The organism is Paeniglutamicibacter cryotolerans, from assembly GCF_014190875.1.
Lineage (GTDB): Bacteria > Actinomycetota > Actinomycetes > Actinomycetales > Micrococcaceae > Paeniglutamicibacter > Paeniglutamicibacter cryotolerans.
The window spans coordinates 2,062,018-2,118,339 of the sequence record NZ_JACHVS010000001.1; the positions used below are offsets into that span (position 1 = coordinate 2,062,018).

Genomic DNA, 56,322 nt, shown 5'->3' on the forward strand with positions numbered 1-56,322 from the left:
ATGGTCAAGCCACAATCGCTTCTATATAAGCGGAACTATTTGAAGATGGCACTTCGCATGATCTGAATGGTATACCAAAATATCAGCAGGCGTCTAGACATTTTTCGCCATGTGGTCGCGCCGCCCATGGCCCGCTTGACCCATGGGCCGGGGTCCGGATCCGGCTGGCCCTCGATCTGATGGACAGATCGGAGACCGCCTCCGGCAAGCACATGAGGCGAGCTGGTTGAACGCTGGCAATTTAGTGCCAATTTTGCAGCCAGAAATGCTGGTCGACCATGGCCGTGACGATGGAAACCACATGTCAGCGGAGCTGCGTGCCTGATGGCGTTTCGACGAAAGACCGTTTGACCCTTCCGGGGCAATGTCTGCTTGGTTCGGTATCAAGGGAGTGCCAAGGTTCGGACCTTAGGCTTGTGTTTTGACATCTCATGCGGATCTGGCCTATCGGCCGACACACCGCATGACTGGAAAGGTGAAATATATGCTCCAAAGTGAATTGAAGTTCGGTTCGAAACAACACGGTGGATCCCGTACACGCGGAAACATCATCAAGCGCCGATCCGGAGCCGTTACCCTGGGGTTGTTGGCCTTGGCTGCCTCGCTGATGTTGACCGGCTGCCAAGGTGCATCCACCGTCGCCCCGGCCCCACGGTCTGTGCCGGTCTCGTCGACGCCTCCGGCACTAACCCCGTCAAAGCCTCACAACGTGGTCGTCATTGGGGATTCGTTGAGCACTGGGCTTGGCACGTCCCCGAAGGATGCCTGGCCAAACCTGATCGACAACGATCCGTTGGAAGGCGCTGAACCCCTGAGCGTGCACAACGTCGCTCAAAATGGAAGTGGTTACCTGAGCGTCGGCAGTCACAAATCCACGTTTGGCTCCCAGGTACAGCAGGGAGTCGATCAAGACACCGATTTGGTGGTGTTCTTCGGATCGGAAAACGACCGGGGCTATGCTCCCGAAAAACTCACCAACGCGATGACGGACGCTTATGCGGCCGCCAAGGAGAAGGCACCCCATGCGGCCATGCTGGTGGTCGGACCACCGGCCTACTCGCACCAGCCCGAGGCAAGGCGTTTGAGTGTTCGGGATGCCGTTCAGGATGCAGCCGAGGCGGCCGGGGCAAAATTCGTCGACCCGATTGCCCAGGGCTGGATCGTAGACGATGTCGAGAACCTGGTTGGCCCCGATGGGGTGCATCCCTCGCTGTCCGGACAATACGATCTCAAGGCAAAGATGGAAACACTCATCGCCAACGTGTTACCGCAGTAGGTTTTCGACGCTAACGGGAATGGCATTGGTCCGCGCGCTGGCTCCCGGAACAGACCGGGATGGCGCTAGTCTCAGACCCCTGAGAGGAACGCCTGAAGTACGGCGTTGAATGAAGCGGGCTGCTCCATGCTGGGTGTGTGCCCGGCCCCTTCGATGACGGCCAGTGTGGAGTGTGGCATGAGTTCGTGCATGTGCACCGCGGCGCCGCCATCGAACGCGTCGTCGGCCCCGACCACGACTAATGCCGGTACGGTGACTGCTGACAGCGTACCGCTGAAGTCGCGGCGGGCAGCTCGTCCGCGCATGGCCGCCGCGGATCCAACGGCGGAGGAGGCGCGGATCATTTCCAGTACCTTGCCGGCGACGGCCGGCAGTTTCTCCACGTTGTAGCCGCCGATCATCAGCCCGAGCACGTCCGCGGCGTAGTCGTGCATTCCCTCGGTGACCAGGCGGTCGGCGACCACGTTGCGGCGGCGTTTGCCGGCGGCGTCCTCACCCTGCGGAATCGTGTCGACGATGGCCAGTGCGCGCACCCGTTGCGGGTGCGAGTGCTGGATTTCCATGGCGACCTGCCCACCCATGGAGTAGCCGAGCACCACAGCCGTATCGATGCCCAGGTGATCGAGCAGTGCCACCGTATCGGCAGTGAACTCCTCGGTATAGACGATGCCGGGGGTGAGTCCGGATCCACCGAAACCGCGCAGGTCTGGGGCTATCACGCGCCATCCCAGGGCAGCGAAATGCCCGATTTGGGGTTCCCACATGCTGCGGTCGAAGGCATGACCGTGAAGAAGCAGCAGCACGTTTTCCGAACCGGACTCAGGGGACCGGTCGGTGTAGGACAAAGTGACGTCGTTGATCTGTGCTTCTGGCATGGCGGTGGGCCTTTCGGTAGGGAACTCGGGTTTCCCCTCAACGGTAGTGCCGTGTTGATCTGGCGCCGCACATGTTTCACGGTCCGCCGAAGTACCTCCTCCAGGCAGACTCCCGCCGTCGTCTCTCGTAGCGGGGACGACGGCGGGGCGGTTGCTTCGGATTGTGGTTTCTAGTACACCAGATGCAGGGCGTTGATCCGGGACTTGAGGGCCGGATAGTAGCCGAGCAGGTAGCCGGTGGCAGTTGGATGCAGGTTGAACGAATCGGTGGGGTTCGCCGGGTTGAGGTACAGCCAGCTGGTTGGGGATCCGATTCCGTGGCCTTGGAACCGGCTGCTGACGGAGACGAACTGTGCGCTGGTGCCATGGGTGGCGGCGGCCAGCGAGAGGTTCAGCAGGTCGGCGAGGTTATTGAGTTGTTTGGCCCGTTTTGCCGTGATCAGCGGATTGTTTCCGAATTCGGGGGAGAACAGCCGCGGATAGCCCTGAAGCAGGATAGTGCCCGGGGTGGCAGCGTCAATGATGCGCAATGTCTTGTTGGCCGACTTGGCCGCCTTGGGCAGGGTCAGGAGCGTCGCCAGAATGGCCTGGTCGCAGAGCTTGGCGGTGCCCTGGGTGCTGCATGCCCCCACGACGGTGGACCAGCCCAGGTCGTTGCCGCCCAGGGTAAGGGTCACCAGGTCCGCTTGTGCGAGGTACGGTGCCACGGCCGTGGCTGCGGTGGCGACATCGGTGGTTTTGGCTCCGGCACAGGCCGCGTCAATGAGCAGATTGATGTGTGCCTGCGCTGCGACCAGGGTCACCTGGCTGGTGCCATTGGTCTGGTAGCAGCCGGGCAGTGGGCCGGCCACGATGGTGCCGGTGCCGAAACCTGCCGAATACGAGTCCCCGAGGTTCACGTAGTTGATGACCGGCGGGCCGTGGTGGGTGGCGGGAGGGGAGACCGCGGCGGAGGCTGGTGCAAGCCCGGTGGCGAGCAGGGCACAAGAGGCCAGGGCAGTGCCGAAGAGGGTGAGTAGGCGGAGTTTCTTGGTGCGAGCCATGAGGAATGGGCCTTGTCTGAAGGGGCCGGTGTGCCCGGTGGCAGTCCGGCCATAACCCGAACTGTCGGGTGGCTTGTTGCGGTGCACCTTGCGGTGCACCGCATGGTCCACCCCCGAGACTGGGCCATTCGCCGGTCGGAGATCCTATCTGGCCGGTGCGCTACGTGTGTGGTCTTTCCGTTGGCCACGCACGTAGTCACCATCGTAGGGTCGGTTCCGGCTCGAGGACAGAGGAAGAGAAGGTGAAGTTTCGGCTCAGGTCCACTGTGAGTGGAGCGAATGGAGTGCCTCGCGCACCATGGCGCTGCGGTCCACTCCGACAGGGGTGGCCGCCACCAGCGAATTGGTCGGTGTCTCATCGGAAAGTGGGCGGAAGGCCAGCGGCAAGCCCTCCACGCTCGTCGCGGTGGGCTGCATCAACAGCGAATAGGCCAGGCCGCGTCCGACCAGTGAATGGATGGAGGGAACGTTGCCAAAGAGCCAGCGGACGTTGGGCGTGACGCCGTAGCGGCGGAATTCGGCCAACGTGTGCTGCAACGCAGGTTCCAGGTTCAACAGGGCAGCGGGGTATTCGGCTAGTTGGGAGAAGCCGATCGACTCGCATGCTGCAAGCGGGTGATCCGGGCTCAGCAGGACCTGGCGGTGGAACTCATGCAGCACGTCGATGGCGCAGTCATCGTCGAACTGGGCCTCGTAGCCCACCGACAGCTGGGTGCGGCCGGAGAACAGGGCATCCTGGATCTCCGGGCCGGTGCCCTCGACGAAGTTCAGTTCCACGGCGGGATGACGGACGGAGAACCACTCGGCCAGATGCGGCACCACATGCACTGCGACAGTGGTGAACACCCCGATGGAGAGCCGGCCCGCCAGTTCGTCGTGGGCAGCCGAGACGGCTGTCCTCAACCCCAGCACCTGTTCGGTGATCAGCCTGGCCCGGGTTGCGACGGCCTGTCCCTCGGGGGTGAGGAAGATTCCGCGGCCGCGCTGCCGCACCGCAAGAGTCGCCCCGAGCGCGTGTTCCAGCTGCCCCAGGGCCAGGCTCACGGCGCCCTGGCTGACGTGGCACAGCCGTGCCGCTTCCGTGACGGATTGGGTTTCTGCCACCGCGGCAAAATACTCAAGCTGCCGCAACGTCACTTCACTCATTAGTTCTCCTTATGACCCTCACTAGTTATCATAGCTAGGCAAATGTGATGGGCGCCACCACACTTGAAGGTAGGAAGACTTCGGTTCCGGCATCGGTGGCACCGATACCCCCGGAGAAGAAACAAAAAGGCCCGAAAGCGAGCACCCATAGTGTCTGAACCCCATGCCTCACCCCTGATCCCGTACGTGGTCACCCTCGGTACGGCCGGCGGCCCACGCTGGTGGAAGGACCACTCTGGCACGCCGCGCTTCGGCATCGCCACGGCCGTCGTCGTGGGGGAAACCTGGTACCTGGTGGACTGCGGCCAAGGCGCCGGTAGGCAGGCCAACGCGGCCGGATTGGCCATGGCGAACCTCGGTGGCATCTTCATAACCCATATGCATTCAGACCACACGGTGGACCTGCCCTCGCTCCTGCTCTTCGGCGCCTTCGAGCTGAAGAACACCCCGCGCGGACCGATCCCGATCGTGGGTCCCGGTGACCGTGGCAAGCTCCTGCCGCTCTCCCCGCGGGCCACCAGCATCCCGAAGCCTGTTGCACCGAATCGTCCCACCCCCGGGGTGGACGGCCTGGTCTCCGGCCTGTTGGCCGCCTACGCCACCGATTGCAACGACCGGATCTTCGATTCCCTGGCAGTCTCTCCGGAGGATCAGTTCGAGGCCCGTGAAATCCAGCTCCCGGAGCACCTGGGCTTCGACCCGGATACCGACGTGGCCCCGCCGATGGAACCGATCGAGGTCTTCCGGGACGAGAACGTCACCGTCACCGCGATCCTGGTATCGCACCACCCCACGGCGCCTGCCTATGCCTTCCGCTTCGAGACCGTCGGGGGATCGGTCACCATCTCCGGGGACACCGCTCCCTGCGCCAACATGGTCACCCTGGCCCGCGGCACCGACCTGCTGCTGCATGAAGCCATCAACCTGGACGTACTCGCGGCGCAGTATTCGGACGCGCAGATGCTGCAGGCCACCATGGACCACCACCGGCGGGCGCACACCACGGCAGCCGAAGCCGGGAGCATCGCGGCGCAGGCGGGCGTCGCCCACCTGGCCCTGCACCACCTGGTGCCCAGTTATTCGCCACCCGAGGCCTGGGCCGAGGCCCGCACCACCTTTGACGGACCGTTCTCGATCCCCGATGACCTCGAGGTCATTTCATTCGGTCCAGGCGCCCGCGCTGCAACAGCTCGGCCTTCCGCCCACGCATCCGGCCACTAGCATTCACCCTTCGAAAAACCGATAGGACAGTCAATGACGACCAAACAGAACGCTTCACCGGGCGATGCGGTAGGCAAGACGTACCACGCCAGTCCCAAGGACATGCGCAGAATCCTCCTCTCCAGCTTCCTGGGCACCGCCGTCGAATACTACGACTTCATCCTCTATGCCACGGCCGCCGGCATCGTGTTCAACCAGGTGTTCTTTGCCGGGCTGGACCCGAACCTGGCCATCTTCGTCTCTTTCGGCACCCTGGCTGTCGGTTACATCGCCCGGCCGCTGGGCGGGCTGATCTTCGGCAACCTGGGTGACAAGCTCGGTCGCAAGACCATCCTGATGGCCACCGTGGTGATGATGGGCGTGGCCTCCACGCTGATGGGCCTGCTGCCCACTACCGCCCAGGTCGGTGTCTGGGCACCGATCCTGCTGGTCTCCCTGCGCATCTTCCAGGGCCTGGCCGTGGGTGGGGAATGGGGCGGGGCCATGCTGTTGGCTTTCGAAAGCTCGAAGAAGGAATCCCGCGGTTTCGCTTCCGCCTTCGCCTACATGGGTGCCCCGGCCGGCACCATCGTGGGTACGCTGATCCTCTCGGCCATGTCCACCCTGCCCAAGGAAGAGTTCCTGAGCTGGGGCTGGCGGGTGCCGTTCCTGTTCTCCGCCGTGCTGATGATGCTGGCGGTATTCATCCGCATGAAGGTCACCGAATCGAAGATCTTCAACGAGGTCTCGGAATCGGCGCAGAAGAAGCAGAGCAAGGTCCCGGTGGCCGTGTTGTTCCGCGAGCACCGCAAGCCGCTGCTGATCGCCGTCATGTCGGGCCTCTCGGGCCAGATGGCACAGGGACTGATGGGTGCCTGGGCCATCTCCTTCGCCGTGCAGCAGGCCATCCTGGCCCAGACCGAAGTGCTGAACCTCAAGGCCTTCGGTGGTGTCTTCACCATCCTGGCCATCATCACCGCCTCCAAGCTCAGCGACCGCCTGGGCCGACGCAAGGTTCTGATCTGGGGCAACATCGGCGCGATCATCCTTGCCTTCCCGGTCATGGCGCTGCTGGACATGGGCAACACCGTCGCGTTCCTGCTGGCCATCGTGCTGGGCCTGAGCATCGTGCAGGGCTTCACCGCAGGTCCCTACGGCGCCTTCGCCGGTGAACTGTTCCCGACCAATGTGCGCTACTCGGGCACCTCGATCGGCTACCAGCTGGCCTCCACCCTCGGCGCCGGTTTCACCCCGATGATCGCCACCGCGCTGGTCATCGCCGGTGGCGGCAAGCTGTGGCTGGTGGCGGCCATGTGGATGGCGTTCTCGGCGATGTCGCTGGGTGCACTGGTCTTCGCCAAGGACCGCTCGGGCAGTGACATCCAGAATCTGGACGGAGACCTGGGTTCCGGAAATGCAGCTCAAGGGCCAACCCAAAAGCACGCGGCGGTACCTGTCAAGTCCTGAGGGACCACCCGTAACCCCGAGCACGCGCCTGATTTCCGCACATGCGGATTCCGGGCACGCGGGTCGATACAGCCGGACCCCGCGGTCCGTTCCTAGCCCTTGCCCTCCGAGGCTGGAGCTGAATCAGGGGCGATGCGCGGCATCGAGCAGGCCGATCACCGGGCGGGTCGGTGTTCATCTTTGTTACCACGACGCTGAACGCCGCCACCACGTCGTTGTTGAATCCGCGGCTGGGCACAGCGATGCTGAGGGCGTCGGCATGGATGTAGCCGTTGCCCGCGACATGACCATCCCGGCGCACCTGATCCAGCTTCCGGCGCAACGCCAGGGGCGGACTTCACCTTTATCTCGGTATAAGCGAAAAGTGCGTTGCCCAAGACCTCCTCCTGGAATGCGGCCGGTGCACGGGCCCGCAGCAGCAGTCCCCGCGACTCCATGGCAGTGGAGATAGCGCTGCGCACCCCGGTGGCCCTAGCCTGCCGAGGTGCGCAGCCGATCCGGCGCTGGCGTTGAAGGAACTGCTGCGGGCCAGGCTGGCCGTCCCACCCTGAGGCGGTGCACCGGCTCGGGACGAACGGCTCTGGTACGGGTGCCGGCACCGGCGTACAGTTCGGCGTGGGAGACCATCAACGGTCACAGGCTATCCCGGCCCGATGAAAGTAGGCAGCAGATGCCAGATAAGTCGCCGCATCGGCACGAACCCAAGAAATCGGCCCAGAAGACGATCAAGCAGCGGCGCGCTGAAAAGCGCTCGAAGAATGCTCCGGTCGAGATCGTCGATCAGGTCACGCACATCAAGAAACACTGACCCGATTCGTTAAGTCAGATGTTTAGCCCCGGACCGGCCGGGGGTCCCGTCACGGATCCTTTCGGCCGTTCCGCCGCGTCCGGGGTGGAACAGCAGGGCGTGGACGGTGCTCTCGGACCCGGTTGTGTCCAGCTCCGATGTCAGGCCGGTGCGCGCAGCGCAGCTACCAGGTCGTCGATCAATTGCACAGCACGCTGGGTCCAGAGCAGGTCACGAGCCAGGACGGCACTGCGGGCGCGGTTGTGGGCCCGGGCCGAGCGCAGGAGCAGGGGCGGGACGACCAGCGCACCGATGAGCAGCCCGAGCAGCGTGGCGGTCACGGTGCCGGTGTCGCCTGAATCCACGGCAAACACGATGGCAGCCCCGAGTGTCGCCAGCATCAGGGCGATCCTGAGCCAATGGGCGGGATGGGCCACCCACCATCTGCGCGCCAGCCTTCGTTCGGCGGCCGTGGCCGGAACCGCCCCGTGAGTGGAGCGCATCTCCTGGACCTGTCGGCCGCTGATCTGTTCCCAGACCCGGTCCGGGAGGGTCCCATCGAGCAGGTGTTCCAACAGGGCCTGGTCGCTGGCGCGCAGTCGGCCCCAGGGTGCGGTGAGCTGCTCACGGAGGGCAGCCCAATGCTCCCCGTCCATGTGCTGGGTGGCGTAGAACCCGCGCTCGGCGTTTTGCAGCTCGTAGAGTTTTTCGCCCAAGTTGGTGGGCCGCCCGGAACCATAGCGGGCGTAGGCGTTTGCCAGGTAGGCGGCCACGGCGAAGACACCGATGGAGATGGCGATGACGTTGATGTGCCGGGAGCTTTCGGTGAAGCGGACCGGGTCGAAGTCCTCCATCAACGCGCCGACCGACCAGCCCACCGTCCCGGAGATGATGAAACCGACGGCGCCGAGCACAATCACTGGGCCGACCAGCGACTGGCCCGATACCCGGTCCTCGAGGCTGCGCGGGCTCATCCGCATCCGGGCGATCTCCCAGGATGCGGCCAACGGCGACAAGGCCCAGGTGAGGCAGAACCCCGCCAACACGAAGAGATACATCGCCAGCGCCGTCTGCGCCAGATCCTCGAACACGTCCGGATTCCCCTCTCCTACGGCTGCAGGGCATGAATTCCGTCAAGCCTAGCCGGTGCCCTGCCGAAGTCGAATCCCCTCCAGCTACGATGAACACATGACTGTGGAAACACCGATGGTCACCACGTTTTCAACAGATCGAGTGCCCGCCGGACAACGCGTGAGCTATTGGGAACGGCATAGCGAGGCATCGTTGATGTCCCTGACCTGTTCGGTGGATGACAAGCAGGACTTCCTGGCCCGGCAGTTTCAGTTGCCGTTGTCCCGTTTGCGCTATCTGCGGATGCACGGGAGCGGGCATTCCATCGGCAGGATAGCCGCGGGGATCCGGGACCTGCCCGCCGATGTGCTGTTCCTGTGCCTGCTGACCGGCGGGGAGGCTGCCTTCGGGCAGGGCAGTGGCACCGATCTGCTCGGGCGCGGGGAGGGGATCCTCTACGATCCGGACGTCCCGTTCACCTATTCGTTCGCACGGGAACTGAACCAGGTGGTGGTGGAGCTGCCGCGGGACCTCTTCCACTCCATCACTGGCCAGGAGGGGCTGTTGAGGTCCCGGTTGATACGGCGGGACGGGAGCCCCGGGGTGGACGGCATGGGATGGCTCATCGCCCTGGTCCAGCGTTCCATAGACCAGCCGGAAACAGCTAGGGCCCAGGAGGACACGGCGCTCGCGCTCCTGGTTGACATGCTGCTGCAGATTCCGCGGAGCCCCGCGGAGGACCACGTCGCGGCGGCCAGCCGTTTCATAGCGGAAAACGTGTCGAACCCCGGGCTCTCCGTTCCGCGGATCGCGCGGGGCCTGGGGATCACCCCGCGACACTTGAACCGGGTCTTTGCCGCCCAGGGGCGCAGCGTCGCCGCACACGTCCTGGAGGTCCGGCTCGAACGGGCCCATGGACTGTTGCTCGACCCTCGACATGCGCAGCTTAACATCTCCCGGATTGCGGCTCTTGCCGGCTTCTCCAGCGCCGCGCATTTCGCCCGGACGTTCAGGGCGCGGTACGGGCATTCCGCCACTGAGGTGCGGCGCGGAACCCCGAGATAGGTCCCAGCTGCCGGCTTTCCTTGTTCATTTGGGACATTTCCCCCGTGGCCCCGGCACTGCTGGAAGGATCACCAATACGTTGATCCGGGTCGCGGGTCGCGGGTCATGGAGGCAAAAGAGGGATGTTATGTCGAGATTCGTGCTGGTCCATGGGGCTTTCCACGGTGCCTGGTGCTGGGCTCGGATTGCGCAACGGTTGCGGGCCGCTGGCCACCGCGTCTCGGCCATCGACCTGCCGGGCTCGGGCGAGGATCAGACGCCAGCGGAAGCGGTGGACCTCAAGGCCTATGCCCGCCGTGTTGCGCAGGAACTGACGAGCGACGCCGAGACGGCGATCCTGGTAGGGCACAGCATGGGCGGCATAGCCCTCACGCAGGCGGCAGCCGATGCTCCGGAGTCGGTCGAGCAAGTCATCTACGTTGCTGCGTTCCTGCCCAGAAACGGCGAGAGCCTGCTCTCCCTCGCGTCGCTGCCCGAGGGCGCCGGCGACGGGGTTCAGGCGAACATGGTTGTCGCCGGTGAGCCGCCGGTGGCGAGCATGCCGCCGTAGAAGGCCCTCGAGGTCTTCTACGGTATGTGCGATCCGGCCGACGGCGCCGAGGCGGCTTCGAAGATCGGTGGGCAACCCGTGGTGCCGTTTGTGGATCCGGTGGAGATCGACGATGCCGTCGAAGTGAAGCGGAGCTATGTGTTGACGCTGCGCGACCAGGCGATTCCGCCGGCGCTTCAGCGGCATATGGCGCAAAGCTCGAACGTCTCGGAGCTGGACACCGACCACTCGCCGTTCCTGTCCAGGCCCGATGAACTCGCGGAAATTCTGCTTGTCTTTGCGAAGTGACTGGTTGATCCGCGGTTGAAGTGTGAAAACGGCGGCGGGGGCCATGAGAGGGTCCCCGCCGCAGGTTTTGCCGGCGTCTAGCGGATGCCGGCGATGACCTCGGCATGGGGCAGTGCGGGGGAGAAATGGCCGTCGCGACCGGTGACGTCGTGGTTGTTGACCAGCGCGTTCAGCACCGCTTCCTCGACCGCCTCGACTGTTGCCGTGTACAGCCCATCCATCTGCGCCCAGGGAAGGAACTCAAGGGAGTCCAGCGGGGTGCCGGCCCCGCCCATGGTGATGTTGGAAACCAGGGAGCCTTGGTTGGCGGTGGAAAACGCGAGGAAGATGTCCCCGGAGAAGTGGCCGCCGGTGGTTCCTGTCCGGGCCAGGCCCATCGGTACGCGTCGGGCCAGGGCCTTGGCCTGTGCCGGGAGCAGCGGGGCATCGGTGGCGACGATGACGATGACCGAGCCGGAGCCGCCGGGAATGGATGAGGCGGCTGCCAGTTCGGTCGTGAACCAGTCGGTGTCCTGCATCGGGCAGGGTGCCTGGGAGGTGCGGCCGACCGGTACGCCGTTGATGCGCAGTTCCTTGCGCGAACCGAAGTTCGCCTGCAGAAAGACGCCGAGCGTGTAGTCGGTGTCGCAGGCCCGCACCTTGCGCGAAGCTGTGCCGGACCCGCCCTTGAAACCGTAGCAGTTCATGCCGGTGCCGCCACCGACCGAGCCCTCGGCCAACGGGCCGGAGACCGCCGCGTCCAATGCCTGGGCTGCATGTTCGGGAGTCACCAAATTGTCATTGATGCGGTTCAGGTAACCGTCCCAGGTCTCGGCGACCACCGGGAGCATCCACTGGGCCGAGACCCGTGGGTGGTTCTCGTGCATCCAGCGATTCACCCCGGTGTGGCAGGCGCCCACGGAATGCGAGTTCGTGATCATGATCGGGGTGGAGAACTGGCCGGATTCCTCGATCCAGGTCCGCCCCGTCATTTCCCCATTCCCGTTCAGCGAGTACGTCCCGGCAGAGCAGGGTACTCCCACCCCGTCGTGGCCGCGTGGAAGGATCGCAGTGACTCCGGTGCAGGCCGAACCGTCGCCCGGATCCAACGTCACATAGCCCACGGTGATACCGGGAACGTCGGTGATGGCATTGTGCTCGCCGGGCACGCCATCCAGCTCGATGCCCAGATCGCGAGCCCGCACTGTCATCGCAACATCACTTGCTGAACCATCGGTCATATTTTTCACCATTCACTTCGTCACCATTGATATATATGTTGATCATATAGTTGAAGCACTGGTCAGATGCGACGCGGGTCACCCCCCCGTTCAGAGGGTGCGGCACCAGCCACTCAAATACCCCAGCGAACCTGATGGTTCCTTGTTTCGGCGGGTTACAGGCAGCGGCGTAATGCTCTTCTGCCGCGCCTCTCGACCCCTTAGCCAGGGTCAGGTGAGCCATACGTGGGCCAAGGACGCATGCACTCGGGATGAAGGGGGCGCTCGCCGGAGGATTCCACAACCCTTGACTGGGGCATGCTAGAGAGTGCATCGGTATCGCGGGCAACGGCCAACCGCCGAACTGTCGTGCCGGCCGAGCGACCGACCGGCACACGATCGGCACGGACGGTAGGGCTTCGGTGAGGACATCGTGCTGGCCCTCACGCGTCAGGATAGTGAGCACAGTGCGAGAAGGTAATCAGCGTGTCCTCCACGATCTGCACGGTGGAACCGAAACCGGTGAACTCAATCCGTGGAGCCCAGGTCATGGCACCGGCCCTGGCTGAATTCGAGGATGCCTGCGGCCTGCACCAGATGATCGGTGGGGGGCTGTATGTAAGCGGCCAGCTGGCCGTGGAACCTGAATCGGGCGGGGGCTTCGCTAGCTGACATGGTGCACCACACGGCTGAGTGGCTCCAATGATAGTTTGAAGGTTCACTCACATTGACCAAAATCAGGGGGAATATTGAGGAATTCATGGGGACGCGGCCTCGCCGCGTTGATTGCGGCCTCGTCGTTGGTGCTCGGCGGCAGTGTTGCCGCCGGCGCTGCACCGCAGCCCGCCGCCATCGGGCAGGTTGTTGCTGTGGCGAAGAAGGCTCCGGCGCCGGTGGCCATCAAGGTCATCCCGAATAAGACGGTGAAGGGCAACGCCAAGGTCACTATCAAGCCGCTGGTGCGCGTTAACTCGAAGAAAGCCAAGCTGACCAAGCAGCGGATCTCGGTCAAGCAGGGCAATCGGACTCTGGCCAGTTACGCGAAGTCAGTCCGGCTAAAGGCTGGCACCTATAAGGTGACCACGACGGTGAAGTACAAGCGGACGGGCTCGAAGAGCATCAAGACCGTGTCCAAAAAGCAGACACTGGTCATCAAGAAGGCCCCGGTCAAGAAGTCGAGCTGGGTTTACAGCAGCAGCAACTGGTCCTGCCCGTCCGCTTACCCGATCAAGGGCAACGAAAGTTCCATGATCTACCACGTGCCGGGTGGACAGTACTACTCCCGCACCAATCCGGAGCGCTGCTTCGCCTCGGGGGCGGCCGCCCGTGCGGCCGGATACCGCTCATCTAAGCGCTGAAACCAAAAAGAGGAAGCCGGGGGCGCCGATCAGTGGATCCAGGCCCCCGGCTTCTTCTGGTTAATCGGTTCAAATCAGGCTTGCTACCCCTCTTTTCCTGTCTCCGGGCAGGGCCAAAAAATTCTTTTGAGAATTTCCAATCCATCGAACCACCGGCACCGAATGCTTCTTGACAGCCCACCCCACAGGGGGCGGGAAAGGTAAAGGCAGCCAACGGTTGCCGACTGGCAAGGAGAAGCGTCATGAAGCTCATGAACCGTAAGTTCGCATCAGTACTCGGAGTAGTTGCCATTGCCTCGATGGGTTTGACCGCCTGTTCCTCGGGTGGCGAGACCACAACCACCCCGGCACCGAGCTCGGCCCCGATGACCAGCAGCGCCCCGGCTTCGCCCGCACCATCGAGCAGCGCCATGGACCCGGCAGCAAATCTGGTTGGTTCCGGCTGTGCCGCCTACGCTAAGGCCGTCCCGTCCGGCGCAGGTTCGGTCACGGGCATGGCCCAGGACCCGGTCGCCGTCGCCGCCTCGAACAACCCTCTGCTGACCACGCTCACCGCGGCCGTCTCCGGGAAGCTGAACCCCAAGGTCGATCTCGTTGACACGCTCAACGGTGGACAGTTCACCGTCTTCGCCCCCGTTGATGCGGCCTTCAAGGCCATCCCCGCGAAGGACCTGGACGCCGTGGTTGCCAACGCCGACACGCTTACCTCCGTGCTGACCTACCACGTGGTGCCCGGCCAGATCGCACCGGCAGACATCGACGGAACCCACGCCACCGTCGAAGGTGCCGACCTGAAGGTGACCGGCAGTGGTAACGACATCAAGGTCAACGGGGCATCGGTGATCTGTGGCGGCGTCCAGACCGCAAATGCAACCGTGTACCTGATCGACAAGGTGCTCATGCCGCCGGCAAAGAAGTAACGTCCGCAAAAAACAGCGGATCGGGACGATGTCAGCAATGACGGCAAGCGGGCTGGTGTCCCGGGGAATAGGTCTCCGGGGACACCAGCTTTATTGCTTTCCGGATCGTGCTGCGGCCTGTGGAAATAGAGCCTCGCGTTGTGACCGGCAATGTCGCGGGTGAACGAATTGCGTGAGACGCTTAAAGGCATGCGGCCTACACGATTACCGGATCCGGAATATGATGCCCCGCCAACGCATGAGGATTTGATGTTGCGTGTGGCCACGGGCGACGAGGGTGCCTTTGAGGAACTCTATGAAGCGGTCTCCGCTCAGGTTTTCGGGCTGATCCGCCGCATCATTCGAGACGAGGCCCAAAGCGAGGAAGTCACTCAGGAGGTGTTCGTGGAGGCATGGCAGCAGGCCACCCGGTTCGATCCGGCCCGGGGCAAGGCCATCTCGTGGATCCTGACCTTGGCTCACCGTCGGGCTGTCGACCGCGTGCGGGCCAGCCAAGCCAGTCGCGACCGTGATCTGCGCCAAGGCATCAAGGAATTCCAAGAAACCTACGACGATGTCGAAGAAGGCGTGGTCCTCCGCGATGAAAGCCACCGGGTCCTCGTGGCCTTGGAACGGTTATCGCAGGCGCAACGGGATGCCATCAGGCTGGCTTATTTTGGTGGATATACCCACCATGAGGTGGCAGTGATGCTCAAGATCCCGGTGGGCACGGCCAAGACGCGAATACGCGATGGAATGACCAAACTTCGAGACCTGATGGGAGTGGCGTAATGGAACAGCACGAAAACGAGTTGACCGGCAGCTACGCCCTGAATGCACTCAACGAAACCGAACGTCAGGAGTTGTTCGAGCATTCGGAACGCTCCTCGGCAATCCGCGATGAGATTGATGCCCTGACAGGAACCGCGACCCTGCTCGGTCTCAGTGCCGCCCCCGTTGCCCCTCCGGCGAGGGTCAAAACAAACATCATGGCCGCCATCAAGAACACGGCACAGCTGCCGGCGGAAACCTCCCCCATGACGAGCTCTGCGGCGGATGCTCCCGCGGAAGAGACCTTACCGGCGCAAGCCACTGAGGATGCCCAGACACCTCCGGTCCAACCCGTTGTCCCGGTCACCAGCCTGGCCGCCGAACGCGAAGCGCGGCGACCGGCTCGCTTTTCCACTCGGGTCCTGGGCATTGCCGCCGGTGCCTTGTTTGTCGCTTCGGCAGGCTTGGCCAGTGTGGTGATCAGCCAGAATGTCCAACAGGAAAAGCTCGAGACGCAGTTGGCTGATGCGGGTAAGAACCAGGCCGAACTGACCCGTCTGCTGACGGCCTCCGATGTGAAATCGGCGACCCAGACCCTCAAGGATGGGGCCCGGGTGACGCTTGCCTATTCCGCCGGTGAGGGAATGATGGCAGTCACTACTGCCGGATTGCCCGCACTGCCCACCGACAAAGGGTACGAATTCTGGTTGATCTCCGATGAGGGGGCCGTCTCGGCCGGACTGCTCAGTGGACCGGACCCTGACACCATGACCCTGGTGAACGGTTCGATGCAGGGTATCACGCACTTCGGCATCTCGGTGGAACCCTCCGGTGGTTCCCCGGAGCCGACGACGACCCCGATCCTGGTCCAGGAACTGTAGGCGGAGGGCGCTGGGAAACTAAACCGCGTTCTCCCGGCGCCCATCCAATCCGGCGGTGGTACCGTTCCGAATACATCGTGATGACACCTTCCGGGGACACCGGGGGACACGTTTTACGACACACATGGCGGTGCACTGATGAAGCAACAAAGGAAAACTCGCGGACGCGATCTGGCCAGGTTCGGGTTCCTTGGGCTGGTTTCGGCGGCGGTGCTCTTCGCCGTTGCACAACTGGTGTCGGCCTTCTTTGCCGTATCGTCGGCACCGCTGGTGGCCATGGGCTCGGTGTTCATCAACCTGACCCCGCCCTGGCTCAAAGACCTCGTGATTGGTCTCTTCGGCACCAACGACAAGCTGGTGCTTTTCCTTTCCCTGGGTCTGGTGGCTGCAATCGTTGCGGTGGGCATCGGGCTTCTTGCCCGGCGCTCCTTCGGCTGGGCCGCCGGATGCATCGTGATCTTGGGAGCGGTGATCTCCGTTGCAGTGATTTCCCGTCCGGCCACGTCGTTGGCCGACATCACCCCGACGCTCGTGGGCGTGGTGGCCTCACTGTTCGTAATGCGTGCGCTGGTCAATGCCGCCTGGCGGGTTGAGAAGGCGGCCGTCGGTGAGGGGCCCGGGGCCGACGTGGAGCGCACGGCCTCGCGCCGCATCTTCCTGTTCGGCACGTTGTTCACCGTGGTCGGCGCCGGCGTGGTGGCGGGGATCGGACAATCACTGGCCACGGTCCGTAATGTTGCCGTTGCCGCCAGGGAGGCGCTTAAGCTTCCGGCTCCGCGCACTTCCGCCCCGGCGCTTCCGGCGGGCGTGCAGGTCGATGTGGCAGGGATGCCACCCTTTGTCACGCCGAACGACGATTTCTACAGGATCGACACCGCTCTCTCCGTTCCGGATATCAACCCCTCCGACTGGTCTTTGCGGATCCACGGAATGGTGGAGAAGGAACTGACGATCGGTTTCGACGAACTGTTGGCATCCGAACTGAGCGAGGCTTATGTGACGTTGACCTGTGTCTCCAACGCGGTGGGAGGCTCGCTGGTGGGAAATGCCAAATGGTTGGGGCTGCCGATCCGCGATCTGCTGGCCCGGGCGATGCCGCAGCCTGGTGCCGACATGGTCTTGTCCACGTCCATTGACGGGTTTAGCGCCTCCACCCCGTTGGAGGTGCTCACCGATGGTCGTGATGCCTTGCTGGCCGTCGGCATGAATGGAACCCCGTTGCCCCTGGAACATGGATTTCCCGTGCGGATGGTGGTGCCCGGGCTCTACGGCTTCGTTTCGGCGACCAAGTGGGTTGTCGATTTGGAAGTGACCCGTTTTGCCGATGCGAAGGCCTATTGGTCTACCCGTGGCTGGTCGGATCACGGCCCGATCAAGTTGGCCTCGCGGGTCGACGTGCCGCGTGCGTTCGCCAAGGTCGCATCCGGAAAGGTCACCATGGGTGGCACGGCCTGGGCTCAGACCCGGGGCATCTCAAAGGTGCAGGTGCAGATCGACGACGGCGACTGGAAAGATGCGACCCTTGGGACCGAGGCATCTGTCGATACCTGGCGCCAGTGGAGCTACGTCTGGGAGGGTGGCTCCAGCGGGAACCACTCGGTGACGGTGAGGGCCGTCGATGGCAAGGGCAAGGTCCAGACCAGCGACAAGGCCGACCCGGCACCGAACGGCGCCAGCGGCTGGCAGCGCATCCAGTTCTCGGTGGCATAGGCTCCATCCCGCCGCCGGACGATGTAGGCTCCGATGTATGTAGCGCCACGGGGCGGCGCCGGAACGGGGCAGACGTGGGCGGCGGGAACAACTATGACTACGTGGTGGTCGGTGCGGGAATCGTGGGTCTGGCCACGGCCCGAGAGTTGCTACACCGCGAACCCGGGGCCACGGTGGCGGTGCTTGAGAAGGAAGCCGGGGTTGCCACGCACCAGACCGGACACAATTCCGGGGTCATCCATGCGGGCATCTACTATGAACCAGGCTCGCTCAAGGCGCGTCTATGCCGCGAGGGGGAACAGGCAACGAAGGAATTCTGTCGCGAAAACGGGATTCGCTACGAAACAACCGGCAAGCTCGTGGTGGCGACCAATGAATCCGAGGCCGCACGGCTGGGCGACCTCCATGACCGGGCGCTGCTCAACGGGATCAATGTCCGCCCGATCAGCGGGCTGGAACTGGGTAAGATCGAGCCGAACATCGCCGGTACCGCGGCACTGCTTGTCGCCTCTACCGGCATTGTCGACTATCGCAAGGTGGCCGGTGCGATGGCCCGCGAAATAACCGGGCGTGGTGGACGCATAGCATGCTCGACTCGGGTGACTGGCATCCGCGAACTTCCCGACCGGGTCGAGGTCGCTACCGTGGCTGGGGAAACCCTCAGCGCCGGAAGGCTGTTGGTCTGCGGGGGACTGCAAGCGGACCGGCTGCTGCGGATGGGCGGAGTGGAACCGGATTTCCGGATCGTTCCCTTCCGCGGGGAGTACTACCGCCTTCCCGAAAGGCTCTCAGGGCTGGTCCGGCACTTGATCTACCCGGTTCCGGACCCCAACTTGCCGTTCCTCGGGGTGCATCTTTCGCCGACGATCGGCGGTTCAATTACCGTAGGTCCGAATGCCGTCGTGGGCCTCGCCCGGGAAGGCTACGCGAAATACTCCGTCAGCGGCCGGGACGCGGCCGACATGTTCGGTTTCCCGGGTTTCTGGAAGGTGATGGCCGCGAACCTGTCCTCAGGTTTCGGTGAACTGCGTGATTCCGTCTTCAAACACGGATACCTGGCTGCCTGCCGGAAATACTGCCCCTCGTTGGAGGCCCGGGACCTGGCCCCGTATCCGGCAGGCATCCGCGCCCAGGCGGTGATGGCCGACGGGTCCCTGGTCCATGACTTCCTCATCCGGTCCACCGCACGACAATTACATGTGGCCAATGCGCCGTCGCCTGCGGCGACTTCCGCCGTGCCGATCGCCCGGATGATCGTGGCGATGCTCGCAGGAGAGGGCAGCCGGAGGAACTGAGGCTCAGGTGTACCTGAGCGATCCCGGTGCGCCCGGGCGCTCGCCGGTCTCCAGCCAGCCGCCGTAGAGCTGTCCGTTTACACCGTCGCGCAGCAAGTCGTGTATGACGGTGAGCTGACAGGAATTGCCGACCTGGACGATGCCGTAGGCGATCCGGGTTTCGCCTTCGGCCGTCGCCTCCTCGTCCCACCGGGTGGTCATGGTCATGACCAGCTTGCGTGGGGGATCGGCCTCCAACACAGTGCCGGTGTCCAGTGATCCGTTCACATGCGGTTTGCCATGGTGACTGCGGATCCCGGCAGCCAACCAGTGAGGGCCGCCCACGGCAGCTCGGGGGTGGTGCGGATATAGGTTTCCTAGGTCTTTATTCTCGTTTCCCATCGTGTTTTCAGCCCGCTCAGCGAGGCGACCACCGGTTCCGAGTATGTGGAGACCCAGCGCTCGTGGATGAGCCTGATCGGGACCGGGCTGCAGGAAGCGGAGTTTTTCCCGGCCGCGGCGCCGCATCACGACCAGCCCGGCTGCCTCAAGCCGGCGTAGCTGCTTCATCACCCCGAATCGGGACATGCTGAAGCTTAAGTCCAGGGCGCCCAGGCTCTGGCCATCGGACTCGTCGGGTGCATCGGGCAGCTCGCGTCGGGTGGGATCGGCCAGGGCCTGGAAGGCGGCCTCCGTGGAACAGATCGAAGGTGACTAAAAGGTCACATATTCGGGGTTCGGGAAACAAAAGCGGCGGGGACGGTCACGATGGACCGTCCCCGCCGGAACAGGGTGAAGCGTTCGAACGGATCCTACTTCTTGTCGTCTCCGGTGAGCCGCTGGCTCAGGTAGACCGGGATCATCGAGGCCAGGATCAGGACCGCGGCAATCACGTTGACCACCGGGGCCTGGTTGGGACGCGACATGTTGTTGAAGATCCAGATCGGCAGCGTCTCGGTGCCCGGCGCGGCGGTGAACGTGGTGACCACGATTTCATCGAAGCTCAGCGCGAAGGCCAACAGGCCGCCGGCGATGAAGGCGGAGCGGAACCCGGGGAAGGTGACCTGGAAGAACGTCTTGAACACGTTCGCGCCCATGTCCATCGCCGCCTCCTCGAGGCCGCGGTTCATCCTGCCCATGCGCGCCTGGACGTTGTTGAACACCATGACTATCGAGAATGTCGCATGTCCCACGATCACCGAGAACAGGCCCAGGCCGATGCCCAGCGGTTCCAGCACCGTCTTGAACGTGTTGTTCAACGCGACACCGGTGACGATGCCCGGCAGCGCGATAGGCAGCACGACCAGCAGGTTCACCGTGTTCTTCCCGAAGAACTCGTAGCGGGACAGGGCAAAGGCAACCATCGAGCCCAGGACCAGGGAGATCGCCGTGGCCACCGAGGCGACCTTGATCGAGGTCCACAGGGCCTCGCGCACTCCCTCGTTGTGCATGGCCGCGACCCACCACTTGGTGGTGAACTCCTGGATCGGGAAGGCACCGGACGTGGTGGCGTTGAACGAATTGGCTATCACCAGCAGCAGCGGCAGATAGATGGCGGCCATGACCAGGAACGCGAAGACGCGCAGGGTGATCTTGGCGGGGGCAGAGAGTCTCATGCCGTATCTCCTAGAGGGCCTTCAAGGCGCCGGTTTTGCGCGCCAAGAAGAGGTAGAGCACCACGACGAGGATCGGCACGATGCCGAAGGCCGCCGCCAGTGGCGGGTTCAAGTTGATGTTTGAGGCGATGACTGTCCCGATGACCTGAGTCTTTCCACCGACGAACTGCGCGGCAATATAGTCGCCGAGCGAGAGTGAGAAGGTGAAGATGGACCCGGCGATGAAGGCCGGCTTCAGCAGGGGGATGGCCACTGTGCGCACCGTCGCCCAGGAACGGGCACCGAGGTCCGAGGAAGCGTCCAGAAGATTATCCGGGATCTGCCGGAAGGCGGAATAGACCGGGACGGCCATGTACGGGAACCAGAGATAGGACAGTGTGATGATCAGCGCGGCGGTGCCGTAGCCCGGGCCGGTCATGCCCAGCGGGGCCAGCAGCCAATCGAGCGGTCCGCCGGCGGAGAAGGTGATGCGCCAGGAGAAGACTTTGACCAGGTAGCCGGCCCACAGTGGCAGGGTGATGCCGATGGCCAGCACGGCGCGCATTCTCGGGGAGGCCACCTTGGCCATGTAGAGCCCCAGCGGCAGCGCGAGCGACATGCACACAAGCGTGACTGCCAGCGCGATGCCGATGGTGCGCAGCGCAGTGGCCTGGTAGGCCGGCTGGGTGAGGATCTCGGCGAAGTTCTCCAGCGTGAATGCCGGGATCACCTTGGACGTGAAGGAGTCGGTGGTCCAGAACGCGGTGATGAACAGCAGTGCGAGCGAACCGATGTAGAGCACGCCGAGCCAGAGCATGGGCAGCAACAGCAACGCGGTGACGCGCAGCTTGGGACGTACGTAGAGCACCCGGGAGACGACGTCGGTCAGGCTCCGGCGTGTTGCGGTCGAGTGGACCGGGGGCGCCGCCGAATCCGGCGGGGTCTGAAGAAGTGTCATGGCGGTTGACGACGAAAACTCGTCGATCCTCCTCTTTCAAGGGTGCTGCGGGGAAGCATGGGGGGAGCCCGAAGGCCGGGGTGTGGTCCGGGAGGGAGGGGTTGGCATCCCGCCCGGACCACGGACGGTGCGTGGAGTTAGCCCTTGACCTCGGTCCAGGCCTTGGTCCATTCCTGGTAGTTGGTGCAGACGGCGTCGGTGCGCCCGTCGATGCACTGCTCGACCGGGGTGGTCCACATCCACACGTTCTTGTAGTAGTCCTCGTCGGTGGCGTGGAACGTGTCGCAGTGCGCCTCGTTCTCCTTCGAGCCTTCGCAGGCCAGCTTGGAAGCCGGGGCCATGCCGAAGTTCTGCGAGATCTTGGCATTCACCTCGGCGGAGGAGGCATAGTCCATCCACTTGTAGGCGCAGTTCGGGTTCTTGGACTTCGAGGAGATCATCCAAGTATCGGACCAGCCGGTGGCGCCTTCCTTCGGCAGTACGGACTTGACCGGTCCGCCGTCGGCCTGGGCCAGGTTGACCACGACCTGCCAGCCGGTGCCCAGCGCGGCCGTACCCGAGGAGATCGAGGAGACGGCCTTCAGCGCGTCGTTCCAGTACTCGCCGGCGATGCCGTTCTGGGTCTTGAGCAGCTCGACGGCGGCGGCGAGCTGATCCTTGTCCAGCGCGTACGGGTTGGTGATGCCCAGGTCCGGCTGCGTGGCCATCAGGTAGACGGCAGCGTCGGCGATGAAGATCGGCGAATCGTAGGCCATCACCTTGCCCTTGTACGCGCTGTCGGCGGCCCAGGTGTCGGCCCATGAGGTCGGGGCCTCCTTGACCTGGTCGGTGTTGTACATCAGCACGTTGGCGCCGCGGCCGATCGGGACGCCATAGCTCTTGCCGTTGAGCGTGTCGTAGATCTGGCCCTTGAGCCCGTCGACGATGTTGCCGAAGTTCGGGATCAGTTCGGTGTTCACCGGGGCGACGTCGCCGCCGGCAATCAGGCGCAGCGAGGCATCGCCGGAGGCGGACACGAGGTCGTACTCGCCGCCGCGCATCAGCTGAACCATCTCATCGGATGTCGCTCCGACCTTGCGGTTGACCTTGCACTGCGTGTTGGCCTCGAACTTCGAGACCCAGTCGGCGTCCGGGTTGGTCGAGCCGTCCTCGACGAAACCGGCCCAGGCGATGATGTTGACCTGGCCCTCGGACTCGCCGACCTCGCTGGCAGCGGCGATGTCGGGGACCTGGATGCCGCCGGAGGAGGATGGCGCGCTGGCACCGGAGCAACCGGCCAGGATCAGGGTTGCCGAGGCGGCGAGGGCCGCGAGGGGCAGGAACTTACGGGATTTCATGGCAGTACCTTTCAGGGGAGGACAGGGGTGTGGCAGGTATTCGGGGTGGAAGCGCTATGGCCGGGCCCTAGATGGGGTAGTTGAACCGGGACGGCCATTCCAGCCGGACCCGCTGGCCGCGGAGGGCATTGGTGGCGCGGGCATCGTTTTGTTCCTGGACCATCAGCGTGTCGCCGCCGGGGGTGCGGGCGATGTAGCGGATGGTGGGGCCGGTGTAGATGATTTCCTCGATGACGGCGGCAACCGAGGAGTGGCCCGGTTCCGGGGTGGCGGCGGCGTCGCGGACGCTGATCCGCTCGGGGCGCAGGCTCAGGAGGGCAGTGGTGCCGGTGAGCTCCCTGGCCAGGTCGCCCTCGATGAGGTTCGTGTTGCCCAGAAAGGTCGCCACGAAGCGGGTGGCCGGGCGTTCATACAGGTCCTCGGGGGTGCCGACCTGGTCGATCTTGCCGTCGTTGAACACGGCGACCCGGTCCGAGAGCGTGAGCGCCTCCTCCTGGTCGTGGGTGACGAAGACGAACGTGATGCCGACGTCGCGCTGAATGGCCTTGAGCTCGATCTGCATCTGTTCGCGCAGCTGCTTGTCCAGTGCTCCCAGAGGTTCGTCGAGCAGCAGTACCTGCGGGCGCAGCACCAGGGCACGGGCCAGCGCAATGCGCTGGCGCTGGCCGCCGGAGAGCTGGGAGGGCAGCCGGTGCGAGACCTGGGGCAGGCGGACCATTTCCAGGGCCTCGACCACGCGGCGATTGCGCTCGGACTTGGGTCGCTTGCGCAGCTTGAGTCCGTATTCGACGTTCTGCGCGACGGTGAGGTGGGGGAAGAGCGCATAGTCCTGGAAGACGGTGTTCACGTCGCGTTCGAACGGCGCCGAGTTGGTGACGTCGGTGTTGCCGAGCTTGATCGTGCCGGTGCTGGGCAGCTCGAAGCCGGCGATCATGCGCAACACAGTGGTCTTGCCCGAGCCCGAGGGGCCGAGCAGGGAGAAGAATTCGCCGGTGCGGATGTCGAGGTCCAGGCCCTTGACGGCGTGGAAGTCGCCGAAGGACTTGCCGACCTGGCGCAGGGAGATGGCGGGCGTAGCATCGGAACCGGCGGCCGGCCCCTGAGCGGTGAGGGTGGAAGCTGATGCTGCTGGCACGGCATCCGTCCTTTCTGCGTGGCTGGTTGTGGGAGGAGCCCCAAACTGTGTATTACCTATGAAACCAGATGTTAGATGTAATAGCCATCACTTCCTGAATTGTTTCTGTGAGAAGCTGATCGAACCGAGCCGTCCGCACCCCCTATCCCGCCGATTTGAAAGGATTGCACCATGCCTCAGGACTCATCCCCACGCCAGCGCCAACTCTCGGCCGTTTTCGCAACCCTCGAAGGCGGAGGACGCGCCCAACGGGTCGAGGACCGCATCATTGGGGGAATCAGTGCCGGAATCCTTCTGGATGGCGAGCGCCTGCCCAGTGAGGCCGAACTGGCCACGTCCATGGGGGTGGCCACGGTAACGGCGCGCGAGGCACTGGTGGCGTTGCGCTCCCGCGGGCTGGTGGCCACCCGGCGTGGACGCGAGGGTGGAACGTTTATTACGCTCCCCGACGGTGACCGATCGGCATTGCTCTTCGCCCGACTGGCCGGGTTGAGCCGGGTGGAACTGCGCGACATGGGCATCCACTACGCAGCGATTTGCTCCACTGCGGCCGAACTTGCCGCGTTGAACGCCGATGCCGAAGACGCCGCCGGGATCCGCCGCATTCTCGATGCCGAGCCGGGCGCTGCCGTCCCCGGCGTCACGGTAGGCAACTTCCTGTTGGAACTTGCTGCACTGAGCCAGTCAGCCCGGCTTACCCGCGAACACGTGCGCCTGCACACCGATTTCGGGTCGCTGCTGTGGCTCGCCCACGCCGATCCCGATTTTGACGCGGACATGCTCGAACTGTGCCGCCGGATCGTCGATGCCGTGACAGCCAGGGACCCGGCACGTGCGCGGGGACTGGTCAACGACTACATTAGGGCCGGAGTGGTCTGGCTCATCGAGGCCAAGGCCGTTCGCGGACCGGCCCCCGGCACCACCATCGACAGGAGCAACCCATGAACAGCGCCCCCGGTACCGGCACGCCCCCGGGAGGGGCGATCCAGGACTTCTTCGCATCGATCCTGGCCGACCTGCGGGAATGGTCCGGTGGCGTGACGGCGCTCTTCGAGGCCTCCGCGTCGGCTCCGACGCGCCGGGTGGTGGACGACGCCGTCCAGCCGCTGGCCCTCGGTCTACTGGGGGAATCGACGCTCCCGCTGGTCGGCGGGGGGTTCGTAGCTGCCCGTGACGCGCTCGCCGATGCCACCTGGCATATGGCCTGGTGGCAGGGGGCAACGCGGGAGCGGCTGCTGCTGATGGCGATGGAATCGGCGGGGGAGACCTATTCGCGCCGTGAATGGTTCACCGTCCCGATGGAGTCTGGCCGTGGCCACATCACCGGGCCTTACGTCGACTTCCTGTGCACCGACGAGTACACGGTGACGTTCACCGTCCCCGTCGAATCAGGTGGGCGCCGTGTAGGGATCGCCGGGGCGGATATCCTCGTCGAATCCCTGGAGGACCTGCTCATGGAGCGGATCCTGGCCATCGGCTCGAAGGCTGCCCTGGTGAACCGCAGCGGCCGGGTCATTTTGTCACCGGATCCGCAACTTGCCGCCGGCCTGCTGCTGGCGCCCGGCTGGCAGGACGCCGTCGACGGGTGGTTGGCCGTCGACGGAGCGGGGTCCGAAAACATGAACGTGATCCGCTGCGGGGACCTTCCGCTGGCCGTCGTCAGCCCCTAGCGCCGCGCTCATCGCAGTTTCTGAGCTGCACCCACTTCGGTGTGTTCCCCGGCATTCGCCAGGGTTCCGGCATCGGATTCCAGGTGGGCGCGAATGAACCACTGGAACTGCTCAAGGGCGGCGATCTGGCCCATCAACAGGTCCTCGGTGATGGGATCCAATGCGCCGATTTCCGCCATGGCCGAGCGCATGGATGTCACCACGCCTGAATACACCAGATCCAGCGCTGCAAGGTGCTCGGCGGTGGCAGCGCGGTTGATCGAGTAGTCGTCCCAGGTCCGCCGGGCCACAAGGTCCCCGGGGAGCCCGTTGGGTGAGACCCCGAGCGTGGCCATGCGCTCGGCCAGCGCATCGACCATGAGTCTGACCTCGTCGATCTGGGGGTCGAGCATCTCATACACCCCGATGAAGTCACGGCCCACTACGTTCCAATGCACGTGCTTGAGTGTCAGCTGCAGGTCGTTGAGCGAGTGCAGGCGAAGCTGGAGGATATTCCCGGCCTTCTGCCCGGCGCTGAGTGTGACCCCGGGTACCGTGTAGCTCGCTTCGGTGTCGTTGTTTTCAACCATGATGAACCTCCTTGACCCCGCCGCCGACGCCCGGTGGCCCGCTGCCCACGCTACGCCGATACGCGGTCATGTCCACAGGTGCCGGGAAAAGTTCCCGGGATTCCGGGACCGTGACACGGGCATGCTGAAGGTCCGCAGGTACCGGAACGCGGTGCCCCACAGCAATCACCCGGAGGATGAAATGGCCACCACGAAGTACGCAACGCCACTGGCCTTACCCGAGCGCACCCGGAGGAACGCCGGCCTTGCCGGGTATTCGGCCGCCTTCCTGCTGGCAGCAAACATGGTCCTGGCGCTACTGCATCCAGCGGCGATGGGGGAGCATTCCACGGGTCCGGGGCGCCTCTCGGAGGGGCTTGTGGGGGCCGCGTTCCTGGCCGGATCCTGCTTTCTGGGCCTGGTCCTGATGGCCGGAGCGGACCGGCTGGGCCCGGGAGCCCGGATCACGTGTGGGGTCTGTGTTGCGGCCTTTGCCGGGGCCGGTGCCACCATGGTGGCGGTGCTGGTCAATGCAGTTGAACCACCGGTGGAATTGTTCCTGCTCACGGCATCCGGTTCGCTGGTTGGCCTGGCGGCGACGGCGGTCATTGGTGCCCGGGCGAGGATCTGGACCCGGACCACCGGTATGTTGCTGGCGCTGCAGCTGCCGGTCTTGTTCCTGCTGCCACTGAATTCGCTGCTGATGGCCGGGATCTGGGTCGTCATGACCCGGCAACTGACCTCGAGGCAGCGGCGGGCCGGGGTTGTTGCTACGATCGCGCCATGAGCAATCGCCCGGGGGCAGCGGCGTGGTCAAGGACGGCGGGTTACGGAGCCGCGGTCCTGGCAGCAGTGCTACTGTTCGTTGCCCTGCCACTGGCCCATGAGCGCTGGCTTCAGCTGGTGCTCATGGGCCGCAACGATGGGTCCGGCCCAGTGCTGCATGCGGCCAGCTACGTCGGACTGGGCATCACCATGGTGCTCATCTTCGCGTGCACCACATTGATGGCGGCATGCGTGTTGAACCACCACGGGCATGCACTGGCCTGCATTGTGCTCTCGCTGATGGCTCTGACCTTCGGGCAGACGCTTGAACCGTTCCTCGTAGTGGCGACCGGCAAGTCCTGGGCCTCGGGACTGGCCGAGGCGACATCCCTGACCCTGCTGTTGTTCATGCTCCTGCGCCTTCCCGGGGTGGGGGTCTTCCGCTCGGCTTCCGGCTGGGTAGCGCTGGCGGCGTTGTTCGCCCAAGCTGGAGGGCTGGCCCTAGCCACCGCTGGACCTCAAGCACCCGGATGGCTTCCCGCTGTTACGGCTGCGGGGTGGCTGGCAGTCCTGTTTGGACTGGTCAGTGCCGGTTTAGTGCGCTTCCGGCGCCGCGGTGCCGATAGGCTCCCGGGACGTGGACTGCTGTGGGGAGCCATGGCACTTGCCGTGTTCTTCCTTCTCCTTACCGGTCTCGTTCAGGGGGCGACAGCGCCGGGCTCGCTTGCTGACCTGTTGGCACAGTTCGCGCTTTTCGCCTCGTTCTCGCTGCTCGCCCTGGCCATCGCGGCCAGCGTGCTGCGGGAATCTTGGGAGGACAGATCCGGGGTGCTGGCAGCAGTCTTCACCTCGGCCGGGCTGTCGCTGAGCCTGGTGCTGGCCTTCGGGCTGGCCCTCTGGGCGCAGATGGCCAGCGGGCACGGGCCGGTTCCCGGGATCTGGGTCATGGCCTCGATGGCGGCTGTTGCCGCCTTCCTGCACCCGGCCTTCCGCTGGTTACGGCCACTGGTAGCCAGATTGGTCTACGGGCGGGCTGCTTCCACCGAGGAATTCATTGCCCAGCTGCTGGGACGGATCAGTGGGTTTCCACCGACAGCCACGGCGCAGGAGTCCCTGGAACACTGCCTGGATGTGGTGTGCCGGGGCCTGGGCCTAAGCTCCCTGAGCGCCAACCCCGACGGAACGCTGCTGGGCGAGCCGGCCACACGGGCCCGGGCCTTGGCCTTGCCGGTCTTTGCTCCGGTAGCCGATACGGTGCGTACCCGGGCGCATCTGGCAAGGGCCACCCGGATAGTGGGACAGGTCCGGGCCGAACGCCTGCGCGTGGTCGAGGACGAACGTCGGCGCCTGCGCCACGACCTGCATGACGAGCTCGGCCCGGCTTTGGGCGCGGCCGTGCTGAACCTGCAGGCAGCCGGAAACCTCGTCGGGGCACTAGCTGATGCTCGGGGACGGATGGCGCTCGAACTACTTGACGCCACGCAGGAACAGCTGCGCTCGCTGATCGGCAGGATCCGCCACATAGTCCGTGGCCTGCGTCCGGCAGTGCTGCACGACGGCGGACTCGGTACGGCACTTCAATCGCTGGCAGCCGGGACCCGCTCCGGGCCAGGCACGCTCATCGACCTCGGCACACTGCCACGTCCGCTGCCTGCGGCGGTGGAGACCGCAGCGTACCTCCTGGCGGCCGAGGCCACCGAAAACCACCGCCGGCACGTGGGCACCGGAACCTGTACCGTGCGTGCACACGTCCGGCCGGGGCCCGACGGTGGTGTCCTGCTGCTGGAAATCACCGATCAGGGCCCCGGTTTTGATCCAACCACAGTGACTCCCGGACTGGGGTTGGCCTCGATGCGTCAACGGGCGTTGGACCTGGGAGGGGTGTTCAAGCTGGAATCAGGACCGCATGGAACCCTGATCCGCGCCGAATTTCCATTGCCGAGGCCGGTTCATGAGCCCTGACCCGCTGCGTGTGGCAATAGCCGATGACCATACGTTGTTTCGCCGCGGACTTTGGGCGCTTTTGGCGTCGGTGCCCGACATGGAGGTCTGCGCCGAGGCTGCCGACGGTGGACAAGCGCTGCGTCGGGTCGTGGAAACCCATCCGGACGTGCTGTTGTTGGATATCCGGATGCCAGGGGAGACTGGGCTGGAGATGTTGCCCCGGATACGTCGTGCGGCTCCGGATACGGCCATCCTCATGCTTACCATGGTCGAACCCGGGCCATCGGTGCTCCTGGCCCTGAGCGAGGGAGCCAGCGGATATGTGCTCAAAGGGGCGGAGCAGGACGAACTGCTCCAGGCCATCCGGGCAGCGGCCCGCGGACAACTGCTCCTGGGCCCCGACGTCGCCGCAGCGGTGACCGGACGCCAGCAAACCGGTCCGTGGCAGGCGCCATTGGCGCAGCTCAGTGCCCGCGAACGCGAGGTTGCCGACCTGCTGGCGGCAGGGCTGCCGGTGGAGCGGATTGCCAGGCGGCTTGGCTTGAGCATTAAGTCGGTGCGCAACCACTTGGCCGTGATCCCGCGCAAGCTTGGCGTGGCTACCCGTGCCGAAGTCATCGAGGTGGCCAAGGCGGCTGGCCTGGGCCGCGAGATGAATTAGGGTAATCACCAAGAGACTGATCAGACGACAGAACGGTGGCGCGGATGCGGGCCCTGAGCATGATCCTTCGCGCTGCCGGGGCGCTGGGCATTGCTGCGGCAGTGTTGGCGCAGTGGCGCCGGACCCAGGAGAACGAGGCCGCGGGGACGGGGGAGACCAGCTTCGTGTCGCTGAACTTCTTCAGCTTCTTCACCATCGAATCCAACGTCTTTGCAGCGTTGGTGCTGGGCATCGGCTTCTTCATGATGATGCGCCGCGGACCCGAACCCAAGGGGTTCACGCTGCTGCGGGCCATCGCGGTGACCTACATGGCCACCACCGGGATCGTCTACAACCTCTTGCTGCGCGGGATCGAGCTGCCCCAGGGTGCCACCGTTGCCTGGTCCAACGAGGTCCTTCACCTGGCGGGTCCGCTGCTGGTGGTGCTGGACTGGCTGATTGCCCCGGGTAAGCGCCGGCTGGAGCCGGGCATGCTGTGGCCCATCGTCGCGTTCCCGGTGATCTGGGCCGGATACACGCTGATACGCGGCGCGCTCGTGCTGGATCCGCGCACCGGATCTCACTGGTATCCGTACCCGTTCCTGAACCCAGCGGCCTCGGCCAACGGCTATTTCTCCGTGGCCTTCTACGTCCTGCTCATCGCGGTGATGATCTGGGCGGTCGGGGCGCTGGTCCTGCGCACTTCGAGGCGCTTGCGCATTGGCTGAAGCGACACGTCCCGGTTTCCTGCGCACCCACACCACGAGCTCGATTCAACACGCGCAGCAAACGGCTGAAAAGGGCCGGCCATTTTCGCGCCACGACGCTCCCGACAGGGCGATGTCGAGAATGATGCTCAAGGCCCGGGGGAGGGGGGCCGCAGCCCGCCGGGCCGTGGCGGTGATCCTGGGGCCGGTGGTGTTGTCCCTGGTGGCTTCCGGCTGCGTTCCGGCCGACTCCACCCCGGTGTTGACCTGGTACACCACGAGTGACGACGGTGGGCAGGCGGTGCTCGCGGCTCAATGCACGCAAGCAGCCCAGGGAGCCTACCGGATCCGGACCTCGGGGCTGCCCACCAGCGCCGATGCCCAACGCGAACAGCTGGCGCGGCGCCTTGCCGCATCGGACACCTCCATGGACATCATGAGCCTGGACCCGCCGTTCATTCCCGAATTCGCCGAACCCGGATTCCTCGCCCCCGTTCCCTCCGATATTGCCGCGCGCACCACTGCCCATTCGCTGGCGGGAGCCAAGGCCGGGGCCAGTTGGAAGGGTGAACTGGTCGCCATCCCTTTCTGGGCGAATACCCAATTGCTCTGGTACCGCAAGTCGGTGGCCAGGAAAGCCGGGTTGGACATGTCCCAGCCGGTCAGTTGGGAACAGCTCATGGATGCCGCGCAGTCCCAGGATAAATACCTGGGGGTCCAGGGCAAACGCGGTGAATCGATGACCGTTTGGGTCAATGCCCTCATCAAGGGTGCCGGCGGCGAGATCCTGGCGAACCCCGAGGCCAAGCCCCGGGACCTGTCGCTCGGACTGGATTCGCCGGCGGGGACCGAGGCCGCGCGGATCGTCTCGCGCATCGGCCGGCAGGCACTGGGCGGGCCGGGGCTTCCCACCGCGTCCGAGAACGAATCAATGCTGCTGTTCCAGGGCGCGAAGGGTTCCTTCATGGTGAACTGGCCGTTTGTCTGGCCCGCGATGAACGCCGCCGTGAAGGCCGGGAACCTGAACGAATCCCTGCCCGATGACATCGGCTGGGCGCCGTACCCGCAAACGGTGGCCGGCACCCCGTCGGCCCCGCCCCTGGGCGGGATCGACCTGGGGGTCGGTTCGGCCAGCAAGCACCCCGACCTCGTGTACCGGGCCATCGAGTGCATCGTGTCACCGCAGAACCAGACCGAATACTTCCTGGGCAACGGCAACCCTCCGGCAGACTCCACCGCCTACGAGGATCCGAGGGTGGCCGAGCAGTTCCCCATGGCCCCGCTGATCCGCGACTCGCTGGAAACGTCGGCGCCCCGGCCGCAAACACCCTATTATTCGGAGGTCTCCACGGCGCTGCAACGGTATTGGGCCCCGCCCGGGGACGTCGACCCGGCGACCACTCCGCGGCTCACCGGTGAATTCATCCTGCAGGTCCTGCACGGGGAGCGGTTGTTATGAGCGTGGATACGCGGCGGCGCTCCTCCGCAGGAAGGGCTGCCCAGCCGGTGCGCAGCGAACGCGTCCGCGCCGAGGCCCGGTTGGGGTGGTGGCTGGCCGGTCCGGCCTTCGTCGTCATGCTGGCCGTGACCCTGTACCCGATCCTGCAGGCCGGCTGGGATTCGCTCTTCCATTTCCGGCTCACGGCCCCCGCGGACAAGTCCTTTGCCGGGGCCGCCAACTACGTGAACATCCTGGGCGATCCGTTGTTCTGGCAGTCGCTCGGCGTGACGCTGCTGATCACCGTGGTCACCGTCGCCGTGGAGCTGCTGCTGGGCTTCGCACTGGCCTTGGTGATGCAGCGGGGGCTGAAGTCGGTGCGGGGACTGGTGCGCACGGCAATTCTCATCCCGTACGGCATCATCACCGTGGTTTCGGCGTTCTCTTGGTTCTACATGTTCGATATCTCCTCCGGGTTCGTCAACAGCTGGTTCGACTGGGTGCCGGGCATCGGGCCGGAAACCAACTGGTTCGCCGGGACGTGGGGTTCGTTGTTCGTGGTCATCGCCTCGGAGATCTGGAAGACCACGCCGTTTATTTCGCTGCTGCTGCTGGCCGGGCTGGCCCAGGTTCCCACCGAGCTCGAAGAAGCAGCGGAGGTCGACGGGGCCACCTGGTCCGAGCGGATGGCCCGGGTCGTGCTGCCGAACATGAAGGCGGCGATCATGGTCGCCGTGTTGTTCCGGGCCCTTGACGCGTTTCGGATCTTCGACAACGTCTTCATCATGACCAACGGAGCCTATGGAACCGAGGTGCTCTCGCTGCTGGCCTACCGCACCTCGATCGGGCGGCTGGAGATCGGGCTCGGCTCGGCCATTTCGGTGCTGCTGTTCCTGTGCGTGCTGCTGATCTGCTTCATTTCCATCAAGGCGTTCAAGATAGATCTGGCCGGGACCCGGGGGGGAAAATAATGGCGATCTCAACGGCCCGGGAAAAAGCCACGTGGATCATCATCACGGTGGCGGTGGTGATCTACGCGTTGTTCCCGGTGGCCTCGATCCTGGCCACCAGCTTCAAGGCGCCCAGCGACCTGGCCAACGGCACGTTCCTGCCCCGCGAATTCTCCACGCTGAACTACGAGCAGATCCTGATCGGTGACGCCCAGGGGCTCTTCCTCACGGCGTTGCGCAATTCGATCGGCATCGCGGTGATCGCGACGTGCATCGCCGTGGTTCTGGCGACGCTGGCCGCGTACGCCATTGCCCGGCTGGAGTTCCGCGGCAAGAAGCTGATCCTGACTACCGCCTTGGCCGTGTCCGTTTTCCCGGTGATCTCCATCGTGACACCGCTGTTTAATATCTGGCGCTCGATCGGCCTCTACGACACCTGGCTCGGGCTGATCATTCCCTACCTTTCGCTGACGCTGCCGATTTCCATCTGGACCTTGGCAGCGTTTTTCCGGCAGATCCCCTGGGAGCTGGAGCAGGCGGCCCAGGTCGATGGGGCGACGCCCTGGCAGGCCTTCAGCAAGGCGATCGTCCCGCTGGCAGCACCCGGGGTCTTCACCACGGCCATCATCGCGTTCTTCATTGCCTGGAACGACTTCGTCTACGGCATCGCGCTGACCTCCACCGAGAGTGCACGCACTGTCCCCGCGGCGCTGGCGTTCTTCACCGGGGCATCCCAATTCGAATCACCAACCGGCGCGATTTCCGCGGCGGCCATCATCGTCACCCTTCCCGTGGTGGTCCTGGTGCTGGCTTTCCAGCGGCAGATCGTTTCGGGACTGACCCAGGGCGCCGTCAAGGGCTGAGGCCCTGCGAGGCGTCATCCAAGGAGCGGAAACCCATGGCATCGATCACGCTGAAGAACCTGGTCAAGAAGTACGACGACGGGTTCCCCGCGGTCAACGACGTGAGCATCGAGATAGCCGACGGCGAATTCGTGATCCTGGTCGGCCCCTCGGGCTGCGGCAAATCCACCCTGCTGCGCATGATCGTCGGGCTGGAGGACATCACCAGCGGCGAGCTGAGCATCGGTGGCAGGCGCATGAACGATGCGGCGCCGCGGGAGCGGAACCTGGCGATGGTGTTCCAGAACTACGCGCTGTACCCGCACCTGAGCGTCTTCGAGAACATCGCTTTTCCGCTGCGTCTGGGCAAGGCGAAGGCCACGAAGTCCGAGATCAGGTCCCGGGTCACCGAAGCCGCGTCGATGCTTGAGCTCACCGAGCACCTGGACCGCAAGCCGGCAAACCTCTCCGGGGGACAGCGCCAACGGGTGGCCATGGGCCGGGCCATTGTGCGCCGGGCCGAGGCGTTCCTCTTTGATGAGCCGCTCTCCAACTTGGATGCGAAGCTGCGCGGGCAGATGCGATCCGAGATCCTGCAGCTCCAGCGTCGACTGGGCACCACCAGCGTGTACGTGACCCACGACCAGACCGAGGCCATGACCTTGGGGGACCGGGTGGCCGTGCTCAAACGTGGGGTCCTTCAGCAGCTGGCCTCTCCACGTGAACTCTACGAACAGCCGCTGAACCTGTTTGTGGCCGGGTTCATCGGATCCCCGTCGATGAACTTCCTGCCTGCCACGGTGCAGGGGACCACGCTGCGGACCCCGTTCGGCGACCTAGAGATCCCGGCGGAGAAGGCTGCCGCAGCATCGGGGAAACCGGTGGTGTTGATGGGCGTGCGGCCGGAGTCCTTCGAGGATGCGGAGCTGGTTCAGGATCAGGTGCGTGGCCACGGGTCGACGTTCACCGCGCGGTTGACCCACACCGAATGGCTGGGCAACGAGCAGTACGGCTACCTGCCCTTTGAAGCGACCGCCGAGGTCCGGTCCCTGCTCGCGGGGTTGGCCCGGGACCTGGATGCCGAGGAGCTCAAGCCGCAGCTCGTGGTGACGTTGGATGCCGCAAGCCGGATCAGGGGAGGACGGGATGTGCTGCTGTGGCTGGACACCCGGCGGATCCACCTCTTCGATCCGTCGACCGGGGAGAACCTCACCCGTGATGCGGCAGCCGGGGCCGAGTTGACCGCCGCGGCAGCCAGCGACAGGGCCGAGGAGCTGGCCCGCGCCCGGCAGGGCTAGCGGGAGTTTCCTAGCTAATCACTCCGATAGTCATGTCACACCTAGTCAGTGTCGGTTTTTAGTGACCGGAAATGTATGACCTAACTTTTCTTCGGGGCCAGCTTGGCGAGGTTGAAGATTTCGGCAAGGTTGGCGTGGGTGTCGATTTCTTCGGTGAGCATGCGCCGGGCCTTGGGGCGGCCTCCGGTGGAGGGGTAGATCATCACGGTTTCGCCGATGCTGGCCAGTCGTTCGAGCAGTTCTCGTACGGAGTGGTGTTCGCCGGCCTGTTCGACGTCGCGGCGCATGAGGTGGGCGATCTGCAGGGCCAGGACGCAGGTGAAGGTGTGGATGCGGATGTTGTGTTCGGTCCAGTGGTTCATGGGTGAGAACGAGACCACGTGGGGGTCCTTGAGCTGCCGGAACCCGAATTCCGCGTCCGATTGGGACCGGTAGGCGTCGACCACCTCGGCCACCGGCCAGTTCTCGTGGGTGGTGACCAGGATCCTTTTCCCGAACACCTCGTCTTCCAGCTCCTTGCGTGCGGTCTCGTTGACGCTGACGGAGAGCCTGTGGGTGGCCGGTGTGGTGCCGGTGACCTCGCAGAGCAGGACGCGCTGGAGCCAGGAGTCGCGAGTGATCGATTTGATGTGCTCGGCCAGCTCTCCGGTGGTGCGGCGGGCCTTTCCGCGGGCCAGTGTCTCGGCGAGGTCCGCGAGCTTTGCCTGGGCCTTGGCCAGGGTTTGGGCAAAGCCTGCGGCCTGCTTTTGGTGCAGTGTCGGTGAGTGGGTGAGGATCACCCGGCGCTCGGTCCCGTAGACATCCCTACGGGACTCCACTGCGCTGAGCCCCTCGAAGCGTTCCTCCTCCATGATCACGCGGTCCTTGGCCGGTATCTTGAGCAGGTCCGTGACCTGGGAGGGTGGGATGGAGCCGACGAAGGCGAGGTCGGTGTCGGTGACGCGGGTGAAGTTGGAGGCCGAGTTCTGTCCGGCGTCGAACACCACGGTGACTTCCGGGTTACCGGAGATCCCGGCGGTTTCGGCGAGCTTGCGGTGCCGCGCTCCGAGCGCGTCGATCATGAGCGGGAATTGGGTGACGTCGGGTTTGTTTCCCGGGTAGGCGTGGGCGAGCAGCGGGATGCCGCCGTCGCGGGTGATGACCAGTCCCAGGCCGACCAGGCGCAGGTCGTTGCGTTTCTGTTTGGCCTTGCCGCGTTGGGCGATCGGCGCTTTCTCGTTGGTGGAGTCGATGTAGGTGGCGAAGTTGGTCATGTCCAGGGCCAGGGCGGAGATGTCCAGGTTGAATTCGGTGATCATCGCCAATGCGATGCGTTCCTCGATCACCGCGAGCTGTTCCAGGGTGACCTTGTGCATGGCGTCCCAGAAGCGCCGGTGGTCCAGCACGGACGCGGGGATCTTGGTGAAGCGGTCCGCCGCGGTGGTTTTCCACCAATCACTGAAGCCGGCCTTGGAGGTGGGTGCCACGACCCGGTTCAGCGCCGCCAGGGACAGGTAGGTGCCTACCGAGGCACCTGCGTCCGTGCGGCGTGGGCCAACGGCCTCGTCGATAATCCCGGCGATGTCCAGGCGTTGCAGGATGCCCCAGACCGCGGCGGAATCCCCGAAGCCCAGGTGCCGCGTTTTCTCTGGCACGGTTGCGGCTTCCTTGGCGTCCAGGAGCTTTTCGATGTCCTTGGCGCTTCCCAGGTACCGCTCGGAAACCATCTTCGGCTTCCCGTCCACCCGCGCCATCTCACGCAGGTACCAGTACACGTTGCCGTTGATCGTTTTCTTGTAGAGCGCCATGTCATAAATCATACTTTAGGTCATACATATTTCGGCAGATGGAAGGCCCCGACACGCCGCTGATTCCGCGGTTTATTTCTTGTCGGGGCCTTCGAAAACGAAATAGCTAGGAAACTCCCGCTAGGGCCTCTCGCCCGTCCCGGCGTCGGCGTCGGCGTCGGGCGCCCTACCGTCCTTCTCCCTCTCCTTGCCGCCGCCGGAGCCCGCCGATGCTGCACCGAGGCCAAGCATCGCCCCGAGCAGGCCGGCGCCCGCATCGGTGCTCAGCACGCTGATGGCCATGAGCGCTCCGACGATGCCGAGCCCGAATAGCAGGACCACCATGCGGCCCCAATTTTCGATGGCGAAGGGGAGCGAGGGGCGGGCCGATTTGACGGGTTCGACGTGAACTGCGAACGGTGCGATGGCGGCTCCATCGGCCTCGGCCTGGACCACCGACGTGCCGGATTTCTTGAAGGTGTATTTGAGGTAGCCCTCGCTGAAACCGGCGACCTCCTTGTCATCGACCGACCAGGTGACCTGCTGCGGGTCACCCGTGGAATCCCGGATCGGCGGGCTGATGGTGAATACCATTTCCTGGCCGGGGGTACAGGCGCTCGCGCCGATGATCCGGGGGACTGGATCATCGGCGTGCCCCGGCATCAACTCACGGGGAGTCGCCGCCACGGGTTCCGCAGCGTAGGTCGTGCCCTGCTTCAGGGCGCTGCCCATGAAATCAATGAGGAGCTTGTGGTAGCGCAGGGCGAAGTACAACGCGGCGGCGATCACGATCATCGAAGCACCGAGGAAGACGACGGGCAGGATGGCGTTCGGCGCGCTGCCCGGCACTTCAGGGGTGGCTGGCGTGGTGGCGGCGCTGGCGGACGCTCCGGGAACGAGCATCGCCAGGCTGCTGGTCGCCACAGCGCCAGCAACGAATAATCCCCTGCCCAAGATGCGAAGCTGCATGGCCGTTCCCCCTGTTCGGTGGTGCCGGCCGCCAGCTGGTGGTACCCGGTCAGGGAATTCTGGGCCGGGGCTAGGGGGAAGTCAATGCCGCCACTCGCGGGGAGGCGCAGTATCGGCCACCGGCCGGCATGCGCCCGGGAATGAATTCGATTCCGTGTCCGTTTCATATGCAAACGCATTTATTTTCGAGTGTCAGGAATCCATCATGACCCAGTCCATCGTCGTCGTCTCCGGAGGCCTCGGCGTTCCGTCCACCAGTAGGATGCTGGGCGACCAGATCGGTGAGGCGGCCCGCGCGGCGCTGGCCGAACGCGGCATCGGAGCGGGCGTGGGAACCATCGAGCTGCGCGACTTCGCGGTGGACATCACCAACAACATGCTCACGCGCTATGCCTCCCCGCGACTGGCCGAGATGATCGACACCGTCACCGGAGCCGACGGCCTGGTCATTGTCAGCCCGGTGTTCACCGCCTCGGTCAGCGGATTGCTTAAGTCCTTCCTCGACGTGCTTGATCCCCAGGCGCTCGAGGGCATGCCGGTGGTCATGGCGGCGACCGGCGGCAGTGCGCGGCACTCGATGGTGCTCGAGTTCGTGATGCGCCCGATCTTCTCCTACCTGCGGGCCGCGATCATGCCCACGGGCGTCTTCGCCGCGCCCGAGGACTGGGGATCGGACACCGGGGGCGGGCACCTGGCTGAGCGCGCAGCCCGGGCCGGCGCGGAGCTGGCCGCCGCCATCGAAGGCGCGGCGCCCACGCGCAGGCGGGAAGAGCCGATGACCTCGCTGCCCTTCGAGCAGCTGCTGGCAAACATCCGGCCGGGAGCCTAGCCACAGCTAAAACGAGGGGCTGGCCCCGGAGTACTCGGGGTCGTCCTCGTCGAACTGGTCGGGTCCGTCGATGGAGGCGCCCATCCGGTGCAGCATCCCGGCCAGCACCGGCCGCGGCGTGGCGAAGTTCAGCCGCACGAATCCGCGTCCGGCCTGCCCGCACAGTGCGCCATCGGTCAGGGCCAGCTGGGCCTGCTGCCTGAAGAACCGCACGGGATCCGGGCCGAGGCCCAGTTCCGACACGTCGAGCCAGGCCAGGTAGGTACCCTGCGGTGCGAGGTAGCGGACCCGGGGCAGGTGCTCGGCCACGAGCCCGCCGAGCAGGTCCCGGTTTCCCTCCAGATAGCCGAGGACCTTCCCGAGCCAGGCCTGGCCGCCATCGTAGGCGGCCGCCGTTCCGGCCAGACCGGGGGTCGCCGCACCGTGCTCGGGAACGATGCCGACCCGCGCCCACAGGGTCCGGTCGGCATCGTTGGTCAAGACCAGCTGGGCGCATTTGAGCCCCGGGATGTTGAAGGCCTTGCTGGCAGAGATTCCAGTGATGCTGTGCCCGGCCGCCGTATCGCTGATCGCGGCATAGGGATGGTGTTCGTATCCGCCGTACACCAGCGGGGCATGGATCTCGTCGGCGAAGACGCGCGATCCGGTGTGCTCGACCAGACGGGAGATCCGCAGCAGTTCGGCTCGCGTGTAGACCTTGCCGATCGGGTTGTGCGGGTTCACCAGCACCAGCAGGGCCCCGCCGGAAAGCGCGGACTCCAACCCCGCCCAGTCCAGCTCCCAGCCGATCCCGGTGCGCAGCATCGGAACCTGGATGCTGCGGCGGCCGAAGCGGGCGGGGGTATCGATGAAGGGCATGTAGGCCGGGGTGAGCAGCACGACGGGGGCATCGGGCCGGTGTGCGGGGGAGAAGTGCATGATGGCTGCGTCGAAGGCGGCGCCGACGTTGGACAACGGACGGATCTGCGCAGGGTCCAGCCGCCACCCGAAGCGGGCGTCGAGCCAATCGGCGGTGGCCTCCTGCAGCGAAGAGACCAGGTAGGCAGGGGCGTATCCGACCAGGCCGGAGGCGATGGTCTGCGCCGCGGCTTCCAGGACCCCGGGGGCAGTGCCGAAGTCCATTTCCGCTATCCATGCACCGAGGGCCTCCTGCTGGCCGGTCCACTTCAGCGAACCGCCGCGGCGCAGCTCATCGACGGTGATCCGGTCAAAGGGGTGGGCATCCATGGGAACCAGCATAGGCTTTGCCGTCCCCGTGGCAGAAGGGGGTCTTATCCGGCGGGGCCCATCCTCCCGGCCAGGGGCCGATCGGGTAGATTGGGCAGCGAACCGCGACGAGGGAGGGGTGGGAGGAGCAGGGCATGTCGACTGGGCGTAACGAGAGCATCGAAGAGCGGCTGGACCGCAACTGGGCCGATCTCATGCAGGAACTGCGGGTCATGCAGACCGGGGCGCAGATCCTCACCGCTTTCCTGATCACGCTGCCGTTCCAGGCCCGGTTCAGTGAACTCGATGCCTTCCAGCGGGACTTCTACCTGGCGCTGCTGGTCTTCTCGGTGCTGCTCAGTGCCCTGATCCTGACCCCGGTCGCCGTCCACCGGTACTTGTTCGGCCAACGGGTCAAGGTCACCACGGTGCACCAGGGACACCGGATAGTGAAGCTCGCGCTGCTCGGTGTCGGCCTGCTGATCAGCGCATGCGTGGTATTCATCGTCCAGTTCCTGCTGGGCTGGATCTGGGCCGCCGGGATCGGCGTGGTGGTGGTCGGCCTCGTCGTGTTCCTGCTTCTCCTGCTGCCTCGAATCATCAAACCGATGTCCTCCGTGGCGCCACAGGACGACGATAAGCTCGGCCCGTAGCCGCGCGCCACACGCACCTGACCCGTTGAAGGAACCATGACCTCTCCCCGCCTTGAAATTGCCGTCCAAGACACCGCCGGTGCCCGCATCGCCAGGGAACACGGCGCCGACCGCGTCGAATTGTGCCAGGGCCTGGGCCTGGGTGGGCTGACCCCGAGCCAGGGGCTGATCGAAGCCTGCGTGGCCGAGGGCATCGGCGTGCACCCGCTGATCCGCCCGCGCGGCGGCGGCTTCAGCTATTCGCCCCTGGAAACCGAGGCCATGCTCATCGATATCCGCCGTGCCGTCGCCGCCGGTGCGCGCGGGGTGGTCATCGGGGCGGTCTGCGCGGGGGATGCCGGGCTGGATTCCTCCGTGCTGTCCACGCTGATCGCGGCGGCCCGCGAGACGGCGGCGGATACCGAGATCACGGTGCACCGCTGCGTGGACGTGCTGTTGGGGGCCGGGGCCGATCCCGCGCAGCTCGTCGGGCAGCTGATCGGCCTGGGCGTCGACCGGGTGCTCAGCTCCGGCGGGGCATCAACCGCCGGGCGCGGGATCGGTGTTCTGCACCTGATGCATGAGGCGGCCGACGGGCGCCTGCAGATCCAGGCCGGTGGCGGTGTCCGGCTCGAGGACATCCCGGCCCTGCTGCGGCTCGATGGCATCCACCTCTCGGCGCGCACCTCCGTCAGCACCGGGGCCAGCGGCCCCGGTGGCGGTGAGAGCGCCTACGATGCCACCTCGCCCGAGCTGGTGGCCGCGGCAGCGGCCGCCCTCGTGGCCCCGGGGCGAGCAGCGAATCCGGATGCGAGTACGATTTCGGACTCGGATGTGAGTCGGGCCACGTAAGCGGATACGATGGCCCGGGCGGAATGCCGAAACCGGATCGTCAAGGTCCGGGCCGCACTCACACCGCCCTCCACCCTTTGGATCGACCCGGGAGGCTAGCACCCGAATGCTCAACGATGAGACCATCACCCAGATTGCCGACGAACTCGTCCGCGCGGGACAGGACCGTGTACCGGTGAAGCGGCTCACGGCCCGCTTCCCCGACATGACCGTCGAGGATTCCTACCGCGTCCAGGACCTGTGGCGCCGCCGAAGCGAGGCCAACGGCCGCGTCCTGGCCGGCCGCAAGATCGGGCTGACCTCCCGCGCCATGCAGATGGCCACCGGCATCACGGAACCTGACTACGGGATCATCTTCGATGACATGGTGCTCGATGGCGGCTGCACCGTCGAATGGGACCGCTACACGCACCCGCGTATCGAAATGGAACTCGCCTTCGTGCTGAAGGAAGACGTCTCCGGGCCCAACGCGAACATCTTCGACGTGCTGCGCGCCACCGAATACGTGGTTCCCGCGCTGGAGATCCTCGATTCGCGCATCGAGATGGAGGGCCGCACCATCGTCGACACCATCAGCGACAACGCGGCCATGGGCGCCATGGTCATCGGCGGCAACCCGATGAAGCCCGACGCCATCGACCTGCGCTGGGTCTCGGGCATCCTCTACAAGAACCAGATCGTCGAGGAAACCGGCGTCGCCGCCGGCGTGCTGAACCACCCGGCGGCCGGCGTGTACTGGCTGGCGAACAAGATCGCCGCGCACGGCGACGTGCTCAAGGCCGGGGAAATCATCCTCGCCGGCTCCTTCACCCGCCCGATGTGGGTCGACAAGGGCGATACCGTCCTGGCCGACTACGGGCCGATGGGAACCGTGGCATGTCGTTTCGTGTAGATCCCGATCCGTCGTTCCGCGACGCCCTCGAAGCGTCCGACCGCTCGCTGGCCGGTATCTGGGTCTGCTCCGGTTCCCCGCTGGTCGCCGAGATTTGCGCCGGTGCAGGCTTCGACTGGTTGTTCATCGACGCCGAGCATTCGCCCAACGGACTTGAATCGGTGCTCGCCCAGCTGCAGGCGGTCCGCGGCTATCCGGTGGTGCCCGTGGTCCGACCGGCGGTCAACGACGTGGTGCTGATCAAGCAGTTCCTGGACCTGGGTGTGCAATCGCTGATCGTGCCGATGGTCAATACGGCGCAGGATGCCGCGGCCGCGGTCTCCGCGGTGAACTACCCGCCACTGGGCGTGCGCGGCGTCGGTTCGGCGCTGGCCCGCTCGGCCCGCTGGAACCGCATTCCGAACTATCTGACCCGCGCCTCCGAATCGATCACGCTGATTGTGCAGATCGAATCGGCCGAGGCGGTTGCCAACGTCGAGGCCATCGTGGCGACTGAGGGGGTGCACGGCATCTTCATCGGTCCCTCCGATCTTGCCGCCTCCATGGGCGTCATCGGAGAACAGGACCATCCGGAGGTGGTTGCGGCCGTCGAGAAGTCGATCGCTGCGGCCAAGGCCGCCGGCATCCACGTTGGTGTCAACGCTTTTGCCGAGGGCCCGGCCCGCCGCTACATCGAGCTGGGTGCCGACTTCGTCGGTGTCGGTGCGGATGTGGCGCTGCTGGCCCGCGGCTCCGAGTCGCTGGCAGCCAAGTTCGTGCCAACGGAAACGGCCATGCCGGGGAAGCCCGCCAGCTACTAGATGATTGATTCCAAGGGGTGACAGCGCGGGCAAGGGTGTCCAGAATCGAGATGTAATACCCAACATTCGAACCTGGAGAGTTCCGATGGCTCCCGATCTGGACACCCTTGCAACAGCACTGTACGCCTGCGCGGACGACTTTCTGAAGGCCAATCCGCACCTGCTCCCGTGGCGTCCGGCCATCGGCTTCGGGCCCCGGATCAGCGACGCCGAACTGGTCACCATCGCGGTCCTCCAGGCCCTGCTCGGCTTCACCTCCGAACGCCGCTGGCTCCGCCAATCCCATAACGACCTGCGCCGATGGTTCCCGGACCTGCCCCAACAACCCGGATACAACAAACGGCTGCGGAAGCTGGGCGGGACCCTGCAGGCTCTCAACGAACACCTGGCCCACACCACCGGGCTCTGGTCCGATGAGCTGTGGCTCGCCGATTCCACCCCTGTGGAATGCGGGCGCTCCCACACCACGGCCCACCGCTCCGAACTGGCCGGCTGGGCCGAATACGGGTACTGCGCCTCGCATTCACGGTGGTTCTGGGGGCTGCGCCTGCACCTGCTGTGCACCCCGACCGGACTGCCGGTCGGCTACGCGCTGACCGGGGCGAAGGCCGATGAGCGTGAGACCCTGCTGGGCATCCTGGAAAACCTGCCCACCCCGGTGGAGCCGGGACAGATCATCATCGCGGACAAGAACTACTACGGGAAGGCCTTCGAGCAGGACCTCTCCGAGGCCGGGATCACCCTGGTCCGTCCGACCCGTCAAGGTGAGAAACCCCGTCCCGGAAAGAGTCTGCTCAAGCCACTGCGTCAGGTCATCGAGTCAATCAACGACACCCTCAAGGGCCAGCTGGACCTGGAGGCCCATGGCGGGAGGACCATCGCCGGGGTCACCGTGCGGGTCCTGCAACGCATCCTCGCGCTGACCGTGGCCATCTGGCACAACCTGAACACCGGTTCCCATCCACTGCGGTCGCTGACCGCCTATGACCATGAACCCTTGGAATCAATCATCTAGGGTTTCACCGGTCCGCGGGGCGGCCTCCACGTTCAAGGTGGGTGCCGCCCCTTGCCGTCCCCTGAGGCTTCAGCCACAACGAATTACTTCACGCAATGACATGTGCCCCAAGTGCTCATTGCAGACCAGGGCAGTGCATTCCGGCAGTGGCTTTTTTGGAATCGATTCAATGGCCGTTAGCTGCAAGCGGATCCCATGACAATTACAAAAGGGTTGATTCTCACCCTTTGGATGAAGCCACTGGGATGCGGACCCGGACCAGGGAGGGCTCGTGGTGGATCGATTCGCCGACGTCGGTGTCCTCACTTCGGGCGCAAAAATGAATGATGTTCAGTTAACCCCTGTTGCCGGCGGTTACCAGGCACTATCCTGAAGAGGTTCAGGGGGCTGCCTTGAGCCGGCAGCAGCTTCCGGGGGAAGCAGGCTCGGCACCGTGAATGCACTGCGCGCTGTTGTTTGGGGCTTGCGCGCCAGTCTCGCTTAGCGGGGCAGCGTCCGGGGCCGCTTCTTGGGGAAGCGGCCCCGGTACGCCGCGCTACCTGCCTGCGTCGAGCCTGCCGCCGAAGTCATCGGCTATCGCCTGTGCCGCAAGCAGCATCTGCGGAATGATCTCTTCATGGATCGTGGCCTGATCGCTGCGGTGGGCCTGCACCGAAACGTTCAGGGCGCCGAGAACTTCGATGCCGCGGCGCACCGGAACCGCCACACCGCGCAGTCCCTCGTCCAGTTCCTGGGCTACCAGGGACCATCCCTGCTCGCGTACCCGGTTCAGCTCGGACCGCAGCTGTTCGATCGAGGTCACCGTCTTGGCGGTGAAGCTATGCAGCCGGGTGTGCTCGAGGCGTTCCTCCAAAACGGCATCGGGAAGTTCTGCCAGCAGCACCCGGCCCATGGACGTGGCCCAGGCCGGCAGCCGGTTACCGATGTTCACCGTGACAGACTGCAGTCGCGGGGCCGGAACCCGCGCCACATACAAGACATCCTGCCCGTCGAGGGTGCTCAACGTCGTCGTTTCATCCAGGCGCAGGGCCAGATCCCGCAGGTGCGGGGCGGCGACCTTGGTCAGCGACAGGCCGGAAAGGTACGAGGCACCCAGGTCAAGGACGCGGGGAGTCTGCACGAAGCTGTTCCCCTGGACCCGCAGGTAGCCCAGGTCGGCGAGGGTCAGCAGGAACCGGCGGGCGCTGGCCCGGGTGACGCCGACGGCCGTGGCGGCCTGGGTGACGGTGAGCGATGGCCGTTCGGGAGTGAAGGCCAGCAGCACCGACAGGGTCTTCTCAGCCGATTTCACGAAGTAGTCGGGAAGGTCTTCAGCCACGGATCGGAGCCTGCCTTTCATCGGGCGGACCGCTCAAGCGGTGCGCAGTCGGTTGCGTTCGAACTGGGATGCGAGGCGGACCGTGGCATTCGGTGCGCCGTAGCCGTCGTAGCCCCCGCGGCGCTCCACCACCTCGAGGAACAGCTCGCCGACAGTCTCCGTATAGAAGTGGAGGAAGTCGCCGTGTTCGTCATGATCATAGAGCAGGTTGAGCTCCTCGAGGGTTGCCAGGTACCCGGGATCCATCTCGAAGCGCGCGGCGAGGTCCTCATAGTAGTTGTGCGGGACGGGCAGGAAGTCCATGCCACTGGCCCGAGCCCGCCGAGCCACGGCAACGATGTCGGTGGTGGAGAACGCGATGTGCTCGGGGTAGGCGTGCGGTGCCGTGGCCGATGCATCGGAGGCATGCGGGACGATGTTCAAGGCGAGCCGTACCGATCCGTCGGCGGTGCGCATGACCTGGCTGCGCACCAGGCCCATCGGCGAAGGGACCTCGGTGGCCGGTAGTGCGTCCAGGCACAGCGTGGAGGCATAGAAGAGGACGGATTCGTCGAATGCCTGCCAGGGCTGGGCCAAATTGATGTGGTCCACGGCGGTGATCAGTGCCCCGTCCGGATCGTGGGCGTGATGCCCGGGCAACCCGAATTCCTCCATCCAGGCCGGCTTGTCGGTGACGCGGCTGAAGAAGACCTCGGTGGCGTCGGGGGCGCTGACCCCGTGCAGCGCCTGTTCATCCGCCGTGTGGTGACGGGGAACCGGACGGGCCTTGAGGGCCCGGGCCCGCTCGCCGCTGAGGAGGGGATCGGCCACCTGCATGCCGAGGGCCGAAAGCATGGGGGAGGTATCCCGGGCGCGCTGGGAATTGATGATGACCCGGGCGCCGCCCTGGACCCAGAGCTGGACCGGCTTGCGGCGGTGTTGGCCGCGGAATTCGAAGCCGAGGTGGGCGAGCATGTCGGCCACCGCTTCGGGCTCGTCGGTGCGCACCTCGGCGAAATCCACCGCCGCCGGTGCGGCTCCGGCCGGCAGCGGCGTCAGTTCCATCACCGTGGGTTCCCCCGCCATCGCCGTGGCGACGCGGTCCTGGAGCCAGAGCAGCGAACGCAGTCCGTCGACGGCGGTGCGTTCGACGTCCGACTGGCGGAAGACGTCGTTGAAGATCTCCAGCGACACCGGACCGTCATAGCCCGAGCGGACCAGATGCACCATGAAACCGGTCAGGTCGAAGCCGCCTTCGCCGGGGAAGACGCGGTAGTGCCGGGACCAGGAGAGGGTGTCCATGCTCAATACCGGGGCGTCGGCCAGCTGCACGAAGAAGATCTTTTCCGGGTCCAGCTCCGAGATCCCCGCGGGGTCGTCCCCGCGCGAGAGGATGTGGAAGGAATCCAGGCAGGTGCCGACGTTGGGGTGGTCTACCAGTTCAACGATCCGGTAGGCGTGGCGGTAGGTGTTCACGAACCGGCCCCAGGCCAGGGCCTCGTAGGCGATCCTGATCCCGTAGCCCGCTGCCAGTTCTCCCAAGGTGCGCAGCTGCCTGGCGAACAGGTCGTCGTCGTCGATCGTTGCCGTGCCGACGTTGGTGCACAGCAGGACCACCTCGATGCCGAGGCGGTTCATCAGTTTGAACTTGGCCTCCGCCCGATGCAGGTTCCGGGCGAAGGTCCCTTCATCGACGCCCTCGATGTCGCGCAGCGGCTGGTAGAGGTCGAGGCTCAACCCCAGGCGCGCTGCCAGGGCCCTGATCTCCTCGGGGGAGAGGGGGGAAACCATCAAGTCCGGTTCGAAGATTTCGACGCCGCCAAAGCCCGCCCGGGCACAGGCAAGCATCTTCTGTTCGAGCGTGCCCGAGATGCAGACGGTGGCGATGGAGGTGCGCATTAGAGGCCGCGCTCCAGCATGGACAGGAAATGCGAGCGCATGCGTTGTGCGTCCGGTTCGAGCCCGGTGATCAGGCGGAAGGCGTCGACTGCCTGGCCTACGGCCATGTGTCCGCCGTCGAGGGTGCGGCAGCCGGCAGCACGGGCAGCGACGATCAGTTCGGTGTCCACCGGCCGGTAGACCACGTCGGCGACCCAGTGCCCGGGGTCAAGCAGCGAGACGTCGATGGGGCTGCCTCGGTGCTGGTACATGCCGATCGGTGTGGCGTTGACCAGTCCGTTGGCTGCCGCGAGTTCGGCGGGGATCCCGGCGGGGGTGGCCGCACTGATGGTGGAGCCGGGGAAGGCAGCCGACAGTGCGGCGACGCGCTCGGCGACGCGCGCCGGGTCCAGATCGACCAGCACCAGGTGCCGGACCCCGGCGCCGAGCAGCGCGTGGGCCACTGCCGCGCCGGCGCCGCCGACACCGATCTGCAGCACCCGCTCCAGCGGAACGCCGGGCAGTCCGGTGCGCAGTGCCTGGGCGAAACCGGTGCCGTCGGTGTTGTGGCCGATGAATTCCCCGTCGCTGATCAGGACGGTATTCACCGCGCCCAGCGCGCGGGCGTCGGCGGTGAGCCCGTCCAGGTGTTCGAGCACCAGCTGCTTGCAGGGGTGGGTGATGTTCAGGGCGTTGTAGCCCATGTCGTGGGCGGCGCGCAGCAGCTCGCCGACATCGCTACCCCTGCGTTCGATGGCCGTTAGGTCGATCGGGCGGTAGAGGTAGCGCAGGCGATGGTGCTCGGCCTCGGCCTCATGCATCGGCGGAGTCAAGGAGGGGGTGATGCCCTCGCCGATCAGTCCAACCAGGTATGACTCGTTCTTGGTGCTCACGGGGTGAATCCTTCTCTGCACCGGTTGCCCACAGTGCTTCAGTGTGTGATCTGGATCCAGCGTAAAGCATCGTACGTAATACGTACAGGTGTGCGCAATTCGTACAAATATGTTAGCGATAAATGACGGGACCACAAAGCGTGGTGCGTACATCCGGGAAGGGGTTCATGATCTGTCGCGAACTTGGGCGGCATCGGGTCTGGTTGGATAATTGAGGGGCTCCGACGCCTCTTGGCCACCGGCAATGCATGCCGGTGGACGCCCGGCCACCTGGTCAATTCTCCCCGAGTCCACGCGTCGGCGGCTTGCCACTTGCGCTTCAGTGAGCTAGGTTACAGATTGTTCGATTTAAGCACACTTGTACGGATAGCGCACAAATGGGCTTAGAGCTCACCACCAGCACCGATGGGGATGCCTGCCGACAATCCGGCCTGCATCCCGGGCCATCCGCACCGGCCACATTCATTCTCACTGGGCACAGCACGTGCCCGATGACCACGAATACAGGGGTTCCCCAATGAAGAAGACCATCATTCGTTCCGCCGCGCTGCTCGCAGCCGGCCTGCTGACCGTCACCGGTTGCGCCTCCACCGCCAAGAGCACTGCCGAGGGCGTCGATTTCCCGGGCAAGGACATCCGCCTGATCGTGCCGTGGGCTGCCGGAGGCTCCGGCGACCTCACGGCACGCACCATCGCTCCGCTGCTGGAGAAGGACCTGGGCGTCAGCGTCATCGTTGAAAACAAGCCAGGCGCCAACGGTTCGGTGGCCTACAACTGGCTCGCCGAGCAGAAGCCCGACGGCTACAACCTGTCCATGATGGGTGTCGAGGTCGCCACCTTGCAGTTCATGGACTACGACATCAAGCCCGAGAACTACGCCCCGATCGGCCAGGGCCTCTCCGGCCCGGGCGCCATCGCCGTCCCGGTCGACTCCCCGTACAAGACCCTGCAGGACCTGGTCGATGACGCCAAGGCCAAGCCGGGCAAACTGACCTTCTCCTCCCCGGGCATCGGCTCGGTCTGGGATTCCCCGGCCGCCGGCCTGCAGCAGCTGGCCGGCATCAAGCTGACCTCGGTGCCGTTCGACGGCTCGGCCCCGGCCGTTGCCGCTGCGGCAGCCGGAGACGTGACGTTCTCCATCGACGCCATCGGCTCGCAGAAGATCCAGGTCGAGGGCGGCAAGCTGCGCTACCTGGCCATGCTCACCGATGAGCGCGACCCGAACAACCCGGATGTGCCCACCGCCAAGGAGTCGGGCGTGGACCTGAAGAACGCCTCATGGGTCGGCATCATGGCCCCCAAGGGCACCCCGGAGGACGTTGTCGCCAAGCTCTCCGACGCCATGGAGAAGGCAACGGCCGATGCCGGCTACCAGGACGTCATCAAGAACTCGAACCTGGTGCCGACCTCGCGCAATGCAGCCGACATGGCTACCTTCATCCAGGACGAGGCCAAGCGTTACGGCCCCTGGATCGACTTCGCCAAGAACAACACCAAGTAGCCCGGTGCCCGTGGCAATAAACATCCGTCAGTGAGGAAGCCATGACAGAAACAACACCACCAAGCGAGCAAGATGCAGTGATCGCAGCCGCGCACCACCAAGATGAGGTGCTGGTGCGGGACCTGCCGGTCCGCCTACGTGAACTGGTCTCCGTTGCCGCATGCATCGGTATCGGGACGTTGATCCTGTTGGGATCCCGGAACATCACCGTGCGCGGCGGATCCGAGCTCGGACCGACCTTCTGGCCGGTGATGCTCGGCTGGGGCCTGGTGCTCTTCGGAGTAGTCATTGTCTTCAACAACGTGCTGCGCGGCGTCCGCGTGGCGGACATCCCCGATCGGATCGGGGTGTCCGGACTGAAAATGTTCGCACTGACGGCACTCATTGCCGTGGGCTATCTGCTGCTCTGGAACGTGCTGCAGTTCTGGATGATCACCTTCGTGGCACTTGTCCTGTTCACGTTCGTCCTCGGTGGCCGCGGCGTCAAGGCAGTCCTTGTCTTCCCGGCCGTGGTCACCGCGGTCCTCCACTTCCTGTTCATCGTTGCATTGAGAGTCCCGCTATGATCCCGATCCTCGCTTCCCCGGTAACCGATGGCATCGGCGCCGTCTTGGCGCCCGATACGCTGCTGACCATCGGCATCGGCATCTGCATTGGCATGCTCGTTGGGGCGTTCCCCGGGGTCACCGCCACCATGGCAGTGGCTCTGGCCAGCGGTTTCACGCTGACCATGGAACCCACACAGGGCCTGGCCATGCTGCTGACCATCTACGTCGCTGCCCAGTTCGGCGACAGGATCCCGGCGATCCTGATCAACACGCCCGGCACTCCGGCCTCGATCTCCACCACGTTCGACGGCTACCCCCTGGCCCGCCAGGGCAAGGCCGGCCTTGCCCTGACCACCTCGGCCATCGGCTCGGCCGTCGGCATGATCTGCGGCATCGTGATCCTGGCCGTGGCTGCGGTTCCACTGTCGGCCTTCGCCATGCAGTTCGGCCCGCCCGAGATGTTCGCCCTGGTGGTGTTCGGCCTGACCATGATGGTCGGCGTCTCCTCTGGGCGCATCTTCAAGGGCCTGGCGGCCGGCGCCTTCGGGCTGTTCCTTGCCACGATCGGGCGCGACCCGATCACCGGTGACCAGCGCTTCACCTTGGGCATCCTCGAGCTCAACGGCGGCATCCCGTTCATTCCGGTCATCATCGGCTTCTTCGGCCTGGCCGAGGTCATCAACCAGATCCTCACGCACCGCAAAAACAAGGGCGTGAAGCCGATCAGCCAGATGGGCCAGTGGATGCCGGACCGCCAACTGATGAAGCGGCTGGCCAAGCCCATGGGCATCGGCGCCGCCACCGGTTCGGTCATCGGCCTGATCCCGGCCGTCGGCGGCGACATTGCCGGCATCATCGCCTGGGACAACGCAAAGAAGGCCTCCAAGCGCAAGGACGAGTTCGGCAAGGGCTCGCTCGAGGGCCTGACGGCGGGGGACACCTCCTCCACGGCGACCCTCGGCGGCTCGATCACCACCACCATGGCCCTGGGCGTACCCGGGGACTCGGTGATGGCCGTGATGATCGGCTCGATGATGATCTGGGGCATCCAGCCCGGGCCCGGGCTGTTCAACAGCCACCCGGATCTGATTGCCTCGCTGGTCACGATCCTGCTCATCGCCACCGTGGCAACGCTGATCCTGAGCCTGTTGCGCATGAAGGGCGTCATCAAACTGCTGGAACTGCCCGACCACTTCCTGTGGGTGGTCATCCTGGTGTTCTGCATGGTCGGCACCTACTCGATCAACAACTCCGTGTTCGAGGTGGGCATGATGCTGCTCTTCGGCATGGTGGGGCTGTTCATGCTGCGCTTCGGGTTCCCGCCAGGCCCGGCAGTGCTGGGCCTGATCCTGGGGCCGCTGGCCGAGGCCAATCTGCGCCGGGCACTGTTGACCGACGGCTGGTCCTCGATCTTCACCAGCCCGATCGCCCTGGTGCTTTTGACCGTCGCCGTCCTGGCCGTGACCGTTCCGCCGCTGCGACAGCTGGTGCGTCGACGCAAGGAAGCCATCGTGGGCATGAAGGTTCCGACGATGCAGCCGTAGGGCCAGGCCCATCTCGGCAGGGGGGATCCGGAATCGGCGCGCAGGCGCCGATTCCGGATCCCCCCTTTGCATTGTCTAGGGTTGGTTGAATGCAAACTTCCCTGATCCTTCTCGTGCTCGGCATGATAGTCATCGGTGCCATAGCCCAACGGGTGGCGGGGCTCGGTTTCGCCATGGTGGTCTCCCCGTTCCTGATCCTGCTCCTGGGCCCGCACGAAGGCGTCTACCTGGTGAATATCTGCGGCGTCGGCTCCTCGCTGTTGATCATGCCGCGGGTGTTCAAGGACATCGACTGGCGCATGTTCGGTTGGCTGGCATCGTTCAGCGTGATCGGATCGGTGGCCGGATCACTGGCTGCCACGCGCATTCCGGCGGCACCGTTGTCGGTGGTGGTCGGTTCCGTGGTGCTCTTTGCGTTGCTGCTCTCGCTGGTTCTGGTACGCACCAGCTTCACCGCCCGCGGGAACGCACCCAAGGCCACCGCGGGCCTGCTCTCCGGGCTGACCAATGCCATTGCCGGGGTCGGTGGGCCGGCGGTGAGCGCGTATGCGGTGCTGGCCCGTTGGCCGCAGCGGTCCTTCGCCGCCACCTTGCAGCCGTTCTTCGTCTTCACCGGTCTCGTGACGTTGGCGGTAAAGACGGCCGTGGCTCCCGGACAGCTTCCCGAACTCCCGGTCTGGGCCTGGCTGGGCATCGTGGCGTGCATCTGGGGCGGCGTGCTGATCGGGGAGCGCGTGCAGCGCAAGGTGCATGATGACCATGCCCGCTTCTTCGTGCTCTGCGTGGCATTCATCGGTTCGGTCACGGCCCTGGTGAACGGGCTGGCCGGGCTTTAGCGGCCGCGTCGCTGAACCGCTGGGCGTCCAAACGGTGGCACCATGGGAAGACGATGAACGATAAGCGCAACCAGCCATCCCCCGTCCCCGGCACTTCGGCAGCCGGGGGATCGCGATTCGATGTCCTCCGCGAGCGGGTCAGCAACGGCCTGCCGATGCCGCTCTGGCTTCAGGGCGCCTTCGAGCTCCTTCAGGCCGCCTTCTTTTCCGCATTCTTGGTGGTCATTCCCGTGGTGGCCGTCTGGTTCGCCGGCGGGATCCTGGAGCGCCCGATCGAAGACATGTTCAAGCTCAGCGGCCAGATCTGGCTGCTCATCCACGGCGTGCCGCTGACCCTGCACCTGAACGGAGCCGAGTCCGACCCGGAACCGCTGGCCGGCGTGCTCTCGCTGATCCCGCTGGGTTTGACCCTGGTCCCGTTCTTTCTGGCGTGGAGGGCAGGGCGGCGGATTGCCCGCGCCTCCTACACCGACCAGCTCTGGCAAGGCATCGTCGGGGCGCTGGGCGTCTATGTACTCTTCGGGCTGTTCACCGGTTTCGCCGTGCAGACCGAGGAGGCCTCGGTCTCCCTCGGCGCCGCGGCGACCATTCCGTTGATCGCCGCCGGAACCGGGGTGATCGTGGGGTGCCACCGCGAGGCCGGATCCTGGGGACGGTTGATCGGCTTCGACACCGCAGCCTGGATAGCCCGGGCTTCGCAGCATTCGCGCTGGGCCGGATCCTACGTCTGGGCGGTGGTGCGCTCGGGCACGCTGGCCTACGTGATGGCGTTCGGGCTGGCGGCCGCTGTGCTCGCCGTGAACCTGGGCGTGCACTGGCTGGACATCTCCAACGTCTACCAGCAGCTGCGCCCGGGGCTGGTCGGGTCGGCCGTGCTGACCATCGGCCAGCTCGGCATGATGCCGAACCTGGCCCTGTGGACGCTGTCCTGGATCACCGGCGGCGGCATCGTGCTGGGCAACGGAAGCACGCTTTCCACCCTGGAAACCACGGTCGGGCCGCTGCCGGCCGTCCCGTTCCTGGGCGCCCTGCCGACCGGTGAACTGACCTACGCCTGGTGCTTCATGCTGCTGCCGGTGCTCGCCGGGATCATGGCCGGCTGGTTCTTCCTGCGGGTGGGGGAAAACCACTTCGACGACTGGCTCTCGCTGAAGGTCAGGTACCGCTGGCTCAGCCTCGGCGTCTCGACGCTGGCGCTCGGGCTCATCGTTGGATCGATAGCGGCAGCCATCTCGCTGGTGGGAAGCTGGCTGTCGGCCGGATCGCTCGGTATCGGACGCTTCACGGAAGTGGGTCCGGAACTATGGCTGACGGCCGCGTTCCTAGGGGCCGAGGTGGCAGTGGGGACAGCCATCGGCTACCTGCTCGGCCCGCTGCTTGAACACGATCCGGTACTCGACGGCTAGCACCCGGCCCTGAGGCTGGGGCCGGCTGGATGGCCAAAGCCACCGGAGGGGTCTTCGCGAGCCTCACTCGATTCTGCTGTGAAGCCGGCTTCCTGACCCGCAGGCTGACCGTGCCGTTGTGCGCGTTCTCCGTGGTGATCGTCTTCCGGGTCTTGCCCGGGTCGGCCGGGCCGTGGCCTTCTTGGCGCAACACGTTGCGGAACCTGGGGCCCGGGGCGTCTCAGGCCCCGACGTCGTACAGGTGGTGGGCCACGTCGTGCCAGGCGTACCGGGCTGCGGCGAGGATGCTTAACCCGGTCCCGTCCGATCGCCTACCCCTGCGATGCACATCAGTGGGGTCGATGGATTCCAGCGTCCGGGCCAGGAGCCTGGCCTCCCCGCCGAGCTGGTCGGCGACCTCAAGCGGATCCGCCGTCTCATAGTGGGTGGCCGCCGCGTCCTGGTTCCAGTCGTCGAACACCGGGCTGTCCTGTTCGAGCATCAGCTCGATCCGGCCCGTCGTCACGGAGAGCAGGTCGCGCACGTGGGAGCAATACTCGAGTACGCTCCAGCGCCCGGGGTCTTTGCGCACCTTGATCCCGGGGGCCGACAGTGCCAGGGCGAAGCGCGGTGCCGAGCCGCGGAACAGGCCGGCCAACGTGGGCAGATCCAATCTGGAGGCGTCGGTCCCGCATTCGGCGCAGCGCCGGTCGATGGCCCAGCGCCAATCCGCGGCGTGGAGTATCTTCGGGTGGCTCATGAGCCGGTGGAGGGCTCGAGCCGGAGGATGCTGCGCTGGTAGTCGCGTTCGCAGGCCGCCTTGCTGCGTTCGGTCAACGCGCCGGCCTGGCACTCCTGGAAGGCCTTGGTCTGGCTGTAGAAAATCGTCTGTACACCTTGGGCCAGCGTGAAGAGCAGTGCCGCGACGGTGATCAGTGGGACAGTCACGCGCAACATGCCCGGGACATTGACCACGAAAGCCCGGATGACGGACAGGATGCCGGTGACAACGGCGGCGGCACCGAGCACCAGCGAACCGATCGAGTAGGGCAGCGGGGTGAAACTGATCAGGTAGGCGGCGACCAGCAGCATGAACGTAAGCTGCATCCGGCGCAACAGCCGCAGGTCAACCGGTGTGCGGGCGGGGGTGTTCGGAGATTCGGCCATCCTCCCAGCCTAGTGCCCCTCCTGCGCCGGCGGGCCTATCCCAGCAGCGCGTCGAGCCCCGGTGCGTCCTCGGCCGGAAGCAGCGACGAGTAGCGGTCGTAGATCGCCTGTCGGGCCCGGCGTCCGGCCTCCATCGAGTTTCCGGCGGCGATGGCGTCGAAAATGCCCCGGTCCAGGGCCGCCGAATCCGCCTCGATCCGCGCGGAATCCGCTGCATCCTTCAGCTGCTGGGTGATCAGTTGGAGAATTGCCCCGGCAACCGCCTGCCCGCACATCGAGAGCAGCGCATTGCCGCTGGCCTCCCAGACCGCCAGATGGAAGTCCACGTCGGCGCGGGCGAAGGCTGCCGTGTCGGCGCCGACGGCCGCTTCCATGCGTTCCACGCAGGAACCCATGGCCGCCAGCTGGTCGGGTGTATGCAGTGTCGCGGCAAGCCGGCAGGCGGCCGAGTCGAGGACCAGGCGGAACTGCACGAGCTCGCGCATCGAGAGCGAATCGAGGCGCACCATGGTGGTGAACGAGCGGGTCAGCGACGCGGGGGAAGGCTCGAGCACCAGGGGGCCGCCGCGGCCACCCGGCTTTGACTCGACCAGGCCCATCGACTGGAGCACGCGCAGCGCCTCGCGGATGGTCGGCCGGGAGACGGAAAACTGCACCATGAGCTCGCGCTCGGAGGGCAGATGGTCCCCGGGGGCCACGGCTCCGGAGGTGATGGCGTTCTCGATCTGCTCTACGACCCGTTCATAGGTGCGGACCGGCACGGCAGGGGTGAAATTCGTCGTCAAGAATTCGGCCTCTCGGTGGGGCTGGTTGTCGCGGTCTGCGGCACAGTGCTTTGCCCTCATGATACTGGTGCGCCCTAGGTAACTGGTCTTACCAGCCAACTTGGTTGAAATATACGTGCATTCTGCTGTTGTATGAATCACAATGGTGGGACGGGTTTGACGGGCCAGTCCCGGATAGCTTGAAATGACTGAATCATTCGTCCCTCGTAACTAGTGAAGGTAGAGGACATGCCATTGCGTATCCCAGCAAGGAAAACACTCACCCTGACCGCCGTGGCGCTTTCCGCGGCTCTGGCGCTGACCGGCTGCAACGCCGGTGGCGGCAGCGGGGACACCACGGGTGCCGCGCCCAAGGATTCGCTGGTAGTCGCACTCACCGGTGAGCCGGTGAACCTCGACTTCACCACCACGGCAGGTGCCGCCATCCCGCAGGCCCTGATGTCCAACGTCTACGAGGGCCTGGTCCAAGTCGACCAGACCGGCGCCATCACCCCGCTGCTGGCCAAGAGCTGGGAACTGTCCAAGGACCGCAAGAACTACACCTTCACCCTGGTCGAGGGCGCCAAGTTCTCCAACGGCGAGGCCTTCGACGCCGACGATGTGAAGTTCTCCATCGAACGCGTGAAGTCGGATAAGTGGCTCTCGGGCATGAAGTCCAAGATGGACATCGTCGACAAGGTCACGGTGAAGTCCCCGACCGAGGTCACCGTCGCGCTCAAGCAGCCTTCGAACGCCTGGCTGTTTAACATGACCACGCTGGTCGGTGCCATGTTCGACCCCTCGGGCGTGGATGACCTGGCCAACAAGGCCATCGGCACCGGCCCCTACGCGCTGACCGAG

At 65.2% G+C, this 56,322-nt stretch carries 54 protein-coding genes and 1 pseudogene (1 of these 55 only partly in view); 35 read left to right on the forward strand and 20 right to left on the reverse strand.

Features of this window, described 5'->3' with window-relative positions; genetic code table 11:
- The first annotated feature begins 607 nt into the window (after positions 1–607).
- Positions 608–1,276, forward strand: coding sequence for an SGNH/GDSL hydrolase family protein (locus tag E9229_RS19020; protein ID WP_281369573.1), 669 nt, complete (start codon positions 608–610; stop codon positions 1,274–1,276).
- A gap of 71 nt (positions 1,277–1,347) precedes the next feature.
- Here E9229_RS19020 and E9229_RS09535 read toward each other — a convergent pair whose 3' ends face one another.
- From E9229_RS09535 to E9229_RS09545, 3 genes are all read right to left on the reverse strand, one after another.
- Positions 1,348–2,151 carry an alpha/beta fold hydrolase gene (locus E9229_RS09535; RefSeq protein WP_183510967.1) on the reverse strand — a complete coding sequence of 268 codons (804 nt, stop codon included), beginning with the start codon at positions 2,149–2,151 and terminating at the stop codon, positions 1,348–1,350.
- Positions 2,152–2,321: 170 nt separating this feature from the next.
- Complete coding sequence (locus E9229_RS09540) at positions 2,322–3,194, reverse strand: GDSL-type esterase/lipase family protein (protein ID WP_183510968.1); 873 nt, start codon at positions 3,192–3,194, stop codon at positions 2,322–2,324.
- A gap of 255 nt (positions 3,195–3,449) precedes the next feature.
- Positions 3,450–4,340 carry a LysR family transcriptional regulator gene (locus E9229_RS09545; RefSeq protein WP_183510969.1) on the reverse strand — a complete coding sequence of 297 codons (891 nt, stop codon included), beginning with the start codon at positions 4,338–4,340 and terminating at the stop codon, positions 3,450–3,452.
- 150 nt (positions 4,341–4,490) lie between these two features.
- On the opposite strand from E9229_RS09545, the gene E9229_RS09550 reads away from it, so the two are divergent.
- The 3 genes from E9229_RS09550 to E9229_RS09565 all read left to right on the forward strand — a co-directional run bounded on the left by E9229_RS09550 (position 4,491) and on the right by E9229_RS09565 (position 7,815).
- A complete protein-coding gene (locus E9229_RS09550) occupies positions 4,491–5,561 on the forward strand; it encodes an MBL fold metallo-hydrolase (protein WP_183510971.1) in 1,071 nt (356 codons plus the stop codon).
- A gap of 33 nt (positions 5,562–5,594) precedes the next feature.
- The gene (locus E9229_RS09555; protein ID WP_183510972.1) at positions 5,595–7,007 is read left to right on the forward strand and encodes an MFS transporter; all 1,413 of its coding nucleotides are present in this window, start codon (positions 5,595–5,597) and stop codon (positions 7,005–7,007) included.
- A 670-nt stretch (positions 7,008–7,677) separates the two neighbouring features.
- On the forward strand, positions 7,678–7,815 hold the full coding sequence (locus E9229_RS09565) for a hypothetical protein (protein WP_183510974.1): 138 nt from the start codon (positions 7,678–7,680) through the stop codon (positions 7,813–7,815).
- Positions 7,816–7,955: 140 nt separating this feature from the next.
- Here E9229_RS09565 and E9229_RS09570 read toward each other — a convergent pair whose 3' ends face one another.
- The gene (locus E9229_RS09570) at positions 7,956–8,885 is read right to left on the reverse strand and encodes a hypothetical protein (protein WP_183510975.1); all 930 of its coding nucleotides are present in this window, start codon (positions 8,883–8,885) and stop codon (positions 7,956–7,958) included.
- 97 nt (positions 8,886–8,982) lie between these two features.
- Here E9229_RS09570 and E9229_RS09575 point away from each other — a divergent pair, with 97 nt between their 5' ends.
- On the forward strand, positions 8,983–9,930 hold the full coding sequence (locus E9229_RS09575; RefSeq protein ID WP_183510976.1) for an AraC family transcriptional regulator: 948 nt from the start codon (positions 8,983–8,985) through the stop codon (positions 9,928–9,930).
- Positions 9,931–10,057: 127 nt separating this feature from the next.
- A pseudogene (locus E9229_RS20075) lies at positions 10,058–10,768 on the forward strand (alpha/beta fold hydrolase).
- A 77-nt stretch (positions 10,769–10,845) separates the two neighbouring features.
- Here E9229_RS20075 and E9229_RS09590 read toward each other — a convergent pair.
- On the reverse strand, positions 10,846–11,958 hold the full coding sequence (locus E9229_RS09590; protein ID WP_246380448.1) for a DmpA family aminopeptidase: 1,113 nt from the start codon (positions 11,956–11,958) through the stop codon (positions 10,846–10,848).
- A 495-nt stretch (positions 11,959–12,453) separates the two neighbouring features.
- Here E9229_RS09590 and E9229_RS09595 point away from each other — a divergent pair, with 495 nt between their 5' ends.
- The 7 genes from E9229_RS09595 to lhgO all read left to right on the forward strand — a co-directional run bounded on the left by E9229_RS09595 (position 12,454) and on the right by lhgO (position 18,881).
- On the forward strand, positions 12,454–12,639 hold the full coding sequence (locus E9229_RS09595; RefSeq protein WP_183510980.1) for a hypothetical protein: 186 nt from the start codon (positions 12,454–12,456) through the stop codon (positions 12,637–12,639).
- Positions 12,640–12,716: 77 nt separating this feature from the next.
- Positions 12,717–13,325, forward strand: coding sequence for a sunset domain-containing protein (locus E9229_RS09600; RefSeq protein ID WP_183510981.1), 609 nt, complete (start codon positions 12,717–12,719; stop codon positions 13,323–13,325).
- A gap of 242 nt (positions 13,326–13,567) precedes the next feature.
- Entirely contained in the window at positions 13,568–14,245 is a 678-nt protein-coding gene (locus tag E9229_RS09605) for a fasciclin domain-containing protein (RefSeq protein WP_183510983.1), read from the forward strand.
- 189 nt (positions 14,246–14,434) lie between these two features.
- Positions 14,435–15,016 carry an ECF RNA polymerase sigma factor SigK gene (gene sigK, locus E9229_RS09610; RefSeq protein WP_183511986.1) on the forward strand — a complete coding sequence of 194 codons (582 nt, stop codon included), beginning with the start codon at positions 14,435–14,437 and terminating at the stop codon, positions 15,014–15,016.
- A complete protein-coding gene (locus E9229_RS09615; RefSeq protein ID WP_183510984.1) occupies positions 15,016–15,876 on the forward strand; it encodes an anti-sigma factor in 861 nt (286 codons plus the stop codon). The genes sigK and E9229_RS09615 overlap by 1 nt, the downstream gene beginning before the upstream one ends.
- Before the next feature lie 138 nt (positions 15,877–16,014).
- The gene (locus tag E9229_RS09620; protein ID WP_183510985.1) at positions 16,015–17,586 is read left to right on the forward strand and encodes a molybdopterin-dependent oxidoreductase; all 1,572 of its coding nucleotides are present in this window, start codon (positions 16,015–16,017) and stop codon (positions 17,584–17,586) included.
- 74 nt (positions 17,587–17,660) lie between these two features.
- Positions 17,661–18,881 carry an L-2-hydroxyglutarate oxidase gene (lhgO, locus tag E9229_RS09625; RefSeq protein ID WP_183510986.1) on the forward strand — a complete coding sequence of 407 codons (1,221 nt, stop codon included), beginning with the start codon at positions 17,661–17,663 and terminating at the stop codon, positions 18,879–18,881.
- A gap of 3 nt (positions 18,882–18,884) precedes the next feature.
- Here lhgO and E9229_RS19840 read toward each other — a convergent pair whose 3' ends face one another.
- The 5 genes from E9229_RS19840 to E9229_RS09650 all read right to left on the reverse strand — a co-directional run bounded on the left by E9229_RS19840 (position 18,885) and on the right by E9229_RS09650 (position 23,885).
- The gene (locus E9229_RS19840) at positions 18,885–19,148 is read right to left on the reverse strand and encodes an SRPBCC domain-containing protein (RefSeq protein WP_312855655.1); all 264 of its coding nucleotides are present in this window, start codon (positions 19,146–19,148) and stop codon (positions 18,885–18,887) included.
- 524 nt (positions 19,149–19,672) lie between these two features.
- Positions 19,673–20,476 carry an ABC transporter permease gene (locus E9229_RS09635; RefSeq protein WP_183510987.1) on the reverse strand — a complete coding sequence of 268 codons (804 nt, stop codon included), beginning with the start codon at positions 20,474–20,476 and terminating at the stop codon, positions 19,673–19,675.
- Between the two features lie 10 nt (positions 20,477–20,486).
- Entirely contained in the window at positions 20,487–21,413 is a 927-nt protein-coding gene (locus tag E9229_RS09640; RefSeq protein ID WP_183510988.1) for an ABC transporter permease, read from the reverse strand.
- Positions 21,414–21,550: 137 nt separating this feature from the next.
- Positions 21,551–22,750, reverse strand: coding sequence for an extracellular solute-binding protein (locus tag E9229_RS09645; RefSeq protein WP_183510989.1), 1,200 nt, complete (start codon positions 22,748–22,750; stop codon positions 21,551–21,553).
- Positions 22,751–22,817: 67 nt separating this feature from the next.
- Positions 22,818–23,885 carry an ABC transporter ATP-binding protein gene (locus E9229_RS09650; RefSeq protein ID WP_183510990.1) on the reverse strand — a complete coding sequence of 356 codons (1,068 nt, stop codon included), beginning with the start codon at positions 23,883–23,885 and terminating at the stop codon, positions 22,818–22,820.
- A gap of 171 nt (positions 23,886–24,056) precedes the next feature.
- Between E9229_RS09650 and E9229_RS09655 the strand changes: the two genes are divergently transcribed.
- Together E9229_RS09655 and E9229_RS09660 are read left to right on the forward strand one after the other, a co-directional pair.
- Complete coding sequence (locus E9229_RS09655) at positions 24,057–24,830, forward strand: FadR/GntR family transcriptional regulator (RefSeq protein WP_183510991.1); 774 nt, start codon at positions 24,057–24,059, stop codon at positions 24,828–24,830.
- Positions 24,827–25,555 (forward strand): cache domain-containing protein, encoded by a 729-nt coding sequence (locus tag E9229_RS09660; protein WP_183510992.1) that lies wholly within the window; start codon positions 24,827–24,829, stop codon positions 25,553–25,555. The genes E9229_RS09655 and E9229_RS09660 overlap by 4 nt, the downstream gene beginning before the upstream one ends.
- A gap of 8 nt (positions 25,556–25,563) precedes the next feature.
- On the opposite strand, the gene E9229_RS09665 is transcribed toward E9229_RS09660, so the two are convergent.
- On the reverse strand, positions 25,564–26,124 hold the full coding sequence (locus tag E9229_RS09665) for a Dps family protein (RefSeq protein WP_183510994.1): 561 nt from the start codon (positions 26,122–26,124) through the stop codon (positions 25,564–25,566).
- 181 nt (positions 26,125–26,305) lie between these two features.
- Here E9229_RS09665 and E9229_RS09670 point away from each other — a divergent pair, with 181 nt between their 5' ends.
- The 8 genes from E9229_RS09670 (at position 26,306) to E9229_RS09705 (ending at position 34,687) form a co-directional block, all read left to right on the forward strand.
- Entirely contained in the window at positions 26,306–26,890 is a 585-nt protein-coding gene (locus E9229_RS09670; protein WP_183510995.1) for a hypothetical protein, read from the forward strand.
- The gene (locus tag E9229_RS09675; RefSeq protein ID WP_183510996.1) at positions 26,887–28,830 is read left to right on the forward strand and encodes a sensor histidine kinase; all 1,944 of its coding nucleotides are present in this window, start codon (positions 26,887–26,889) and stop codon (positions 28,828–28,830) included. The genes E9229_RS09670 and E9229_RS09675 overlap by 4 nt, the downstream gene beginning before the upstream one ends.
- Positions 28,820–29,473 (forward strand): response regulator, encoded by a 654-nt coding sequence (locus E9229_RS09680; protein ID WP_183510997.1) that lies wholly within the window; start codon positions 28,820–28,822, stop codon positions 29,471–29,473. Before E9229_RS09675 ends, E9229_RS09680 begins: the two co-directional genes overlap by 11 nt.
- Before the next feature lie 59 nt (positions 29,474–29,532).
- Positions 29,533–30,180, forward strand: a complete 648-nt coding sequence (locus E9229_RS09685) for a Pr6Pr family membrane protein (RefSeq protein ID WP_246380449.1) — start codon at positions 29,533–29,535, stop codon at positions 30,178–30,180.
- A gap of 124 nt (positions 30,181–30,304) precedes the next feature.
- A complete protein-coding gene (locus tag E9229_RS09690; protein WP_183511988.1) occupies positions 30,305–31,618 on the forward strand; it encodes an extracellular solute-binding protein in 1,314 nt (437 codons plus the stop codon).
- Positions 31,615–32,568: a carbohydrate ABC transporter permease gene (locus E9229_RS09695; protein WP_183510999.1), complete on the forward strand. Its 954-nt coding sequence runs from the start codon at positions 31,615–31,617 to the stop codon at positions 32,566–32,568. Before E9229_RS09690 ends, E9229_RS09695 begins: the two co-directional genes overlap by 4 nt.
- Complete coding sequence (locus tag E9229_RS09700; RefSeq protein ID WP_246380451.1) at positions 32,568–33,410, forward strand: carbohydrate ABC transporter permease; 843 nt, start codon at positions 32,568–32,570, stop codon at positions 33,408–33,410. Before E9229_RS09695 ends, E9229_RS09700 begins: the two co-directional genes overlap by 1 nt.
- A 35-nt stretch (positions 33,411–33,445) precedes the next feature.
- The gene (locus tag E9229_RS09705; RefSeq protein WP_183511000.1) at positions 33,446–34,687 is read left to right on the forward strand and encodes an ABC transporter ATP-binding protein; all 1,242 of its coding nucleotides are present in this window, start codon (positions 33,446–33,448) and stop codon (positions 34,685–34,687) included.
- 80 nt (positions 34,688–34,767) lie between these two features.
- Here E9229_RS09705 and E9229_RS09710 read toward each other — a convergent pair whose 3' ends face one another.
- Entirely contained in the window at positions 34,768–36,474 is a 1,707-nt protein-coding gene (locus E9229_RS09710) for an IS1634 family transposase (RefSeq protein WP_183511802.1), read from the reverse strand.
- A 120-nt stretch (positions 36,475–36,594) separates the two neighbouring features.
- A complete protein-coding gene (locus tag E9229_RS09715; protein ID WP_183511002.1) occupies positions 36,595–37,422 on the reverse strand; it encodes a hypothetical protein in 828 nt (275 codons plus the stop codon).
- 205 nt (positions 37,423–37,627) lie between these two features.
- On the opposite strand from E9229_RS09715, the gene E9229_RS09720 reads away from it, so the two are divergent.
- Complete coding sequence (locus E9229_RS09720; protein ID WP_183511003.1) at positions 37,628–38,251, forward strand: CE1759 family FMN reductase; 624 nt, start codon at positions 37,628–37,630, stop codon at positions 38,249–38,251.
- Positions 38,252–38,257: 6 nt separating this feature from the next.
- On the opposite strand, the gene E9229_RS09725 is transcribed toward E9229_RS09720, so the two are convergent.
- The gene (locus tag E9229_RS09725; protein WP_246380452.1) at positions 38,258–39,490 is read right to left on the reverse strand and encodes a MalY/PatB family protein; all 1,233 of its coding nucleotides are present in this window, start codon (positions 39,488–39,490) and stop codon (positions 38,258–38,260) included.
- A 122-nt stretch (positions 39,491–39,612) separates the two neighbouring features.
- On the opposite strand from E9229_RS09725, the gene E9229_RS09730 reads away from it, so the two are divergent.
- The 5 genes from E9229_RS09730 to E9229_RS09750 all read left to right on the forward strand — a co-directional run bounded on the left by E9229_RS09730 (position 39,613) and on the right by E9229_RS09750 (position 43,648).
- Entirely contained in the window at positions 39,613–40,110 is a 498-nt protein-coding gene (locus E9229_RS09730) for a DUF6328 family protein (RefSeq protein WP_183511005.1), read from the forward strand.
- 36 nt (positions 40,111–40,146) lie between these two features.
- Complete coding sequence (locus tag E9229_RS09735; RefSeq protein WP_183511006.1) at positions 40,147–40,941, forward strand: copper homeostasis protein CutC; 795 nt, start codon at positions 40,147–40,149, stop codon at positions 40,939–40,941.
- A gap of 106 nt (positions 40,942–41,047) precedes the next feature.
- Positions 41,048–41,833 carry a 2-oxo-hept-4-ene-1,7-dioate hydratase gene (gene hpaH / locus E9229_RS09740; protein WP_183511007.1) on the forward strand — a complete coding sequence of 262 codons (786 nt, stop codon included), beginning with the start codon at positions 41,048–41,050 and terminating at the stop codon, positions 41,831–41,833.
- Complete coding sequence (locus E9229_RS09745) at positions 41,818–42,633, forward strand: aldolase/citrate lyase family protein (RefSeq protein WP_183511008.1); 816 nt, start codon at positions 41,818–41,820, stop codon at positions 42,631–42,633. Before hpaH ends, E9229_RS09745 begins: the two co-directional genes overlap by 16 nt.
- 85 nt (positions 42,634–42,718) lie before the next feature.
- Positions 42,719–43,648: an IS982 family transposase gene (locus tag E9229_RS09750; RefSeq protein ID WP_183509723.1), complete on the forward strand. Its 930-nt coding sequence runs from the start codon at positions 42,719–42,721 to the stop codon at positions 43,646–43,648.
- A gap of 535 nt (positions 43,649–44,183) precedes the next feature.
- Here E9229_RS09750 and E9229_RS09755 read toward each other — a convergent pair.
- Genes E9229_RS09755 through E9229_RS09765 form a run of 3 tightly spaced genes read right to left on the reverse strand, consistent with a single transcriptional unit; the run spans position 44,184 to position 47,716 of the window.
- The gene (locus E9229_RS09755; protein ID WP_312855656.1) at positions 44,184–44,966 is read right to left on the reverse strand and encodes an IclR family transcriptional regulator domain-containing protein; all 783 of its coding nucleotides are present in this window, start codon (positions 44,964–44,966) and stop codon (positions 44,184–44,186) included.
- Between the two features lie 33 nt (positions 44,967–44,999).
- Positions 45,000–46,844 (reverse strand): bifunctional sugar phosphate isomerase/epimerase/4-hydroxyphenylpyruvate dioxygenase family protein, encoded by a 1,845-nt coding sequence (locus E9229_RS09760; RefSeq protein WP_183511010.1) that lies wholly within the window; start codon positions 46,842–46,844, stop codon positions 45,000–45,002.
- Complete coding sequence (locus tag E9229_RS09765; RefSeq protein ID WP_183511011.1) at positions 46,844–47,716, reverse strand: shikimate dehydrogenase; 873 nt, start codon at positions 47,714–47,716, stop codon at positions 46,844–46,846. Before E9229_RS09765 ends, E9229_RS09760 begins: the two co-directional genes overlap by 1 nt.
- Positions 47,717–48,233: 517 nt before the next feature.
- Between E9229_RS09765 and E9229_RS09770 the strand changes: the two genes are divergently transcribed.
- From E9229_RS09770 to E9229_RS09790, 5 genes are all read left to right on the forward strand, one after another.
- Positions 48,234–49,217 carry a tripartite tricarboxylate transporter substrate binding protein gene (locus tag E9229_RS09770; RefSeq protein WP_183511012.1) on the forward strand — a complete coding sequence of 328 codons (984 nt, stop codon included), beginning with the start codon at positions 48,234–48,236 and terminating at the stop codon, positions 49,215–49,217.
- A 41-nt stretch (positions 49,218–49,258) separates the two neighbouring features.
- Positions 49,259–49,783 (forward strand): tripartite tricarboxylate transporter TctB family protein, encoded by a 525-nt coding sequence (locus E9229_RS09775; RefSeq protein WP_183511013.1) that lies wholly within the window; start codon positions 49,259–49,261, stop codon positions 49,781–49,783.
- Entirely contained in the window at positions 49,780–51,309 is a 1,530-nt protein-coding gene (locus tag E9229_RS09780) for a tripartite tricarboxylate transporter permease (protein ID WP_183511014.1), read from the forward strand. The genes E9229_RS09775 and E9229_RS09780 overlap by 4 nt, the downstream gene beginning before the upstream one ends.
- An 89-nt stretch (positions 51,310–51,398) precedes the next feature.
- Positions 51,399–52,145 carry a sulfite exporter TauE/SafE family protein gene (locus tag E9229_RS09785; RefSeq protein ID WP_183511015.1) on the forward strand — a complete coding sequence of 249 codons (747 nt, stop codon included), beginning with the start codon at positions 51,399–51,401 and terminating at the stop codon, positions 52,143–52,145.
- 53 nt (positions 52,146–52,198) lie between these two features.
- On the forward strand, positions 52,199–53,551 hold the full coding sequence (locus E9229_RS09790) for a cell division protein PerM (RefSeq protein WP_221184428.1): 1,353 nt from the start codon (positions 52,199–52,201) through the stop codon (positions 53,549–53,551).
- A gap of 220 nt (positions 53,552–53,771) precedes the next feature.
- Here E9229_RS09790 and E9229_RS09795 read toward each other — a convergent pair whose 3' ends face one another.
- The 3 genes from E9229_RS09795 to E9229_RS09805 are packed head-to-tail and all read right to left on the reverse strand — an operon-like array spanning position 53,772 to position 55,482.
- Complete coding sequence (locus tag E9229_RS09795; RefSeq protein WP_183511016.1) at positions 53,772–54,290, reverse strand: DinB family protein; 519 nt, start codon at positions 54,288–54,290, stop codon at positions 53,772–53,774.
- On the reverse strand, positions 54,287–54,697 hold the full coding sequence (locus tag E9229_RS09800) for a hypothetical protein (protein ID WP_183511017.1): 411 nt from the start codon (positions 54,695–54,697) through the stop codon (positions 54,287–54,289). The genes E9229_RS09795 and E9229_RS09800 overlap by 4 nt, the downstream gene beginning before the upstream one ends.
- Before the next feature lie 35 nt (positions 54,698–54,732).
- Positions 54,733–55,482, reverse strand: a complete 750-nt coding sequence (locus E9229_RS09805) for a FadR/GntR family transcriptional regulator (protein ID WP_246380453.1) — start codon at positions 55,480–55,482, stop codon at positions 54,733–54,735.
- 228 nt (positions 55,483–55,710) lie between these two features.
- Here E9229_RS09805 and E9229_RS09810 point away from each other — a divergent pair, with 228 nt between their 5' ends.
- Positions 55,711–56,322: the 5' portion of an ABC transporter substrate-binding protein gene (locus tag E9229_RS09810; protein ID WP_183511019.1), read on the forward strand. The gene runs 918 nt beyond the window's last position; only the first 612 of its 1,530 coding nucleotides appear in the window; it begins with the start codon at positions 55,711–55,713; its stop codon lies beyond the right edge, outside the window.

Bases quoted from the DNA above. Each gene is read 5' to 3' on its own strand.
- E9229_RS09615 (WP_183510984.1), top strand. From the start codon at position 15,016: ATGGAACAGCACGAAAACGAGTTGACCGGCAGCTACGCCCTGAATGCA.
- E9229_RS09800 (WP_183511017.1), bottom strand. From the start codon at position 54,697: ATGGCCGAATCTCCGAACACCCCCGCCCGCACACCGGTTGACCTGCGG.
- sigK (WP_183511986.1), top strand. From the start codon at position 14,435: ATGCGGCCTACACGATTACCGGATCCGGAATATGATGCCCCGCCAACG.
- E9229_RS09735 (WP_183511006.1), top strand. From the start codon at position 40,147: ATGACCTCTCCCCGCCTTGAAATTGCCGTCCAAGACACCGCCGGTGCC.
- E9229_RS09745 (WP_183511008.1), top strand. From the start codon at position 41,818: ATGTCGTTTCGTGTAGATCCCGATCCGTCGTTCCGCGACGCCCTCGAA.
- E9229_RS19020 (WP_281369573.1), top strand. From the start codon at position 608: ATGTTGACCGGCTGCCAAGGTGCATCCACCGTCGCCCCGGCCCCACGG.
- E9229_RS09760 (WP_183511010.1), bottom strand. From the start codon at position 46,844: ATGCGCACCTCCATCGCCACCGTCTGCATCTCGGGCACGCTCGAACAG.
- E9229_RS09680 (WP_183510997.1), top strand. From the start codon at position 28,820: ATGAGCCCTGACCCGCTGCGTGTGGCAATAGCCGATGACCATACGTTG.
- E9229_RS09605 (WP_183510983.1), top strand. From the start codon at position 13,568: ATGAAGCTCATGAACCGTAAGTTCGCATCAGTACTCGGAGTAGTTGCC.
- E9229_RS09545 (WP_183510969.1), bottom strand. From the start codon at position 4,340: ATGAGTGAAGTGACGTTGCGGCAGCTTGAGTATTTTGCCGCGGTGGCA.
- hpaH (WP_183511007.1), top strand. From the start codon at position 41,048: ATGCTCAACGATGAGACCATCACCCAGATTGCCGACGAACTCGTCCGC.
- E9229_RS09685 (WP_246380449.1), top strand. From the start codon at position 29,533: ATGATCCTTCGCGCTGCCGGGGCGCTGGGCATTGCTGCGGCAGTGTTG.
- E9229_RS09620 (WP_183510985.1), top strand. From the start codon at position 16,015: ATGAAGCAACAAAGGAAAACTCGCGGACGCGATCTGGCCAGGTTCGGG.
- E9229_RS09690 (WP_183511988.1), top strand. From the start codon at position 30,305: ATGCTCAAGGCCCGGGGGAGGGGGGCCGCAGCCCGCCGGGCCGTGGCG.
- E9229_RS09645 (WP_183510989.1), bottom strand. From the start codon at position 22,750: ATGAAATCCCGTAAGTTCCTGCCCCTCGCGGCCCTCGCCGCCTCGGCA.
- E9229_RS09700 (WP_246380451.1), top strand. From the start codon at position 32,568: ATGGCGATCTCAACGGCCCGGGAAAAAGCCACGTGGATCATCATCACG.
- E9229_RS09785 (WP_183511015.1), top strand. From the start codon at position 51,399: ATGCAAACTTCCCTGATCCTTCTCGTGCTCGGCATGATAGTCATCGGT.
- E9229_RS09780 (WP_183511014.1), top strand. From the start codon at position 49,780: ATGATCCCGATCCTCGCTTCCCCGGTAACCGATGGCATCGGCGCCGTC.
- E9229_RS09770 (WP_183511012.1), top strand. From the start codon at position 48,234: ATGAAGAAGACCATCATTCGTTCCGCCGCGCTGCTCGCAGCCGGCCTG.
- E9229_RS09540 (WP_183510968.1), bottom strand. From the start codon at position 3,194: ATGGCTCGCACCAAGAAACTCCGCCTACTCACCCTCTTCGGCACTGCC.
- E9229_RS09710 (WP_183511802.1), bottom strand. From the start codon at position 36,474: ATGGCGCTCTACAAGAAAACGATCAACGGCAACGTGTACTGGTACCTG.
- E9229_RS09705 (WP_183511000.1), top strand. From the start codon at position 33,446: ATGGCATCGATCACGCTGAAGAACCTGGTCAAGAAGTACGACGACGGG.
- E9229_RS09640 (WP_183510988.1), bottom strand. From the start codon at position 21,413: ATGACACTTCTTCAGACCCCGCCGGATTCGGCGGCGCCCCCGGTCCAC.
- E9229_RS09655 (WP_183510991.1), top strand. From the start codon at position 24,057: ATGCCTCAGGACTCATCCCCACGCCAGCGCCAACTCTCGGCCGTTTTC.
- E9229_RS09715 (WP_183511002.1), bottom strand. From the start codon at position 37,422: ATGCAGCTTCGCATCTTGGGCAGGGGATTATTCGTTGCTGGCGCTGTG.
- E9229_RS09750 (WP_183509723.1), top strand. From the start codon at position 42,719: ATGGCTCCCGATCTGGACACCCTTGCAACAGCACTGTACGCCTGCGCG.
- E9229_RS09535 (WP_183510967.1), bottom strand. From the start codon at position 2,151: ATGCCAGAAGCACAGATCAACGACGTCACTTTGTCCTACACCGACCGG.
- E9229_RS09590 (WP_246380448.1), bottom strand. From the start codon at position 11,958: ATGACAGTGCGGGCTCGCGATCTGGGCATCGAGCTGGATGGCGTGCCC.
- E9229_RS09775 (WP_183511013.1), top strand. From the start codon at position 49,259: ATGACAGAAACAACACCACCAAGCGAGCAAGATGCAGTGATCGCAGCC.
- E9229_RS09665 (WP_183510994.1), bottom strand. From the start codon at position 26,124: ATGGTTGAAAACAACGACACCGAAGCGAGCTACACGGTACCCGGGGTC.
- E9229_RS09730 (WP_183511005.1), top strand. From the start codon at position 39,613: ATGTCGACTGGGCGTAACGAGAGCATCGAAGAGCGGCTGGACCGCAAC.
- E9229_RS09725 (WP_246380452.1), bottom strand. From the start codon at position 39,490: ATGCTGGTTCCCATGGATGCCCACCCCTTTGACCGGATCACCGTCGAT.
- E9229_RS09790 (WP_221184428.1), top strand. From the start codon at position 52,199: ATGAACGATAAGCGCAACCAGCCATCCCCCGTCCCCGGCACTTCGGCA.
- E9229_RS09795 (WP_183511016.1), bottom strand. From the start codon at position 54,290: ATGAGCCACCCGAAGATACTCCACGCCGCGGATTGGCGCTGGGCCATC.
- E9229_RS09575 (WP_183510976.1), top strand. From the start codon at position 8,983: ATGACTGTGGAAACACCGATGGTCACCACGTTTTCAACAGATCGAGTG.
- E9229_RS09635 (WP_183510987.1), bottom strand. From the start codon at position 20,476: ATGAGACTCTCTGCCCCCGCCAAGATCACCCTGCGCGTCTTCGCGTTC.
- E9229_RS09555 (WP_183510972.1), top strand. From the start codon at position 5,595: ATGACGACCAAACAGAACGCTTCACCGGGCGATGCGGTAGGCAAGACG.
- E9229_RS09565 (WP_183510974.1), top strand. From the start codon at position 7,678: ATGCCAGATAAGTCGCCGCATCGGCACGAACCCAAGAAATCGGCCCAG.
- E9229_RS09720 (WP_183511003.1), top strand. From the start codon at position 37,628: ATGACCCAGTCCATCGTCGTCGTCTCCGGAGGCCTCGGCGTTCCGTCC.
- E9229_RS09695 (WP_183510999.1), top strand. From the start codon at position 31,615: ATGAGCGTGGATACGCGGCGGCGCTCCTCCGCAGGAAGGGCTGCCCAG.
- E9229_RS09675 (WP_183510996.1), top strand. From the start codon at position 26,887: ATGAGCAATCGCCCGGGGGCAGCGGCGTGGTCAAGGACGGCGGGTTAC.
- E9229_RS09660 (WP_183510992.1), top strand. From the start codon at position 24,827: ATGAACAGCGCCCCCGGTACCGGCACGCCCCCGGGAGGGGCGATCCAG.
- E9229_RS09670 (WP_183510995.1), top strand. From the start codon at position 26,306: ATGGCCACCACGAAGTACGCAACGCCACTGGCCTTACCCGAGCGCACC.